The following is a 54,769-nucleotide window of genomic DNA, read 5'->3' on the forward strand; positions in this document are numbered from 1 at the left end:
CTTCGAGCAGCGCCTCGCTGTTGGCGAAGGACTCGTAGAAATAGCGTTCGGTCAGCCCTGCCGCCTCGCAGACCGACTTGACCGTGGAGTTCTGGTAGCCGCGCTCCCCATAGACCTGGATGGCGGCCGCAATCAGCTGGCAGCGGCGCTGCGTGCGGCGCTCGTCGGCTGCTGCACCGCGGTAGCGGCGGGCGGTGGAGGTTTCGGTGGGCTCGGTAGGCGCGGTCGTCATGGGGCCATTATGACATTCCCTATTGTCAGATTACATCTGACAACCTATGGTGTCAGAAGTGACTGCATCCGGGAAATCCGACATGACTGCTGCCGCACCTGAAGACACGTTGCTCGATGTGCTGATTGTGGGTGCCGGCCTGTCGGGTATCGGCGCCGCGCGGCAGTTGCAGCAGCGGTGCCCCGGCAAGCGCTTCGCCATCCTTGAGGCGCGCGACGCCATCGGCGGCACGTGGGACCTGTTCCGCTATCCGGGCATCCGGTCGGATTCGGATATGTACACGCTTGGCTACCGCTTCAAGCCATGGAAGGGCGCGAAAGCGATTGCTGACGGTCCGTCGATCCTGTCCTATATCCGCGAGACCGCCGACGAGGCGGGCATTACGCCGCGCATCCGCTTCGGATGCAAGGTGGTGAGCGCGGCGTGGAACAGCCACGATGCCTGCTGGACAGTTACGGCCGAACGCGTTGCCGATGGCAGCCGGCAGCAGTGGCGCGCACGGTTTCTGTATGTGTGCGCGGGCTACTACAGCTACGCTGCGGGCCACCGGCCGGCTTTCGCGGGCGAAGAAAGTTTTCGAGGACGCATCGTGCATCCGCAATTTTGGGATGCTTCGCTCGACTACGCCGCCAAGCGCGTGGTGGTGATCGGCAGTGGCGCCACGGCCGTCACGATGGTGCCTGCCATGGCTGGCACCGCTGCGCACGTGACTATGCTGCAGCGTTCGCCAAGCTACGTCGTCACGCGGCCCGGTGAGGACGCCATTGCCGCGAAGTTGCGCCGGCTGCTGCCGGAAGGCCTGGCCTATGCCGCTACGCGCTGGAAGAACGTGCTGCTCGGCATGTTCTTCTTCCAGCTTGCGCGCCGCCGGCCCGAGCGCGTCAGCGAGCGCATGGTCGGCATGGCCGCCGCGCAGCTCGGTCCTGACATCGATGTCGGCAGGCACTTCACGCCGCGCTACAAGCCGTGGGACCAGCGTGTATGCCTGGTGCCGGACGGCGACCTGTTCCGCGAGATTCGCGAAGGCCGCGCGTCGGTCGTGACCGACGCCATCGAACGCTTTACGGAAGACGGCATCCGGCTGGCGTCGGGCCAGACGCTGCCAGCCGATATCGTCGTGACGGCGACCGGGCTCAAGCTCAATATGCTCGGCGATATCGCCATCAGCGTGGATGGCCAGCCGCGCGTGCCGGCCGAGCAGATGGCCTACAAGGGCATGATGCTCAGCGACGTGCCGAACCTGGTGCTGGCCTTCGGCTACACCAACGCCTCGTGGACGCTGAAAGCGGATCTCACGGCCGAGTACGTTTGCCGGCTGCTGAGGTACATGGACCGCCGGGGCTATCGCGCTGCCGTGCCGCGGCGCGATGCCGCGGTCAAGCCCACGCCGTTCCTCGACTTCACGTCCGGCTATGTGCAGCGCGCCGCTAGCGTGTTGCCCCGTCAGGGCGACCGCAAGCCATGGCGGCTCTACCAGAACTACCTCATGGACATGCTCACCATCCGCCATGGCCGCATTGCCGATGGCGTGCTCCAGTTCGATGCCCCACATCCCGCGACGGCGCCGCGCGAAGTGCCGGTCAGCCTGTCAGGCGGCGAGGTACAACCATGACCTTCCTGTTCTATGCGGTGCTGGCCGTTGCGGCGCTCTTCGCCTGCCTGTTCCTTTACACCATGCGCGCGGTGCGGCGCGTCGAGGCGGCGCTGCCGCCCGACGGTCGCTTCGTCGACGTGCCCGGCGCGCGCCTGCATGTCGTCGAGCGCGGGCAGGGGCCTGCGCTGCTGCTCGTGCACGGACTGTCGGGCCAGCTCGGCAATTTCGGCTACGGCATGATCGAGCCGCTCGCGCGCGACTTTCGCGTCGTCGCGGTGGATCGGCCCGGCTCAGGCTATTCCGTCCGTACGCCCGGAGCGAGCGCAGACCTGGCGGCGCAGGCCGACGTGCTGGCGGCGCTGATCGACAAGCTTGGATTGGAGCGGCCGCTAGTTGTCGGCCATTCGCTGGGCGGGGCCATTGCGCTTGCGCTGGCGGCAGGCCATCCCGACCGGGTCGGCGGCCTTGCACTGGTGGCTCCGCTGACGCATCCGGCCGAGGAGATTCCGCCGGTGTTTCGGCCGCTGGCCATCCGGCAGCCCTGGCTGCGCCAGTTCGTGGGGTGGACGCTAGCGGTGCCGATGTCGGACCTGCGGCGCGACGAGGTCTTGGACATCGTCTTCGGCCCCGATCCCGTGCCTGCGGACTTCGCGCTACGCGGCGGTGGCATGCTGGCCTTGCGGCCCAGCCATTTCGTTGCGGCGTCGGAGGATCTGGTTGCCGGCGTGCCGAGCCTGCCGAGGCTGGTGGCGCGCTACGCAGAACTGCGCCTGCCTGTGAGCATCCTGTTCGGTCGCGAAGACCGGATTCTCGATCCCGCCGCCAATGGCGACGCCCTGGTGAACAAGATGCCCGGTGCCTCGCTGACGCTGGTGCCCGGCGGACATATGCTGCCGATCACCGCCGCCGCGACCTGCGTCGACTTCGTCCGCGAAGCCGCGGCACGGCTGCGCGAAGGGCAGCAGGTGGCGGCATGAGCCAAATGCCTCGCGCGCAGCGCCGGTATCCGGGTTCAGTGGTGGGCCATGCCGGGCTTGCAGTCCTGCACCCAGCCGGCGACACGGCTTGGGGTCATCGTCGGACGCCACTCGCCGGAGCTTCGGATCTCGACATCCGTTCCCTGCCGCGCCTGGCGCAGGCTCACGATGTAGAAATAGCCCGTGTCGGAACGCGTGGCGGAACCAATGCGCACATCGACCTTGCCCGGTTCCGGGTAGGCGAGGACATTGGCTTCTTCGCGCAGCCTGCTCTTGAGGCACAGTGTGAGGTCGCCGACGCTGGCGTCGGAGTGGATCTGCTTCGGTTCCTGGGCCTGGATGTACTCGACGTTGGCGCCGCTGGCGCAGGCGGCCAGCCAAGGCACCGCGACCGCCGCGAGCAGGAGGATGCGGGTTGCGGACATGCATGTTCCCTTTGTGGATGCGACGCTGCATGCTACCTGAGAATGTGTAGCACAGGTCCGTCCGAACTTCACGCCGCGCCGGCTGCCGCCGACCGGCCAAGCCTCTGACCCACTGCCGACAGGATGACGCCGATGGACGCCGCGATTGCTCCCAATCCTTACAAGCGTGACTACGCCACTGCCTTCAGCGCAATGCGCAAACTGCTGGCCGACGGGCACGACACCACGCAGGTGTTCCTGATCATGCGCGCGCTGAACGGGCCGTCGATGCCGAAGAACTTCGCGCGCCTGCTTGGCACGCCCGAAGGGCGAAGGTTGGTTTATCAGCGCACCGAACTGGCGGAGCGGCTCGCCGACCCGGCTTTCGTGGCGAGCTTCGCGCCGGGTACGGTGGGCGCCGCGTATCGCGATTTCCTGCACAAGACCGGCTATAGCGCGGACGGACTCGCGGATATCTCCAACCTTGGCCGCGAGCCGCTGGTCGAAGATGCCTACATGTGGTTCGGCCGGCGCACGCGCGATATCCACGACATCTGGCACGTGCTGACCGGCTACCGCGCGGACGAGAGCCTTGGCGAAGCCGCACTGGTCGCGTTCAGCTATGCGCAGACCGGCGGCCTGGGCTGGGCGTTCATCGCGGTAGCCGCATCGCTGAAGAGCCTGCGCCTGACGGGGAGCATTGCTTTTGCGCGCGCGGTGCTGGAAGGCTACCGCCTCGGCCGCCGCACGAAATGGCTGCTGGAGGAAGATTACGAACTGCTGCTGCATGAACCGCTCGACACGGCGCGTGCCCGCCTTGGCATTGGCGAGGCGCCGCGTTACATGGCGTGCAATCCGCTGCAGGACTGGCACGCCTGAGCGGTCGTCAGCTATGGCTGGCCGCGCCGCATGATCGCGGCCAGCGAATCGACCCGCGTCCTGTCCGCCGCCATGACGATGCCATCGGCGAAGACGGGCTGGGCCAGTCGCGTCAGCACATCACCCGGCGGCGCTTCGATAACCACGCGTGCACCCGTCGCGTACGCGAGCAGCATGGTCTCGTGCCAGCGCACCGGGACGGCCATGTTGAGGGCCAGGTCATCGGCGATCCGGCGTGGGTCGCGCAGTTCGCGCGCAAGGCTCGCGCTGAAGTAGCGCAGGCGCGGTGGCGACATGGCGATGTGTGCCATTTCCTTGCCCAATTCGGCGGCGGCGTCATCGAGCAGGGCGCAATGCGAAGGTACATGGATCGCGACACGCTTCGCCGCCTGTGCGCCCGACGCGATTGCCAACGCTGCCACCGCTTCCATCGCCGGGACGCTGCCAGCGATCACGATCTGCGCGGGCGCATTGAAGTTGGCGAGATAGACCGGCGTTTGCGGTGTGTGAATCTGCGCCACCAGCGGTTCCAGCCGCATGCGCTCCAGGCCGAGAATCGCCGTCATGCCGTAGCCGTTCGGATAGGCTTGCTCCATGAGTTCGCCACGCAGGCGGACGATGCGCAGTGCGTCGGAGAATGGCAGTACCTCTGCACTGACGGCCGCCGCATAGGCACCGATCGAAAGTCCGGCAACGGCGTCGGCATGGCCACCTTCTGCCGCCAGGCAGCGCGCCATGGCCACGCCGGCCGTCAGCAGGCAAAGCTGTACCCACACCGTCGATTGCAGGCGCGACGCGGTATCCATGTCGGCGGGCTGCGTTTGCAGCACGTCCGCAGCTTCCGCAAGCACCGCGGCGACGGCCCGATGATCGGGCAGGTCCGCGAGCATGCCGGCCCGCTGCGAGCCCTGGCCTGGAAAGGTCAGCAGCACGCTCATGTCACGGCCTGCCACGGATCGGCGCACATCCTCGGTCCGTGCGCAGTCTTCATCAGCACCTTGCCGCCGGTGCGCCGCCATTCGAGGAACGAGAAGCCGCCCTGTGGGGTATCGACCTGAATGTCGATTCGTGCGGGACCGGCATCCTGCAGCGACGACAGCAAATCCGCATCGGCTTGCGGCAGTGACTGCTCCGCGTAGACCAGCAGGTCGAGGTCGCTCTGCGCATGCAGCACATGGATGCCGCTCGCAAGCGTGAATCCTGCGCTGCCGCCCACGCCCCAGCGGATGTTGCGCGCGTCGAGCGCATCGGCGACCGCATCAAGCGTGCGGATGGCGGCAAGCGCGGCCAGCTCCGGACGTTGCCACGCGCGCGACGCGGCGATCTCTACTGGTGTCACCACGCGCGCCACGTCGGCGGGAGAGACCCACGCACCGAACCGTTCTTCACGCGATCTGCCGCGCAGACCGATTGCGATCGCGTCCTTGCGCCGCGCATCGCGCCGCACGACGACAGGCGTCGTGTCGAGCGCCGCAACCGAAACCCAGTCCGGCAGCGCCACGCCGCCCAGGGCGCGGCGCGCATCGGCCAGCCAGAGCAGGTCGTGCGGCGCCGGACGGGACATATTCACGCCTGCCATTGCCGCAGCAGGCAATCGCGCACCTGACGCGACGCCTCACGGTTCTCGCCGTTGCGCCGACCCGACAAGTCGGGCGCACCATCGCGGCGGATATCCGCCAGCGCGGCCAGGATCGTGTCGCGAGCCAGGTGGATATCCGTGGGTTCGGGGACATCGGCCGAGGCCACGTCGATCAGCCGCCACAGGATGCCGAGCGTCGCGAAATTACCGATGTCATACGCCATCGGCGGCACGGTGGCGGCCAGCGCCTCGAGGTCCTCGACGGTGCGCATGGTGATGCGCGCTGCGGCGTCCTTGCCCATCGCATGCACGAGCACGCCGCTGTCGCGCAGCGCGATGATGCGGTTGGCCTGGTAGCCGTGCGCGAGAAACGCGCCCGACATGGCCTTGCCGACGATCAGCGCCACGACCGGATGCCCGGCAAGACGCGCTTCGGCATACGCGGCAGCAGCGGCAGCGAGCGACTGGTGAATGCCCAGCGCTTCTTCGCGACGTCCATAAGCCTGGCTCGGCGTATCCACCACCGCGACGATGGCGCGTTTGACTGCGGCATCGCGATCGGCCTCGACCACTTCACGCACGGCCTGCGCGAGCGACCATCCTTCTATCAGTCCGACCTCGCCGTTGCGAGCGCGCGGAAAGCGGCTATCCGCATCGGGCACCACGGCAATCCAGCGGACCAGTGTGCCGGCCAACTCGCCGTCTGCGACGGTCACGGACTTTGGAAACCCTTCGCGGTATTGCGCCGTGGGCGCCAGTGCGCGCAGCCAGCGAGCGCCGCGGCTCATGTCCTTGTCTGTGGCGTTCATGCGTCAGTCTCCCGATGGAAGTGGCCAAACAGGCGCTGCACTTCGGCCGGTGTGGGCTGTGTGCCGGCATCGTAGTCCTGCAGCACGGACAGCACCTCGCGGTAGCGCTCGCTGCGATGCGTGGCCGACACCGGCACGCGCAGTTCGCTCGCGACCGCGTCGCGCAGCGCGACGCAGTCGTCGGCCACGTACACCTCAGCGAAGCCCGTGGCGGCACGCTGCGCGCCGCCGGTGAAGCTCCAGATAAACGGGCGGTCGCGCGAATCGTATTCCGCGATACCAGCCTCCTGTTCGATCACGGCGGGTCCGTTCAGGCCAAGCCGGCCTTCCTGCGTCATGACCAGCGACGTGCACAACCCGGCCGCGATCGACATGCCGCCAAAGCAACCGACCTGCCCCGCGATCACCCCGACTACCGGCTGGTAGCGCCGCAGGTCGACGATGGCAGCGTGAATATCGGCGATGGCCGCCAGGCCAAGGTTAGCTTCCTGCAGCCGCACCCCGCCGGTTTCGAGCAGCAGCACCGCGCGCGTCGGCACGCCGCGCCGGTTGTCGTCGGCGGCAAGCTCCAGCGCACCGGCGATCTTCGCGCCGCCGACTTCGCCAAGGCTGCCGCCCTGGAAGGCGCCTTCAATGGCGAGCACCACGACCGGCTGCCCGTCGATGCGCCCCTTCGCGACAATCACGCCGTCGTCACTCTGCGGCACGATGCCCTGGCGCGCGAGCCATGGGGACTGCAGGCCGTCGAACGGCCCCGCCAGTTCGCGGAACGTGCTGGTGTCCAGCAGCAAGCGGGCCCGTTCCCGCGCACCGAGTTCGATGAAGCTGTTGCGGGCGAGCAAGGATGCGGTATTCATGTGCGCTCCTGTTGTCCGTGTGCGTCGAGCGCCTCGAACGCTTCGGCCAGCCGCATGCCGACCACGCCCGGCGTAGCGCCGAAATCGTGGATGCGGATCTGCATGGCGGCACGCGTCTCTGCGGCGAAGACGCGCGACAGCTGCGCGTCCCAGACGCGGGCATAGCCATTGACGGAGGTCGTGACGTCCACCGTCGTTACGCCGCTGGTGCCGGGTTCGACCATCACTTCGAGATCCCCTGATCCCACCACACCGACCAGTACGCGCGTCGCGGCAGGCGCACCCGCCGGATATTCAAAACGCAGTTGTTCCATGGAAGTCTCCAAAATTTTTCCCGGTCGCGGATGCCTGAGACAGCCTGTCGAGGAAGATCGTCGAGGCCAGCAGGTCTGCGGCGCCGCCCGGCGATGCGCGCCGGGCCAGCATGCCGGCGTCGAACTCGCGCAGCGCGCGCCGGCCCGCAACGGTGCCTGTGCCGCCCGCCGCCAGCACCGCATGCGCGCCGGCCTGCATATAGGCAAGGCCGGCGCGGCCCGACCGGGCCAGCACGCAGGTGTCGTCAAGCGCGCTCATCAGTGCGAGCAGTGCATTGAGGCGCGCAACGCATTCGCTGTCGCCGCGCATGCGGCTGTGCTGCAGCACCGGCAACGCGCGCCGCATGACGTGTGGAAAGCCCGCGTGTGCCTGCGCGCGCGCGCCGCCTACGCCATAGGCCAGACAGGCCAGCTCGCCCTTGTTGCCGGTTACCGCGGGCCGGTGCCGATCGGTGAGCCGAGCGATGGCGCCCGCCGCGTGGCTGACCGCGTTTGCGGTGGCACGTTTCCCGGCCGCATCAAGCTGCGCTGCCGCGCCAACCAGCAGCCCGAGGCACCAGATCGCGCCGCGATGCGTATTGACGCCACCCGTCGCAGCGAACATCGCGGTTTCCGCCTCGCGGCCAAGCGCGCCAAGCCGCTCGCGCAGCACATAGCCGACGCGCGTTGCGCGCTGGCCCGCCACGGCCATCGCAGCGAACGACGGGCCCAGCGCATGCGCGGAACGCAGCATTAGCGACAGGGTCAGGTCGGCATGCGCGCCGCTGCCACGGCTGTCGACCAGGCCTGGCTTTGGCGACAAGCGCGCTTCGTCGATAATGGCGTCGACCGCGAGGCCGGCCAGCGCTTGGGCATTGGCCGACGGTGTGTCGTTCAACGGAGCCGTATCATCAGCCCAAATGATTCTTGCCGCTGCGGCGCCCATCACCAGCTCCGGAAGCGGGCCGGCGGTGCGTACAGCCCCCCGGACCACTCGACAAGATCCGCCATGCTCTTGGCCGCCAGCAGGCTGCGCGTAGCCTGGCTGCGCTGCACGCCAAGGTCTTCGGGCAGCGCGATCAGGCCGTCGCTGCGCATGCGGCGCGTCTGTGCCGGGTCGTGCTTCAGGCCGATCGGCGTCACGCCGGCCACTGCGGCAATCATCCTGCGCCGCTCTTCGAGCGATTGCGCCTTGTACAGGTAGGCAATGCCTTCCTCGGTCAGCACGTGCGTGACGTCGTCGCCGTAGATCATGACCGGCGCGAGCGGCATGCCGCTTTCGCGTGCGACGTCCACGGCATCCATCGATTCGACGAAGGTGGGCTTGCCGCCGGCCTGGAAGGTTTCGACCATCTGCACGACGAGCTTGCGGCCGCGCGCGAGCGGGTCATCGGTTTCGATCAGGTCCAGCCATGCCGGCGTGGGATGTCGGCGGCCGCCGGGGTTGTGGCCCATATTCGGTGCACCGCCGAAGCCTGACAGCCGGCCGCGCGTGACCGTGGACGAATGCCCGTCGCCGTCGATCTGCAGTGTCGAGCCGATGAACAGGTCCACCGCATATTGCCCGGCAAGCTGGCAGAACGCGCGGTTCGAACGCATCGAGCCATCCGCGCCCGTGAAGAAGATGTCGGGGCGGGCGGCGACGTACGGCTCCATGCCCAGTTCGCTGCCGAAGCTGTGCACGCTTTCGACCCAGCCGGTTTCAATGGCCGGGATCAGCGTCGGATGCGGGTTCAGGGTCCAGTACTTGCAGATCTTGCCCTTCAGGCCCAGCGACTCGGCATAGGTCGGCAGGATCAGTTCGATCGCCGCCGTGTTGAAGCCGATGCCGTGGTTCAGCGACTGCACCTGGTGGCGTTCGTAGATGCCGCGGATCGCCATCATTGCCATCAGCACGTGCACGGGCTTGATCAGGCGCGGGTCCCGCGTGAACAGTGGCTCGCAGAAGAACGGCTGGTCGGCCTGCACCACGTAGTCGACCCACGAACCCGGCACATCGACGCGCGGCAGGTCGGCCGGGTCGTCGACAATCTCGTTGACCTGCGCGATCACGAGGCCGTCGCGGAACGCCGCGGCTTCCACGAGGGCGGGCGTGTCTTCGGTGCTCGGGCCGGTGTACAGGTTGCCGTCGCGGTCGGCCTTGTAGCCGGCAATCAGCACGACATTGGGCACCAGATCGACGTACAGCCGCGCGTACAGCTCGATGTAGGTGTGGATCGCGCCGACTTCGAGCAGGCCGTCTTCGAGGAACTGCGAGATCCGGATGCTCTGCGCTCCTGCGTAGGAGAAGTCGAGCTTGCGGGCGATGCCGCGCTCGAACAGGTCCAGGTGCTCGACCCGGCTGACGCTTGGGATGATCATGTGCAGTCCGTTCACGCGCTCCGGGCTGACCTGCGCGAGAGAGCGGGACAGGAAATCGGCCTGCTTCTGGTTATTGCCTTCGACCACCACGCGGTCGCCCGGGAGCAGCACGGCCTCCAGGAAGGGCACGATATCGCCGGTCGGTATGCGCTTGCCCTGCGCGATGGCGGCGCCCTGCTGCTTGCGCCGCGCCTTGGCTTCTCTGCGGGTGTTCCACTGACGCCCCGGGGTGGTGCTGGTCATCGTGTCTCCGGCTATGGTCTGTCTGATGGCCTTCACCATAAACAGCGGGAGAGCACGGAACAATCACACGGTCGGCAGGATCGTTACGCTTGGCGAAAGCGAGGCTTACTTTTCGGCTTGCCGCATCGCCATGCGGCACACGGCCGCCAGCGCAAGCAGGTTGGGATCGCGTTCGCGCCGGCGCAGGAAGCTCAGGCCAATGGTCTGCCGGATATTGTCGTAGTCGGACGTAAGCGGCACGAATGCCACATTGCGCGAATGCACGGCCTTCACGCGGCCCGGCAGCAGTGTGTAGCCGACGCCGCCGCCGACAAGGTTCATCAGCGAGAAGATGTCGCCGACCTTCATGACCAGGTTCGGCTGGAAATCCGCAATCTTGAACGCCTCCGCGAAGCCGCGGGAGGTGGCGAATCCCTCGCTCAGCGACACGAACGGCTCGTCCTGGCAGGCGCGCAGGTCGACGGCCGGCATCGCCGCGTAGGGCGAGTCGGCCGGCGCGGCGAAGAATATCTCGTCCTCGAACAGCGGGATCGATTCAATCTCGGGGTCCGGCTCGGGCGTCGCCATCAGCGTGGCGTCGATCGAGCCCTGCTTGAGCATCTGCAGCAAGTCCGCGTTCGAGCCCAGCACCAGTTCCGTCTGCAGGTCCGGGCGCCTCGCCTTCAGGCCGATCACGATCTGCGGCACGGTGTGCGCCGTCAGCGAATACAGCGAGCCGATCTTGAGATGGTCCGCCAGGTAACCGGCGGCCTCGCGCGTGGCGCGGATGCCGTCGGCCATGGCCTTGAGCACCTCGCGCGCCGCGTCAGCCAGCACATGGGCCGCGTCGGTCGGGATCAGGTTGCGGCCTTCATGCCGGAACAGCGCGCAGCTCGTGCCCTCTTCGAGCGAGTGCAACGCGCGGTGCACGCTGACCGTACTGGTGTCCAGGATCTCGGCGGCCTTGGCCAGGTTGCCGGATTCCATGAACGCCAGCAGTGCTTCGAGCTTGCGGAAGGTGATCTCTTCGCCGATGCGGATTCTCATTGGGGGCAATGGTGGAAACGAGGGCCCCCTATCTTAGCCGCGCGGCGGTCACAGCACGACAAAGACAAACCAGAGCACCACCGGGGCAATGAGGGAGATAGACCATGAGCTTGCGGAAGAACGCCTGCCGGTCCACGCCGAATCGGGGACTGTCACGGAGAGCCGGGCGCCGTGGGATCGTACGCCCGGCCGGGCAGGTCAGGCGACGCTGCCGTCCGTGTAGACATCGACCATGCGCGACGGCTCGCCCGACACGCCGCAGCGGTCCATGCCGGCCAGTGAGCCCTCGCTGTACACGTCAAAACCGCGCGACGGCTCGCTGGACACACCACGGCGGTCCATGCCGGACAGTTTGCGTGTGTCCTCGATGTCACGCGTGGCGGGGGCGACATCGCGCGCGCCATCTGTGTACGGGTCATAGCGGCCCACGCGGGCGCCGTTGCCGTAGACGTCGCGTGCGTCGGTGCGGAAATTGTAGCCATACTTGTCGCCGGGAAACGGACTGTCGCGCGGGTCGGTGGCATGGGCAGCGCCGGCAACGAACGCGGCGGCAAAAACGGCAGAAGCGAGGATCGTAGAGGCGAGTTTGCGGGTCATGTCGTAACTCCTTGTATGGAAAGGGAAGAGGGCAGAACGTGACGGGCGTTCTCTCCCTTTTACGCACGCCGCATGCCAGTGGATGTGGTGGGAAAAATGTGGCTGGGTTGGCGCTAAAACGCGGGGAAAGTGACGTCGCTGCACCTGCAATGGTGGGTATGGGCCAACACGTGGTCTCGGCGCTACCGCGACGATCCAACACTCCGGACGGTGACCTTGCGCGCAGTAGGTAGGACGCGGCGGAGCACGCGCATGGGTCAAAGTCAACCGCGGGCGCCGATTCGCGTGTGTCCGGAAACCCCGCTTTGTGGAATCGAACTCGTGCTATCCCTGGCCGCCGATCTTCACTAGTCTCGTTCTTTCCGAGACATGGAGCCGACCTGTGCCGGCCCTTCGTCAGCCCGACCCCCACGTTAGGCGCGGGGGATCAACCCCAAGGAGATGAGCATGCCCGAAGTCAATCTTCAACCCATGTATGCAGCACAGGCGGCAGCCATGGATATCGTGTTTGGCATGACGACCAAGACCCTGGATGCTTATCAGCGGCTCACCGAGCTGAGCATGCAGACCATGAAGGCGACGCTTGCCGACAACCAGGAAACCGTGCGGCAGGCGTTTGCGGCAAAGAGCCCGCAAGAGTTCTTCGCGCTGCAGGTAACGGCGGTAGAGCCAGCGGCCGAAAAGGCACGGGCATTCTTCCAGCAGGTGCAGGAAATCGCCGCGACCACACGCGAGGAATTCCAGAAGGTTGCGGCCGCTCAGTACGAAACCAACAAGCAGACCGTCCAGCAAATATTTGAAAAGCTCGCCCAGAACGTGCCGGCGGGATCCGAAGGGGCGTTCAGTGCCTGGCAGGCTGCGATGACGTCCGGTGCGTCGTTGTGCGAATCGATGCAGCAGTCGACGAAGCAAGCGATCGAGTTGGCGGAGACCCAGGTGGCCAATGCGGCCGCGGCGGCGGCTGCGGGGCATAAGGGTGGGGGGCAATCTGCGGGGAGGGTGGTGGTGGCCAAGAGGTGAATGGAATCTGCATGACGCAATGCCGTTCAGTTAAGGCCCTAAGACGTGCCTGTCATTCCCGCGCAGGCGGGAATCCAGCGTCTTTCACGTCCCCTTCGGGAATAAAGTCACTGGGTCCCCGCCTGCGCGGGAACGACAGTGGCTAACCGAAAGGCATTAGCCTGGATGAGGCGGCGTTTGTCGTTCTTGGCATGCGCCGCAGAGTTTGCTGGGAGGGACTTAGCGCTCGTGGCAGGCGCCGCTGTTTCGCCAGCGCCAGGACCAAAAAAAGCCCACTCATACGAGCGGGCAACCATCGGGAATCGACGCTCGGCGGCCAGACGCCGGGCACATCTGAAGCATATGTCGGAAAAACATCCCCACACCTGTCCGGAACGGTGCCGTTCCGGACATAAAGAACCCGCTGACGATTCCCCTTTGTTTTCATAGCATCCAGTCAACAGCTGAAAAATCCGCGTGCCGCCATGACTCCAGGAAGATTCCGTGAGCTTGTCATTTTGGACCGCTACATGAGTGAACTTAAGGCCGAAATCAATCTGCAGCAGCAGCGCGCTGCGCGGCTGACCGATGCTGCCGAATCGCTGAAGGTTGCCGAGACGGTGGCAAGCCTGGAGCGCGCGTTGGCGGCACTTGAGGTTCGCCTGAATTCGACGCGGCTGAGTAAGGCATCGTAGGGAGCACCGTGCACCACCTGACCATGTGGTCCACGATGCCGCGGCGTGGCGCTACGGACGCGCTGGACGCGGCGCGACGGAATTTCCGCGACGAATTGCTGCTTTACCAGACTATCGCCATAGGCCGATAACGGGGCGCGGAGAGTCGACATGAGTTCGTTGGAGCTATGGTGCATTGCGCTCGCCGCAACGGGCCTCCTGCTGCTGGCGCGCGTTTATGCCATTTACCGGATACGGGCCACATTCATGGCCGACCCCCGCCTGCGTGAAGTCTTGTACGGCCGCTTGCCCGGCTACGACGAAATGGCCTTCGCGCCGTGGCACTGGACGCGGTGGACCATCGGCGCATGGCGCTCCTTTGCGCTGAACTCAGGCGTGGCGGAAAAAACTCAGGTCTGAGCGCACTGTCCTGCGCCATGCCGGCTCAGGCCCGGTTCTCGCGTGCGGAAGCCACCTTGTCCGAAGTGCCCGGCTCTGCCATGCCGCGGTGCTGTTCCGCCAGAAAATCCGCTGGCGTCACCAGTGCGATCGCTGCGCGCAGCTTGTTCTGCCAGCCGGTGATGACTTCGCCCTTGCAAAACGGCCGACAACGCGATGGCACGGACAATGCTCCGAAATGGTCAGCTTATGAAACCGGTAGCGGACAGGCGCGCAGCCACCTGCTGACATATGCGACATATGGACAGTTCCTGCCGTGCCAGACAGACCGGAGCCGGTTTCGCCTCGAGGAGTGAATCATGGCGGACGGTGTCGTAAAGGTAATCCCGGTAAGAGGCATGCTGTGGGCAGTGGCCATGACGGCCAATGGCAAGACGACGAAGAGCGAAACCTTCGCATGCCGCAGCGCCGCGATCGCAGCTGGGGTCAAGCTTGCGCTGCAAAACGAGTCCGTATTGCTGATCCAGGGCCTCGGCGACGAATGCGCCGGGAACGAAACCCTCCAGTAGTCCACGCCTTCCTGCCTGCATCCGGACGATCGCCGCGTCACGGCGGCATCCGGCACCGAAGCTTGCCTTTCTCCTCGGCGCTAGCGCATTGCCTGCCCACTGAAGACTGACCTGGACAAGTCGAAGGCGGCGACGGCATGATGCCGCGCGGTTTCCGCGGGTCGTCTGACAACGGAAACCGCGCGGCAGTGCGGGGTGTATGCGACCTACTTGGTCTTCGCGGCCAGGTTGCGCGCCATGTCCAGGTGGTGTTCCAGCGTTGGCAGCGTTTTCGACGCGAACGATTTGACGTCGGTGTCGCTCGCGGTCTGCGAGGCGCCACGGAACAGGTCGACGGCCTGCATATGCGCCTGCACGCCCACCGTGTCGGCGTAGCGGCGGTCGAACGCGGCACCGCTGAGCCCCTTGAGCGCTTCAAGCGTGGCGCGGTCCGAGGCGTCCGGTGCGCTCGGCAATGTCACGTTCTTGCGGCTGGCAAGCTGCTTGAGCTCATTGGCCGCGGCTTCGTGGTCTTTCACCATCTGCGCGGCAAAATCCTTCACGGCGCTGTCACTGGCCTTCTGCTGGGCCAGCTTGCTGGCCTCGATTTCCATGGTGCCGGCCTGCGCGGCCTTCTTCATGAAATCGGTATCGGAAGCAGAGGGGGCGGCATAGGCGGCAGGCACGAGCACAGAGGCCAGGGCGATGGCGATCAGGTGTTTGGGAAAGCGGGTAAGGGTCACGGGGAGTCTCCTGTTGTGGCCGCGGGCGGGATGCGAAGCCTGTGCAAGCTTCGTGCCGCGCACCGTGGCGCACCGTATGGCGCCCAGGCTCCCGTACGCCGGGTGGTCCGGTGATGTACATCTTGCAAGCGTCATCACCAGGAATGCACGCCCGGGCAGCCGTCGGTGGAACGGCTGCCCGGTTCGGATGCCAGGTCCTCAGAGAACCGGCGAAGAGCCTACCCAGTACGGCTCGCGTTCATAGTATCGGTGCACGTCGGTGCCCCATTGCGCGTCTGCCATGCTTGGCCAGCTGTCCTTGTTGAACCCCGGCGAATTCTTGATGCGGTCGGCGGTCAGGCCAATGCGGAAACACTTCGCGTCGGTGTCCATCACCAGTGCGCTCCACGGAATCGCGTGCAGCGTATCGCCCATGCCGAGGAAGCCGCCGGTGGTGAGCACCGCGTAGGCCACGCGGCCGCGCGGGACGTCGATCATGATCTCCTTGATTTCGCCGACGTGCTGGTCGTCGGAGGAGTAGACCTTGGTGTCATCAAGGCTCGACGCCGCCATGACTTCCGGGCCCGGGCCTTCGCCGACGCCGCCGCCCACGATGGCAGCGCCTTGATTCGAGTTGAGGTTGCGATCCATTTGCAGTCTCCGATCGGTTGCGGGTCCCCTCGTGGAGCAACCCGCATGCCCGGTCGCCGCGTGTCGCGGGGGAACGCAGCGACGCGGCATGCGCGGGCGCCGCCCTGCGCAACGTGCGGAAGAAACTACAACTGTCGGTAATGAGGTTGCAGACGCCACAAATGTTGCAGAGGTCGCGTCGTCACAGGCCGAACGGATAGGTATCTGGCATGTCGCCGGCCGAGGCCGTCTGCGGCGGCGCACCGAGCGGATGCACCGCGGTGGTCGTGTCCAGCCAGAGCCATCCGACGAACTGGCGCGGCAGCACGGCGTGCATGTAGTGGCTCTGCAGTTCGGTTTCGGGCTGGTAGATCACGCCGATGAAGCGTTCACGCAGCGGTTGCAGCAGGGCCTCGCGCAGGGTGGCGCCGGTGCCCGCGACGCCGTCGCGCAGGTCAACGAACGCGCGCGGCAGTCCTGCCGCGTGGGCCATATGCTCATAACTGTCGGTGCGGGCCGGCAAGACTTGCTTGACCTGCATTGGGCCGTCCCAGCGCGATGCGGCGGCCACCGTGCCCGTATAGGTATCGAGGCCGATCAGCGCGGCGCGGTTGCCCATGGCCTCGCGGCACAGCTGACCGAGGTTGAGCTGGTTGTGCTCGGCGCCCATGACCGTTGCCGACGCATCGCCGATATGGGAGTTGTGCGCCCACACCACGGCCCGGCACTTCGGCCCCCACGCCTCCAGCAGGCGTGCCGTAGTGGTCGATGGCGGCGGCGTCGGGCCAGTCCGCCTCGACCGCGACCACGGTGAAGCCATGCTCGGCAATGAGTCGCTGCGTCAGCCTTGCCCGCGCCCGGTAGAACTCGGCCGTCCCGTGCGATGCTTCGCCGAGCACCACCACGCTGGCGTTGGCATAGCGGTCAACTGGCGCCGGGCGGCACCCTGATCGCCCCGGTCGGCACGCGTGCGCGCCAGGAACTCGTGCGCATCACGCGCGACGCGCACGGGCAGATCTCGCGCGAGGAACTTGGGGCCGTTGCGTTCGATAGCGCCGGAAGGGGGTCGGGAGTCCATACTAATCCTTGCGCGGAGGCGTTCTGGCCGATGAAGCGCCTGCCGTTGCTGCGGCAATAGGTCGAAAACGGCAGCGGACGCTGTTCGAGGCGCTAGAGTGCACGACAGATTCCATGTGTGCCACGCAAGATTCGTGACAACACCGGCGCTGCCGGCAACTGCAGGCAGGGAATATCAAGTGATGACATACCGGTATGCCCGTACCGCCGCATTCCATTGTCCTGGCAAGGAGGTTGCGTAGTAACATCTTTGTCTTACTCTGATCTTCAGAATGCAAGCACCACGATGGCTCCATCCCGAGTGAAATCGCTCCCTAGTCAACTCACTTTTCCCGTCGTCGGCATTGGTGCGTCCGCCGGTGGGATTGAAGCGCTCAAGACGTTTTTCGAGACGTTGCCGGGGCGTACCGGCGCCGCCTATGTGATCGTCGTGCATCTCGCGCCCGATCATGCCAGCCACCTGGCGGAAGTGCTCAGCGCGGTTACCTCCATGCCGGTGACGCAGGTGACCGAAGTCACCACCATCGAGGCGAACCATGTCTACGTGATTGCGCCGTCCATGACGCTGTCGATGGTGGACAGCTGCCTCAGGGTCGAACCCGAAGCCGGGCGCGATACGCACCGCGCGGCTATCGACCTGTTCTTCCGGTCGCTGGCCGAGGCGCACCGCGAACGCGCGGCCGCCATTGTGCTGTCCGGGGCGGGCGCGGACGGTTCGGTCGGCATTACGCGCGTGAAGGAGCTGGGCGGCATCGTGCTTGCCCAGCAGCCGGAAGAGGCCGCGTTTTCGAGCATGCCGCGCGCGGCGGTCAGTACCGGCCAGGTCGACATCGTCCTGCCGGTGCCCGAGATGCCGCAGAAGCTGATGGAGCTGTGGTCGAACGCGAACCGCATCCACCTGCCGTCGGACGACGAAGCGGCCGGCAGCCTGGCGGGTACGGCCGATACCGAGCACATCCTGCGCGAGATCATGGTGATCCTGCGCACACGTACCTCGCATGACTTCCGCCAGTACAAGCGCGCGACGGTCCTGCGCCGCATCGAACGGCGCATGCAGGTGAACGGACTCAGCGAGCTGTCCGAGTACCGTGATTTCCTGCATGGGCACCCCGAGGAAACGCCGCTGCTGCTGCAGGACATGCTGATCAGCGTGACCAACTTCTTCCGCGACCGCGAGGCATTCGACGCGCTGCGCAATGAAGTGCTCCCGCAGATCATCGAAAACCGGCGTACGGAAGGCGACCCCATCCGCGTCTGGAGCGCGGGCTGCGCGACCGGTGAAGAGGCGTACTCCATCGCCATGTTGCTGCAGGAGGCCACCGGTAACACGGCGGAAGCCGTGCAATATCAGGTGTTCGCGACGGATATCGACGAGCGCGCGATTGCCCACGCACGCGCAGGGCTGTATCCCGAGTCGATCCTCGCCGACGTCGACGCCGGGCGCGTGCGCCAGTTCATGACGCGCGACGCCGGCCACTACCGCGTCAAGAAGGAACTTCGCGAACACGTCCTGTTCGCGTTGCACAACGTGCTGCGCGACCCGCCGTTCTCGCGGCTCGACATGGTGTGCTGCCGCAACCTGCCGATCTACCTCGACCGCGAGGCGCAGCTCGACGTGCTGCGCACCTTCCATTTCGCATTGCGTCCGGGCGGCATCCTGTTTCTGGGCGGCTCGGAGGCCGCGGACAGCGTCGGCAACCTGTTCAGCGTGGTCGACAAGAAGGCCCGCATCTACCGGGCCAACGTTGCGGTACGCGTGGAAGCGCCCACGCCCCATGCGCCAACCGCCATTGCATCCAGCCTGCCGATGACAATCACGCCGCAACTGGGCCGCCGCAAGTTCTCGTTTGGCGACCTGCACCAGCGCGTGATCGAACAGCATGCGCCGCCCAGCGTGCTGGTCAGCCGCGATTCCGATATCGTCCATCTGTCGGACCGTGCCGGGCGCTTCCTGCAATATGTGGGCGGCGAGCCGTCGCATAACATCATCGCGACGGTGCGTCCCGAACTGCGCCTGGAGTTGCGCACGGCAATATTCCAGGCGCTGCAGACCAACCACAGCGTGGAGGCGCGCCGCGTCCAGCTTGAGCGCGACGGCCGGCGTTTCTTCGTGAACATGATTGCGCGGCCCGTCCATGACGTGGAGGCCAATGCGGACTTTGTGCTGATCCTGTTCGACGAGGTCGAGGACAGCATGGCGGAGGCCGATGCGGCTGCCGTGAGACCCCAGCGCGACCCGATGGTCAGCCAGCTCGAAGGCGAGCTGCAGCGTACCAAGGAGCAGCTGCAGGCCACCATTGAGCAGTCGGAGACGTCGACGGAAGAGCTCAAGGCTTCGAACGAGGAGTTGCAGGCCATCAACGAGGAACTGCGCTCGGCCACGGAAGAGCTGGAAACCAGCAAGGAAGAGCTGCAATCGATCAACGAAGAACTCACGACGGTCAATGCGGAGCTCAAGTCGAAGGTCGAAGAGACCGGCAAGATCAACGACGACCTGCAGAACCTGATCACGGCGAACGACATCGGTACGATCTTTGTCGACCGCAATATTCGCATCAAGCGCTATACGCCGAGGGCTACGGACGTGTTCAGCATCATCCCGTCGGATATCGGCCGCTCGCTGCTCGACATCACGCATCGGCTGGAATACGACAAGCTGTCGGACGACGCCGCCGAGGCGTTCGATTCGCTGCGGCTGATCGAGCGCGAAGTACGCAGCAGCGATGGCCGCTGGTACCTGGCCCGGTTGCTGCCGTACCGGACCACTGAAGACCGCATCGATGGCGCCGTGCTGTCGTTCATCGATATCACGTCGCGGCGCGCCGCGGAGGAACGGCTGCGCGACGGCGAGCTGCGCATGCGCATCGTGGCCGAAAGCACGCGCGACTACGCCATCATCACGTTTGACGACGACGGCGGCGTGACGAGCTGGAACGTCGGTGCACACCGGATATTCGGTTATGACGAGTCCGAAATGCTTGGCAGGACGGCCGACGTCCTGTTCACGCCCGAGGACCGCGAACAACGCGTACCGGCGGAGGAAATGGCACAGGCGCGCAAGTACGGGCGCGTCGAGGAAGACCGCTGGCACCTGCGCAAGGACGGCACCCGCTTCCGTTCGAGTGGCGTGCTATCGCGGCTGGATACCGCCGGCATCAGCGGTTACGCGAAGATCGCGCGCGACCTTGACGAAGTGCTGCCGCAAGGCGCGCCGCGCAACGACCCGACCTGGCGGCAGGACGACGATCACATGCGGCGCGACGAGTTCCTGGCGGTGGTGTCGCACGAACTCAAGCATCCGCTGAACCTGATCAGCGCGAGCAGCGAGCTGATCGCGCGCTCGGCCGAGGCGCGGCGCAATCCGGTCATTGCGCGGGCGACCGCGACGATCCGGCGTACCGTGCAGAACCAGGCTCAGATTATCGACGACCTGCTCGACATGTCGCGCATGCGTACCGGCAAACTGTCGCTCACGCGGGACCCGATCGACTGGCGCGAAGTCGTCCAGCGCGTGTGCGACGCCGTGAAGGAAGATGCGGCGAGCAAGAATCTGACGCTGCATTGCAATCTGTCCGGGACACCGGTCTGGATCAACGCCGATGTCACCCGCATCGAGCAGGTGGTCTGGAACCTGATCAGCAATGCGCTGAAGTTCACGCGCGAGGGCGACGAGATCCGCGTCACGCTCGAGAACGAGGGCGATCGTGCCAGGCTGGTGGTCAAGGACAGCGGCCATGGCATCGACGCGCAGGTGCTGCCCCATATCTTCGACATGTTCCGCCAGGGCGCCAATGCGCGCGGGCGGCAGAGCGGCCTGGGAATCGGCCTGTCGCTGGTCAAGGAGATCGTGACGCTGCATGGCGGCACGGTTTCCGCGAGTTCCCCGGGACTCGGCCATGGCGCGACCTTCACTGTCGAGTTGCCGTCGGGCTCCGACTCGCGCATTGATGACACCGAGCCGCCGGTGACGCCGTCACTGCTGCGCGGCTTGCGCGTCATGCTCGTGGACGACGATGCGCCGACGGTCGAGACGTTCCGGATGCTGCTCGAATCCGAAGGCGCTGCGGTGCAGGTCGCCACGGATGCCGAGGTGGCGCTCGCGGAGATGGCGGCGAGCCCGCCGGACCTGTTGCTGTCCGACCTCGGCATGCCGGGCATGGACGGCTTCGAGTTGCTGCGCGCCGCACGCAAGCTGCCAGGCCTGGAAGGGTTGAGGGCGGTGGCCCTCAGTGGCTACGGGCAGCAGCGCGACATCGACGCGGCCCAGGAGGCGGGATTCGACGCGCACGTGTCCAAGCCCATCGTGCTGGACACGCTGCTTACGACGCTGATGCAGCTTCGCAAGGACTGACACTGTCGAGCGCCAGGCCCTGGTCCTTGTCTGGGCCAGGCGCCTGGCGCCTGGCGCCGGACGGTGTCGTTGCCTTGTTGTCGTGTCACTCTCACACACCGTTGCCGCAATTACCGGCTGCGCGATCGCACTCGCGACGCCGCGGCGACCTGCTGGCGCAAGCGGTTGCGCTGCTTGCGCAGCGACGCCACGGTGTGGCACAGAGTGTGCAACAGCATCTCAGTGAACTCGGTGGGCAGGCCGTCGGCGCGGAGTTGGCGCGCGAACCGGATCTGGCGGCGCAGGTTGCTGCGGACCTCCCAGATATGCCGTTCGATGTCGAGCAATTGCCGGCTTGCGCAGTCGGCAGCCGCGGAATTGCGCGGCCGGGCTTTGCGCAACAGCACCGTGGCATCTCCGTCGGCGGAAGACGTCGCCTCGGCAGGCTCCTCGGGGTTCTCGGGCTCGGTTGGCTCCGCGGGCACCGAGTCGGTATGCATGTCGATCCAGCTTTTCGCCCACGCAAGCCCCTGGGCTTGCGCGCGTTCGCGGGTCCGGTAGAACCCCAGTGCGCCCGACTCGACCAGCACGGCGCCGGCACGTACCACGCAACCGGTCGCCTGCCAGGTGTCGTCGGACAGCAATGTGGCGAAACCTTCGACGGTATGGTCGTAGTATTGTTGGGTCGTCATCGGCACTTTATCCTGTCTCCGGTGGAGGCCGCGCCGCATGCGTGTGTGCAACCGGCCGTAGTATTTATTTTCCATGTCTTCAGGGAGATGGTAAGAAAGGTTGCCTGTCGCTGATATGTCAACGCGCTGTCGAGAATGTAGTTATTTCGGACAACTATGGTGCCGTGCCGCCGGCCTGCGGCGAGGAGATGGAATGCCGACTACGTATCTTTATACGAATCAGGCAGGGAGCCTCAGCGAATTCGAGCAGGAATGCATGGCGCTGGATGCCGCCGGGTATGTCATCAACATCGGCAATGCCTGGTGGGAGCGCTCATCGGTGATGGGGCCGGCGATGCAGCGGCCCGCTTTCCAGCAAATGTCGCGGCGGCTTCGCGCGGGCGACACTATCGTTACCGCCACGCTGGCGAGCCTGGGCTGCAACCTGCGCGATGTCATCGCCACGCTGCAGCGTTGCCGGTCGCTGGGGGTGCGGGTGCATTGCGCGGAAGTTGGCGATGAGAACCTGGCCGCGGCGAGTTCGGTGACCATGCGGACCTTGTATGCCGTCGACAATCTCGAGCGGCAAGGTCGCAGTGCCCGCATGAAGCAGAGCGCGCAAGAGGCCGTCGGCCGCGGTGCCCGGCTCGGCCGCAAGCCTTTGCTCGAACCCGACATGCACGAGGAAATCCGCGCGGCGATCCGTGTCGGAACATCGATCAGCGAGCTTGCGCGCACGCTGCGCGTGTCGCGCCAGACGATCATGCGGATCCGTGATGGTTGCCCGGAACGCACCGAAGGGTTTTGAAATCCACGCACATACCGGTGCAATTTCTTTCGTCATGACGGCGCGCTGCGCTGGCGAGGACGGGCTGCATCGCCGCGCCGATGCCCATGCCGGCATGGGCTTTGCGTTCCGTCGTCCATGTACCCGGCCTGACGCGGGCAGCATTCCGCAAGGGCAGAATCCATGGAGGCAATCATGTCGGAACGCGATAAAGGCAAAGACGAGTCTGCTCGCAACAGGCCCAGCCCGATTGCGCTGCAAAAGGCTTTGAAGGGCGTCGACTACCCTGCCACGCGCGGCGCGCTGGTGTCGGCCGCGCGCGAAAGCGGCGCGGATGACGAGATCGTAGATGCGCTGGAGGCCATTCCCGAGAAGCGTTATGAAGACCCGGCGCAGGTGTCGGAGGCCGTGGCCCATCGCTGCGAATGAGGTTGCGCGCGCCCGTTCCAACCACAGAGCAAGGAGCCACTATGCGTTATGCCGGAATCGCGGCGATCGCCGCCATGGCGTTGTGCTGCGGCACAGGCGCCCTCGCGCAGGGAGCGGGAAACCGCGCCGACTATGGTTCTAAGGACAGCAGGATCATCGGTCCCATGGCGCCGGGCAGCGCGCCCGAGGCAACGCGCAAGGGTGCGGATAATCCCGGCGGGCTCGGCAAGGGGCTGAACGACACGCCGCAGGAGCCTGCGACCGGCGCAGGCCTGCCTGGCAAGCCGCATGGGCGGCCAGCGTCCGAATCCGCGGGCAAGGCGCCGTCAACGGGGTTGCACGGCAGTCCGCGCAAAGGCACCGGCGGGGCCAAAATCAACCAGGTCAGTCCGCCCGACGAGAAGGCGCGGTAGCGATCGGGGGTAGCGAGCCGAACGCATCGGACGCACCAATGAAAAAAGGCTTGCCGAAGCAAGCCTTTTTCAAACTTCCAAATCTTGGTGCCCAGGAGAGGACTCGAACCTCCACAGTGTTGCCACCGCTAGGACCTGAACCTAGTGCGTCTACCAATTCCGCCACCTGGGCAAGTGAGCTGCGCATTGTATCAAAGGATCTGGAAAATGCAAGCGGAGCCTCGCATTTATCGATCGTGGCGCTAGGGTTGCCCCTGCAGCAGGTACTCCTGAAGCTGCGAAAGCTCCGTGGCGATCCCGCCTGGAAAGCCCTGGCGCCCGCCGCGCTTGTCGATCAGCAGGTCTTCCAGATAGGCGCGGATCGCAGTGGGATGCGGCCACAACGCAGCGAGCTGGTTGCCGATGCGCGGATAGCGCCGACACAGTTCCATGGGCCGGGCTTCAGGCGGCAGCGACATGAGCCAGCGCATCGCCGTGATGTTCAGCGCCAGCGAGTCGGGCGGTACGGGCCGCCGCAACGTGGGCCAGTCCGGTTCGACCTGCGTGGGCGGCGCGCCGTCTAGGATTTGTTTCGCTTCCTCGACGGAAACAAATTCGAATGATATGGGTTCCATGCCGGTCGGAAATACGGTGCGGGGCAAAAGCAGGCGAAAGCCCGCGTCATACAGTTACGGCCTTTCCGGCAATTTCTTGATGCCGCACGTTCCGCGGCAACTTGTAGCGACTCTCGGCAACTCCATACTCTCTGCCCAATCGCGTCGTCGCAATATTCGGGTTTGTGCCAGCTAGCCCCGGCGAGGACGTTGGAGTCTACTGGAACCGCGCACAAGACGTGGCTGGATGAAAGATCGGGCTGCAGTGCAGGCCCATCGCAATCCGGTCGGACTTAGATCCCTACGGAGACTACACCATGGTGACCAAGCAGGAAGACGCCTTCATTGTGAAGAACCTCATCGCGCTGGCAGCAGTGGAAACGATCGGCGCAGCGATTGCGCTGGGCCTGGTCTTCAACGTTATTACCTGAGTCTCCTGCCGGCCCGCGCCACCTGACGCGGGCCACATCCATTGTCAATCAGAAGATTGACAAATCGCCCCGGGTCCGACAAGCTTTCGTCCATGGACCGCCGTCACAACGACATCGCGCTGATTATTATCACCATTCCTGGAATGGTGGGTTAGCGCGCGTCCTCAGATCAGTTACCGCAAAACCCGCCCTGAGGCGGGTTTTTTGTTTCCGTCTCCTGGGCACACATTCAGCACAGGAGCCCCGCCATGCCGGCACAAGCCGCAGATCTTGCCACCGAATATCGCGATGTCCATGCGCCGGACGTTGCCGACCAGAACAGTTACCTCAGGCGCATCCTGAATGCGCGCGTCTACGACGTCGCGCGCGAGACCGAGCTCGAGCTGGCGCGCAACCTGTCCGCGCGCACCGGCAACGCAATCTGGCTCAAGCGCGAGGACAACCAGCCGGTGTTCTCGTTCAAGATCCGCGGCGCCTACAACAAGATGGCCAATCTGGATGCGCAGGCACTGCAGCGCGGCGTGATCACTGCATCGGCGGGAAACCACGCGCAGGGCGTGGCGCTGTCGGCCCGGCACCTTGGCGTGCGCGCGGTGATCGTGGTGCCGACGACGGCGCCGCAGGTCAAGGTCGATGCCGTGCGTGCGCATGGCGGCCCCACGGTCGAAGTGGTCCAGGCCGGTGCGTCCTATACCGATGCCTGGCGCCACGCAATGCATCTGCAGCAGCAGCTTGGCCTGACCTTCATCCCGGCCTTCGACGATCCCGACGTGATCGCGGGCCAGGGCACCGTGGGCGCGGAGATCCTGGCGCGCCATCGCGGGCCGCTCGACGCCATTTTCGTGCCTGTCGGGGGCGGCAGCCTTGCTGCGGGCATCGCCACGTACGTGAAGGCAGTGCGCCCCGAAATCCGCGTGATCGGCGTGCAGACGCAGGACTCATGCGCGATGGCGCAGTCGCTGCGCGCGGGACGGCGCGTGGAACTCGGCGATGTGGGCCTGTTCTCGGATGGCACCGCGGTGAAGCTGGTCGGCGAGGAAACCTTCCGTCTATGCCGGGCGTATCTCGATGATGTCATGACGGTCAGCACGGATGCCGTGTGCGCCGCCATCAAGGATGTGTTCGAGGACACACGCAGCGTGCTCGAACCCGCCGGTGCGCTGGCCGTTGCCGCCGCCAAGCAATACGCGCAACAGCATGGCCTGCAGGGCCGGACGCTGGTGGCGGTGACGTCGGGCGCCAACGTCAACTTCGAGCGCATGCGCTTCGTCGCCGAGCGCGCGGAAATTGGCGATGCGCGCGAAGCCGTGTTCGCGGTGACGATGCCCGAGGCGCGCGGCACTTTCCTGCGCTTCTGCGATCTCGCCGGCAGCCGCAGCATCACAGAGTTCAGCTACCGCATTGCCGATGCGCAAACCGCGCACGTGTTTGTCGGCATGCGCGTGCGGGATCGTACCGAGGCTGCGCAGATTGCCGGCACCTTCAGCGCGCAAGGCTTTGCCACGGTCAACCTGACCGGCGACGAACTGGCCAAGCAGCACCTGCGGCATATGGTGGGCGGCCGCTCCGTACTCGCTGGCGGCGAGAGACTGTTCCGCTTTGCATTCCCCGAGCGGCCCGGCGCGTTGATGACCTTTCTGCGCGCGCTGCCGGCCGACTGGAACATCAGCCTCTTCCATTACCGCAATGATGGCGGTGACGCTGCGTCTGTGCTTGTCGGCATCCAGATGCCCGAGGCGGCTGCACAGCGCAGCGACGCGGTGCTGGCCGCGCTCGGCTACCCGTACTGGGAGGAAAGCGCCAATCCGGCCTATCGCCTGTTCCTGGCATAGGCCGGCAGCGCACGGATTCGCCGTCGAACTTTCTCAGTGCCTGACCGCGCCCCGGCCGCAGTCGTCGGCGCGATGCATCAGGCGGCGCAGGCTCGGGTTCATCGGCTTCAGCGCCGCGCGCTCGGCGCACAGGGCCTGGGCGAGATTCGCGCGCCCGCCACGCAGCGCGGCTTCGATGAGCGTCAGGTTGATGACGTCGCGCTGCGCATGGCTGCCGCCAAAGCGGTTCGCGATCAGGCGCGCCGGCATCAGCAGGTCGATGGCCGTGGCGTAGTCACCGTCCTCGAAGGCGATCAAGGCATCGGCTACCGGCACGCCGACCTCGCGCGACATCATGGCGTTCGTTCCCGTACGGGCTGCGGCGCCGGACAGGGCTGCGCGCAGTTCCGCCGCCGCGTCGGGCTGGCCGGCGCCCAGGCTGGCCATGATCGCGTGGACATCGTTGAAGGCGTAGTAGCCGGCAGCGCCACGCCCCTGCCAGTCGCTGGCAAGCGGCTGCCAGCGCGCACCCGCATCCACGCCGCGCAGGTGCAGGCGCCACAGCAGCGCCGAGGCGTCGACGAGGTCCAGTGCAACCGCCGGGGCGGGGCGGCACATGTTTTCGTCATAGAGCGCGAGCACCGCATCGGTATCGCCTTGTTCCAGTTCGAACAGCGCCAGATGCCACCAGTTGTGCACGGCCAGCATGTTGTCGTCGGCCCAGTCCTCGCGGCGACTGCCGAGCCAGCCGATGCCTTCGTCGAGCCGGCCCTGCATTTCCATGACATGCGCCACGGCGTGGATGGCCCACGGATCGCGCGGGTTCAGGTCCAGCGCACTGCGGCCGCGGTCTTCGGCACGTTCGTAGAACTGGGTTTCCTCGAGGCCGAACGCATGCATGCCGAGCAGGAAGCTGAACCCCGGCATCTCCGCATCCCAGTGCGGCAGCACGCGGGCAATGCGGTCGCGCAGCATGCTGGACTGCCCCAGCAGGAAGTCGCCAATATGCGCGACTTGCACGGCAAGCAGATCGCGCGGGTAATCGATGGCGATGTCGCCGTAGAGCGCAATGGCGCGCGTGAATGAACGGTCCAGCCACGCGCGGGCCGCAGCGATATGGCGGCGCTCGCGGTCATTGGCGCCGGCGTGCAGCGCCTCGCCGGCCTCGACGCTTTCGCGCAGCATCGGCTCTGCCGTGCCGTCGCCTGACGTCACCATCAGTCCCGCACGCAGCGCGTGGCCCATGGCGAAGTCGGGTGCTTCGGCCAGCGCTTCATCGATGGCGGCAAGCGGGTCGCCGTAGTAGCCGTTGAGCAGGTGCAGCGCCGCGTCGAACTGTTCCAGCGAGCGGGCGTTGCCGGTCGACACTTCCAGGCCGCGGGAATCGACTGTTGCCATGGCTTCCTCCGTGCATGTGGAACCAATCGTAGGCCGGCATTCGCAGGATGCAACGTACCGCGCCGGGAATGCCGCGCCGACGCCGCATGCGCGCGCAGCCGGTGCACCATGCGCCGCTGGAGCATGCGTCGGAGGGTCGGAGCGTCGGTTACACTGCCCGCTCTTTCCACTACGCCGTTGCAATCGGATTTCCCATGAAACGCATCGCCCTGCTTTTCAGCGCCATGACCTTCGCCTGCGCCGCCATGGCGGCCGCTCCGGGTGCCTCGGCACCGGCCGCATCGGCCCCTGCGGCCGCCGCGCAGACGCTGCCTTCCGGCATGACGATCCAGCATCTGGTCAAGGGCACCGGGCCGTCGCCGAAGGCAACCGATACGGTCCAGGTCCACTACCGCGGCACGCTGGCCGACGGTACCGAATTCGACAGCTCGTACAAGCGTGGCCAGCCGATCTCGTTCCCGCTGAACCGCGTGATTCCGTGCTGGACCGAAGGCGTGCAGACCATGCAGGTGGGCGGCAAGGCCAGGCTGACCTGCCCGGCGGCTACCGCCTACGGTGCGCGCGGTGTGCCGGGCACCATCCCGCCGAACGCCACGCTGACGTTCGAGGTGGTGCTGCTCGGCATCGGCGGCTGAGTGTTTGGCCGCCGAGTCCTATTGCTGCGGTGTCCCGGAGGCGGGCGCCGCAGGCAGCGCAGGCTCCGCGGCCGGTCCGGATGCCGGTGCCGGCGCTGACGATGGCATGGCGGCACCTTCCGTTTCCTCGTCGTCGCCGTAGTCCGGCAGCTTGCTGCTGCCGCCATCCAGCAGGTAGCGTCGCCGCTGCACGTAGGCGTCACGCACGAACGCATACTTGTCCAGCGCCGCCAGCGAGAGCAGGTCGGTTGCGCCGAGCAGGTTGGTGCGCACGTCCACCACGTTCATGGCAAACAGCGAATTGCGCCAGGCCGGATCCATATAGGTGGTCGGGTCGAGCTGGAAATTCACGTACAAGCCCACGCCATCCCGGAACGAGCTCGGGCCGAAGAAAGGCAGCACCAGATAGGGCCCGGACGGCACGCCCCACGTACCCAGCGTCAGCCCGAAGTCCTGTGAATGCTTCTGCAGGCCGGCTGGCGTGGCAATGTCGATCAGCCCGCCGATCCCGAGCACCGAATTGATCGCCACGCGCATCAGGCTTTCGGCCGCATCCACGCCCTTGCCTTGCAGCAGGTTGTTGGCGAAGTTGCCTACGTCCGCAATGTTCGAATAGAAATTGGTCACCGCGGTGCGCACGGGCTGCGGCGTGACTGCCTTGTAGCCCTTGGCGACGGGCGTGGCTACGTACTGGTCCAGTTTGTCGTTGACCTTGAAGACCACGCGGTTCATCGGTTCGAGCGGGTCGTCGGGATTGGCCTGCGGGCCCGTGGCGCAGCCGGCCGCGAGCAGCGGAACGAACGCCAGGAAAGCCAGCCGTGCGGGCTGGCGCGCAATTCGGGGGAGCAACATGATGCAGCGGTCGATTCGAGGTTGTTATCGCTATTCGGGGAGGGCGTGACGGCGATTGGGCGACTACTCCGTAGCGCTCCCCGGATGCCGGTGCGCGCTTTGGCGCGGCCGGCCCATCAGGATAGGCTGGAAGAACACGGCGCCCACCAGCGTGCACACCAGCGCCAGCGCCAGCAGCTTGCCCATGCTCGCGGTGCCGGGATGCTGCGACAGCCACAGGCTGCCGAATGCCGTGGCGGTGGTGGCGGCGCTGTAGAGCACCGCATGCGTGAGGCTCGACTGCAGCAGCTTGGTCTTGCCCTGGCGCCACGCGATCACGTAGTAGATCTTGAACGCCACGCCGATGCCCAGCAGCAGCGGCAGCGCGATCACGTTGGCGAAGTTCAGCGCAATGCCAAACGCCGCGCACAGCTCCAGCGTGACGATGGCTGACACCAGCAACGGCACCAGCGTGCGCAGCACGTCGCCAAAGCGGCGCAGCGCAATCCACAGCAGGATGGTGATGGATAGCACGGCCCAGGCACCGGCTTGCGCGAAGGCGCCCATGATCGTGTCGGCCGAGCCGCGGATCGCAATCGGGCCACCCGTTGCATTGGGCTCCACGCGCAGTACGGCGTCCATGAACAGATTGAGCGCGGCTTCTCGTTCGATGCCCTCGTGCTGCGGCAGCCGGGGCGTGATGCTGACGAGCGCGCGGCCGTCGGGGGTGAGCCAGTCGCGCACGATCGCGGGCGGCAGCGTTTGCTGCGTGACGGGCCGCGGCTCCAGCATCAGGCGCAGGCGGCCCAGCGCCAGGCGCAGCGGCAGGGCGATGGCCAGTTCGGCGCGGTCGCGCGTGGCGGCATCCGCGTCGGCGAGCCGTTTCAGCACCTTGGCCAGCCGCGCTGCCTGGGCCGCGCCGGTTTCGGGATGTTCGTCGGCCGCGATGGCGAGCTGGCGCGAGGCATTGCGCAGCGCATTGACGCGCGCCATGTCGGTGGCGGGAGAGGCAGTCTGCTGCGTGAGCACGGGCATCAGCGCCGTGCGGGCGGTTTCGATGGCTGCGAGCTTGGCGGGCTGGTCCTCGGGGATGAATGTCTGCAACGTGACGACGCGCGCCACTTCGGGGAGCGGCGAGACGCGCGCAGCAATATCCTTGGCAGCTGCCAGCGACGGTGCCAGCACGGTGACATCGTCGGTGCCTGCCTCGGGCGCATCCTTGAGCGCGAGCAGCGTAGCCATCGATTCCGAATGCGGATCCTTGAGATGCAGCGGATCGAAGTCGAAGCGCAGGCGCAGCAGCACCGGTGATCCGAGCAGGATCGCCGCGCAGGTGAGCAGCAGCACCGGCCTGCGGTTGCGCTCGAAGAACGCATCGGCGGGCGCCAGCCAGGCAAAGCCGGGTGCCTCGGCTTCGCCGCGCGGCTGCATGACCTGGATCAGCGCGGGCAGCATCGTGAAGGTCGTGAGGAACGCCACCATCATGCCGACACCGGCAATCTGCCCAAGCTCTGCCACGCCGCGGAAATCGGTGGGCAGGAAACAAAAGAATGCGGCGGCAGTTGCCGCGGCCGCCAGCGTCAATGGCATCGCGGTGCCCTGCGCGGCATGTTCCAGCGCTTCGGCGATATGGCCACGGTCATGGCGCTCGGCGCGATAGCGCACCCCGAACTGGATGCCGAAGTCGACGCCTAGTCCGACGAACAGCACCGCGAAGGCCACGGAGATCATATTGAGCGCACCGACCATGGCGAGGCCCAGTGCCGCCGTGATCAGCAAGCCCGTGAGCAGGCTGGCCAGCACGGCCAGAATCAGCCGCTTCGAACGCAAGGCCATCCACAGGATCAGCACGACGACCAGCACCGTGAGCAGGCCATTGAGTGCGGCGCCTTCGCTGACGGAGGCGAACTCGTCGTCGGCCAGCGGCTGCGGCCCGGTCAGGCGCACGCTGGCCTGGTATCGCTGCGACAGTTTCAGGTCCGCGGCCGTGGCGCGGATGGCGTCGGCCGCGGCGGCGCCTGCCTGCAGGTCGCTGTAGTCGAGCACGGGGCTGACCGCGATGAAGCTGAAGACGCGGCCTTCCTTGTCGGGCTTCTGGCTGTCGTCGAGCAGGGCCGCCCATGACATGGCGGCCGGCTTGCCGGCCAGCACCTGTTCGAGCGCGCCGGCGCTGGCGCCGAGCAAGGCGTCCATATCGGCCAGCTTGACCTGGCCCATCGTCAGCGGCAGGCCCAGCATGCTCGATAGCGTGTCGGAGAGCCCGCGCAGGGTAGGGTCGTGCGCAAGCTGGTTGAGCAGCGGGCGCGCTTGGACGAGCTGTTGGGTAACCTGACCGACTTCCTCGGTGCGCGCGAACAGCAAGCCGTTGCGGGAGAAGAAATCGCCTGCGCCGGGCTGGCTGACCGAGCGGAAATGCTCGGGGTGCTTGCGCAGCGCGTCGGCCAGTTCATTGGCGGCGGCATCGGCCAGTTCCGACGCCGGCGCCTGCACCACGGCCAGGATCATCTGCCCGCGTTGCGGAAAGGCCTCGCCGATGGCCGCATCGCGCCTGGCCCACGGCGCATCGGATTCGAGCAGCCGGTTGATGTCCGTAGTGATGGCGAAGTGTCGTGCCACATAGACGCCGCTGGCAGCGGTGAGCAGCAGGGCCGCCACGATCACCAGCCAGGCGCGGGTCGTGGCGAGCCTGACGAGGCGGGTCAGCAGCGAAGTCAGCATGGAGTGCTCGGGACAGGGCTCGAGCCGCGAGTATACCGGCTGGCGCCCGATTGCCGCGCTGGCGTGGCGCATGCGACGCAGCCGGCTGGCCAACCCCGTTCCGCTATACTGGCCCGGCATCCCGGGCGCCCGGCGAGACGGGGCCCCTGGTCTCTTTCAAACGCTTCTTGCAGCACACATCGGCATGAACAGATTCGGTTTGATTTCCCTTGCGCCGGTCGCGGCGGTGGCCATGGTTGCCACGGTGCAGGCGCAGACGGCGCAGCCCACCGATCTCAAGGCCGCGCCGGAGCGCCTGGTGCAGGCGGCCGTGGAAGGCGTGATCACGACCATCCAGTCCAATCCCGAAACCCGCGGCGGCGACATGGCGAAGATCACTGCGGTGGTCCAGAAGCAATTTCTGCCCTACACGGATTTCGGGCGCACCACGCGGCTCGCGGTCGGCAGCGCCTGGCGCACGGCCACGCCGGAGCAGCAGAAGCAACTCAGCGAACAATTCACGCAACTGCTCGTGCGCAGCTATGCGGTGTCGCTGGCGCAACTGCGCGAGCAGAACGTCAAGTTCCGCTTCAAGCCGGCGCAGGCTGCGGGTGGCTCCGGTGATGTGGTGGTGGAGTCGCGCGTGCTCAACAACGGCGACGAGATGCAGATCGACTATCGGCTGCAGCGGACGCCCAATGGCTGGAGGATCTACGACATCAACATGATGGGCGCTTGGCTGATCGAGGTGTACCGCAAGCAGTTCGCCGATATCGTCGCGCGCGGCGGCGTCGACGGGCTGGTGCAGTACCTGGTCAACCACAACGCGCGGCAGGTGGGAGCCAGCTGACCCGCCGGTACTTCACCGGGCGGCGCTTTCCGCCACCCCGCGCCGCCAGCGGCGCAACTCCACCCACTGCCACGACAGCAGCGCGGGCACGCCAAACAGGATTTCCCGCGCGCGCTTGACCAGTGCCAGCGCCAGCGACACATGCGCGTCCATGCCCAGCGCCTGGCCCAGCAGCAGCACCACGGCCTCCTGCACGCCGAGCCCCGCGGGCACGAAGAAGGCCACGTGGCGCACGGCCTGGGTCAGGGCCTCGATCGCCATGGCCTGCCAGAATGGCACCGGGTGCCCCAGCAGCATCAGCGCAAACCAGATTTCGAGCGTGCCACTGACAAGGCCCACGAACTGCCAGCCCAGCGCAGCCAGCAGTTCGCGCCGGCGCCGGTTCAGCGCGCGAATCTGCGCATCGAGCCGTGCGCCATCGATCATGGCGACGATGCGGTGATCCTCGCCGAACAGCTTGCGCGCCGCGCCTTCGAGCTTTTCGAACAGTCCCGTGTGGCGCAGCGACAGTGCGAAGGCTACCGGCACCGGCAGCGACAGCGCCAGCCCGGCCAGGATGATCCAGGCCTGGCCGCTGTCCTGCAGCGCGGCGATCAGCATCAGCACGCCGAGCGCCGAGAACAGGTACTGCGCGAACAGCGTGATCATGACTTCGACCACGATGGACGCCGTGACCGCGGTCGTGTCGTGGATGCGCAGCCGGCTCAGCCGCACGCCGACCAGTTCGCCGCCGATGCTCATGGTGGGCAGCAGGCGGTTCACCGCTTCGCGCACGGTGGCGACCCACCACAGGAAGCCCAGGCCCGCTTTCTCGTCAGGATCGGCCGATGTCAGCAGCACGCGCCAGCCCTGCGCGTCCAGCAGCAGGGGCAGCGCGTGCAGCGGCACCAGCAACAGCAGGAGCCAGCCGCCCTGTGCCATCACGGTGGCGATATCACTGATGCCCTCATGCACGACAAGCGCCGTGAGCGCGAGCAGGCCCAGCAGGCCGGTCAGGTAAGCAATGCGTTTCATGTAAGAGGGGTCAGGCCGGCGCGAGCACGTCGGCAAAGCCGCCGCGCCGCACACCGGCCGCATCGAGGGCCGCGCGCACGCGTGGCGACAGCAGCGCGGCCAGTTCATCGGCGTGGCGGTAGCCGGCCATGGTCGGCGCGATGGCCGCGCCCGATGTGACGGCCGGATGCAGATAGATTTCGCCGATGCCTTCCGGCAGCTTTGAGAGCGCGGCGAGCAGCACCGCTTCATCCATGGCGCCGCTGCGTGCGATGCCGACCACGTAGTCATTGTGCGCGATGCCGGCACGCTGCAATCGTCCGCGCAGCAGCGCGAGCCACGGGCGCAGCAGTAACGGCGCATCGGATTCCAGCGGCAGGCGCATGGCACGCAGGCCGAACTCGCGGCCGATCGACAGGATCAGCGACAGCACAGTCGGATGCAAATGGAAATGCTTGTGCGTGTTGACGTGATCAAGCGGCAGGCCGGTGGCCGCGAATGCCTCGAACTGAGCGCGGATTTCGGCGGCCAGTTGCCGGCGTACATGCGGCAGGAAAAAGAAGCGGCATCCATCACGCGCCATCGCCGAACCAAAGCGACCCTGCGCATCGACGAGGTCGGGAATGGCCGCGCGTGGCAGCATGGCCGGGCCATCGGCGAGCACGACATGCAGGCCCACGCGCAGCGACGGCAAGCGTCGTGCGCGCGCCACCGCATCGGCGGCTTCCGGCGCGGACACCATCAGGCTGGCGGCGTTCAGCACGCCGTCGCGATGCGCGAGTTCCACCGCTTCATTGACGGCGGTGTGCAGCCCAAAGTCGTCGGCGGTGATGATCAGGCCGCGCGCGGGGCGCGCGGCGGTGGCGGGGCTAAGAGACTGCAGAATCAGGCCTCGTGGGATCGCAGGAAACGGAAGAACTCCACGCCTTCGCGCAGGCGCCGCTTCATCATGTCCCAGCTGCCGAGCATCTCGCGCACGATTTCCCAGATCTTGCCGGGGCGGAAATAGAACTGCTTATAGAAGCGCTCCACGCCGTGGTAGATCTCTTCCTTCGACAGGTGCGGGTAGCTGATCGCCGCGAGCTGCACGCCCTTGTCGTTGACGAGGTTGATGACCTTGTTCTCTTCAAGCCAGCCGTTGTCGACCGCCTGCTGGTACAGCGTCGTGCCGGGGTAGGGCGCCGCCAGGGACACCTGAATGGTGTGCGGGTTGATTTCCTTGGCGTAGGCGATGGTCTTCTCGATCGTCTGCTGCGTTTCGCCGGGCAGGCCCAGGATGAAGGTGCCGTGGATCTGGATGCCGAGCTTGCGGCAATCCTCGGTGAAGCGCCGCGCGATATCGGTGCGCAGGCCCTTCTTGATGTTCAGCAGGATCTGGTCGTCGCCCGACTCATAGCCGACCAGCAGCAGGCGCAGGCCGTTCTCCTTCATGATCTTGAGCGTGCTGTATGGCACGTTGGCCTTCGCGTTGCACGACCACGTGACGCCGAGCTTGCCGAGCCCGCGCGCGATTTCCTCCACGCGCGGCTTGAAGTCGGTGAAGGTGTCATCGTCGAACATGATCTCCTTGACCTCGGGCATGTTCTCCTTGATCCATTTCACTTCGGCAATCACGCTCTCGGCCGAGCGCGTGCGGTAGCGGTGCCCGCCGACCGTCTGCGGCCACAGGCAGAACGTGCAGCGCGAGCGGCAGCCGCGCCCCGTGTAGATCGACACATATGGGTGCTTCAGGTAGCCGATGAAGTAGTTCTCGATCTTCAGGTCGCGCTTGTACACGGGCGCCACGAACGGCAGCTCGTCCATGTTCTCGATCATCGGCCGCTGGCCGTTGTGTTCGAGCGAGCCATCGGGCAGGCGATACGACAGGCCGAGGATGTCCTTGAGCGGCTTGCCTGCGGCGACGTCCTGGCACGTGTAGTCGAATTCCTCGCGGCAGACGAAGTCGATTGCGCCGCTGGCGCCGAGCGTGCCGCCCGGGTCGACCGCCGGCTTGGCGCCGACCATGCCGATCATCACGCCGGGTTTGCGCTTCTTCAGTTCCTCGGCGAACTTGGCGTCGGTCGGGAACGACGGCGTGCTGGTGTGGATGATGACGAGGTCGTAGTCGACGGCGATATCCAGCGTCTGCTGCGGCGTCAGTTCGTCGGCGGGTGCGTCCAGCACGCGGCTGCCCGGCACCAGCGCTGCCGGCTGGGCCAGCCAGGTCGGATACCAGAACGACTTGATCTCGCGCTTGGCCTGGTAGCGCGAGCCGGCGCCGCCGTCAAAGCCGTCGAAGGAAGGGGCCTGGAGGAACAGGGTTTTTTTCATAGCGGCTTCGATGTTGTCAGGTTCAGGTCAGCTGGGGTGTATGTAGCTTTTTCGACTACGGTCGTAGTCAAAAAAGCTACATACGGAAGAGAGCCGCGGCGCTGTCTTGTGTTGGTCACGATGTGTCTCTGGGTCATGCCGGGTCCTGCACGGAGAGAACTTGTTGCCGCCACCGGACCCGCTGGCCGCCCAAGGCTGCGGCCCAGCCGATAAGTAGAAGTGTGTCCCGCAATGGTGCCCGCAACGCTGTGGTCGGAGTGCCTGCCATCGCACTGCGCGCAAGGGCGCCTGCTACGGCAATGGCTGTCGTCCATTCTGCCGGCGACAACACCACCCCCACCACCAGCATCGGCCACGTAAAAGTAATGAACGTGAACGCAAATCCCGCCGGATTCAGCGACCGGATGGTGCGCAGCCATCGCAATTCATGCGTCCACAGTTCGGGCAGCCGCGTCTCGGTCACGTCAGTGGTGACGACCATATCGGACAGTACGGTCCGCAGCCCCGCCTGCCGGGTCAGCTCGCCAAGCCAGAAGTCGTCGGCGAGCCGGTCGGACAGCGACGCGAAGCCGCCGATTTGCGTCAACGTGTCACGCCGCAATGCAATGGTCGCCCCGAAGGCAAATCGGCGCGAACCACCCGCATGGGCAATGCGTACCGACGGCGCGAACCAGTCGTCGATGAACTGCGCGCCGAGCTTCGCCCAGAAAGCGTCGACCGGGCGGCCGCGATACAGGCAGGTGACGATGCCGACGCCAGGGTCGGCCAGCGGCGCGGCGACGCGTGCCAGATAGTCCGGCGGTACGGCGATATCGCTGTCGGCCACAACCAGCAAGTCATGCCGCGCATGGGCGGCCAGGTTGATCAGGTTGCTGACCTTGAGATTGCTGCCGTGCACGCGCGGGTCGATGACCAGCGTGATGTCGATATCCGGAAAATCCTGCTGCAGGCGTCGCACCACAGCAATGGCGGGGTCGTCCGGGTCGCGCACACCGCACACGACCTGGTAGCCCGTGACGGACTGACGGCACAGCGTGGCCAGGTTGTCGTACAGGCGTGGTTCGGCCCCGCACAGTGGCTTGAGCACGCTGGCGCGGACTTCGCCGGCCGCTGCGGCAGCCGGCGCACGTGCGCCGGCGCGCCGCGTCAGCACGGCGGCAGCCACGGCATAGCCCGCCGACACGCAGGTCAGCGCACTGCCAAGCAGGGTCGCGGCCATGGCCGCTGCTTCCGCGGGCATGAAGATTTAGTGGGCTTCGGAGGTCTCTGCCCGGGCCGGCCGTTCCTTGCGCGGCTGGGCCCGGCCGATCTCGGCCAGCTTGATCTCGACGTGGCGCGAGAATACGTAATCGGCGGGGCGCTGGTTGTCGAGCGGGATGTCCGGAGCCATTGCGCCGTCGGTCTTCACGCCGCGCAGGCTCACGCCGAGCGCCTTGAGCGGATGTGCGAACGTATCGGCGACCGCGGTGGCCTCGTAGCCGCTGTGGACCATGCAATCGGCGCACTTCTCGTAGTTGCCGGTGCCGTAGGCGTCCCAGTCGGTCTCGTCCATCAGCTCCTTGAAGGTCTGCACATAGCCTTCGCCGACCAGATAGCAAGGCCGCTGCCAGCCGAACACCGTGCGCGCCGGGTTGCCCCACGGCGTGCAGTGGTAGGTCTGGTTGCCGGCCAGGAAGTCCAGGAACATGGTCGACTGGCTGAACGACCACTTCTTGCCGCGGCCGCGGCTCAGGATGTCGCGGAACAGCTGCTTGGTCTTGCCGCGGTTCAGGAAGTGCTGCTGGTCCGGCGCGCGCTCGTACGCGTAGCCGGGCGAGACGGTGATGCCGTCGACGCCCATTTCCTTGACTGTGTCGAAGAAGCTTGCCACGCGGTCGGGCTTCGCATCGTTGAACAGCGTGCAATTGATATTGACGCGGAAGCCGCGCGCCTTGGCGGCACGGATGGCTTCGACTGCGCGGTCATAGACGCCTTCCTGGCTGACCGAGTGGTCATGCATTTCGCGGTCGCCGTCCAGGTGCACGGACCAGACGAAGTAGGGGCTGGGCTCGTACTGGTCCAGCTTCTTCTCCATCAGCAGCGCGTTGGTGCACAGGTAGACGAACTTGCGCCGCGCGATGATGCCGCGCACGATTTCGGGCATGTCCTTGTGCAGCAGCGGCTCGCCGCCGGCGATCGACACCACGGGCGCGCCGCATTCATCGACGGCGCCCAGGCATTCCTCGACCGACAGGCGCTGGTTCAGGATCGGATCCGGGTAGTCGATCTTGCCGCAGCCATTGCAGGCAAGGTTGCAGCGAAACAACGGCTCCAGCATGAGCGCAAGCGGATAGCGCTTCTGGCGCGCCAGATGCTTGCCGACAATGTAGGCGCCCACGCGGGCGACCTGCAGGAACGGGATAGGCAAGGGGACTTCCTTTTATTCTGGTTCAGCCGGGGACTTTCTCGACTGGCTCGGTCGCGGCTGCGGCAGGCCGGACATCGGCCAGTTCGGCGGGCAGGCGGAATTCGGCATGCTCCTCGCGGCCTTCCATGGTGGACACATCCACCGGGCCCAGGTGGCGCAGCGCGTTGATCACGTCTTCGACCATTTCCTCGGGCGCCGAGGCGCCGGCGGTAATGCCGACGATATTGGCCCCCGTCACCCACGCCGGATCGAGTTCGCTGCCGTCGGCGATCAGGTAGCTGGGCACGCCGCTTTCAGTGCCGATCTCGCGCAGCCGGTTGGAATTGGAACTGTTGGTGGCGCCGATCACCAGGATCACGTCGGCCACCTTGCACAGGTCGCGCACCGCGCTTTGCCGGTTCTGCGTGGCATAGCAGATGTCGCGCGTGTCGGGGCCGACCATGTTGCTGAAACGGCGGGCCAGCGCGGCGATGATATTGCGGGTGTCGTCGACGCTGAGCGTGGTCTGGGTGACGTAGGCGACCGGGGTGTCCGCAGGCAGGTCGAGCCGTTCGACCTCGGCCTCGTTCTGGACCAGGATCACCTTGCCGGGAATCTGGCCCATGGTGCCTTCGACCTCGGGATGGCCGGCATGGCCGATCAGGATCACGGTCCGGCCGCTGGCCGCGTACTGGCGGCCCTGGTTATGCACCTTGATCACCAGCGGGCAGGTGGCGTCGATGGCGTGCAGCTGCCGCTGGCCGGCGTCGGCCACCACGGCGCGCGATACGCCGTGCGCGCTGAAGATGGTGACGGCGCCCGCAGGGACCTCGTCGAGTTCTTCAACAAAGCGCGCGCCCTTGTTCTTCAACCCCTCCACGACATGCTTGTTATGCACGATCTCGTGCCGCACGAACACCGGAGCTCCATGCTTGACGAGTGCGCGGTCGACAATTTCGATCGCGCGCACGACGCCGGCACAGAAACCTCGGGGTTGAGCAAGAATCACCTGCATACGGTAGGCCCCCCGACCCGTCAATGGGTTTCAGTGAATGGGATGGTGTACAGAAATCACATTTCCGACACATGGTGGTTACTATATACCCGCCGCGCCGGAAATGTCTGGGAGCCCTCTCAGTCGGGCGGCATTCCCATCTCACGATGAAACGGGGTTATGACCGTAAACGATTACGCGCTGGTGACAGGTGCATCGGGTTTTCTCGGATCCGCGGTAGTGCGGCAGGCACTGGCGCGCGGCTGGCGCGTGCGCGCGCTGGTGCGGGCGACGAGCCCGCGCGCCAATCTGGATGGTCTGCCCGTCGAGGTGATCGAGGGAGATATGCGCGACCCCTCCGCGCTGACGTCCGCCATGCGCGGGGTGCGCTACCTGTTCCATGTGGCGGCCGATTATCGGCTATGGGCCCCTGATCCCGAGGAAATCGTCCGCACCAATGTCGACGGGACCATGGCGGTCATGGAAGCCGCGCAGGAGGCGGGGGTAGAGCGCGTTGTCTATACCAGCAGCGTGGCGACGTTGCGGGTGGCGGGTGCCTCGGCGCCGGTCGACGAGACGGCCGCCATGACACCGCACGAGGCCATCGGCGCGTACAAGCGCAGCAAGGTGCTGGCCGAGCGTGTGGTCGAGCGCATGGTCGCCGAGCGCGGGTTGCCGGCCGTGATCGTCAATCCGTCCACGCCGATCGGGCCGCGGGACGTCCGGCCTACGCCGACCGGACGCATCATCGTCGAGGCCGCGACCGGCAAGATTCCGGCCTTTGTCGAGACCGGGCTCAACCTTGTCCATGTCGATGACGTCGCCGCCGGGCATTTCCAGGCGCTGGAGCGAGGCCGCATCGGCGAACGCTACATCCTGGGCGGTGACGACGTGATGCTGCAGCAGATGCTGCGCGATATCGCGGATTTGTGCGGACGCCGTCCGCCAACCGTGCAACTGCCGCGCTGGCCGCTGTATCCGCTGGCGCATGCCGCGGAGGCGGTGGCGCGCATCACGCGCAAAGAGCCCTTTGTCACCGTGGATGGGCTCCATATGTCGAAGTACCGGATGTTTTTCCGCTCGGACAAGGCCCGGCAGGAGCTTGGCTATCAGCCGCGTCCTTATATTGATGGCCTGCGCGACGCGCTGGACTGGTTCCGCGAGGCCGGTTACCTGCGCTGAGGGCTCAGGACCGTGCGGGCGCCTGGCTGCGTCCTTTCCACTGGCCGCCGCGGCGCAGCCAGTAGCGGCGTGCGGAATCCAGCGTGGCGCCAAGATAGAACAGGGCCGTCAGCGGCAACAGCGGCGCCAGCCAGCACGGCTGGCGGTACTCGCGCAGCATCGGCATATAGGCCAGTGCCACGGCCGCCCACGCGAGCCATGCCGGCCACAGCCGCGCACCGCCGGCCAACGCCAGCACTGGGGGCGCCAGATACGTCAACGTCATGGCCACGACGGTGCCGGCCAGCAGGACCGGCGAATAGCGGAGTTGCGTGTAGGCGCTGCGCGCGATCATATCCCACAGGCTGCGCCAGTCGTCATAGGGCCGCAGTGACACGCTGTCGTCTGCGAGGTCGAGCGAGATTGCGCCGCCCGGCTTGATTCTTGCCGCGAGACTGCAATCGTCGATCAACTCGCCGCGAATAGCGGCGAACCCGCCAATGCGCGTCAGTGCCGCGCGGCTGGCCAGCATGCAGCCGCCCGCAGCGGCGGATACAGCGCTGCGTGGATTGCGCACGCGTTCGAACGGATAGAGTTTGGCGAAGAAGAAGACGAAAGCCGGCACGATCAGCCGTTCCCACGCGGAAGCACAGCGCAACCGCACCATCAGCGACACCAGGTCGCGGCGTTCATGCACGGCGCGCGCTACCAGCTCCCCGAGTACCTCGGGGCCATGCCAGATGTCTGCATCGGTCAGCCATACGTAGGCAGCGCCCGGTGCGATGCGATCGGCGGCGGCGAGCCCCTCGGACTGCGCCCATACTTTGCCGCTCCAGCCAGAAGGCAGATCTCGGGCCGAAACTACCGATAGCGCATCGCGCCGGGGCGTGGCAGTCGCAGCGGTGGCCGCGATTTCGGAGGTGCAGTCATGGCTGTGGTCGTCCACCACCACCAATGACAGCTTTCCGGGGTATTTCTGGCCGAGCACGCCAGCCACACATCGCCCGATGACTTCCGCCTCATTGCGCGCCGGAACGATGGCTACCACTTCGGGCCATGCCGGAGGGGCGGGTACCGGCGCGGGCTTGCGAATGCGCCAGAAGCCCGCACGGCCGAACAGCAGGACACACCAGATGGCCAGCGATGCCAGGGACAGTGCGAACGCGGCTGTCATGATCACTTTACGAAGCGGCGCGCGAGCCGGGCGAGACGCGGCACCGTCTCGGGCCGCAACAACCGTTCGTCGTAGCCGGCCATGCGCCTGTCGTTCTCGGCCACGCAGAGGTCGATCATCGCGCCCGGCGACAGCGAATCGCCCAGCGCTTCGGAGCCGTTCATCGTGAAATTGGCATCCTGCGCGACGCCATCTGCATCGATCCCGCGCGCAATGCCGATGCGCTCCCAGATCAGGAACGCCCACACGCGCGCCACCTTGAGCGCAAACAGCGGCCGGCGCCACCAGGGCAGGTTGCGCCGATACCACGCGGCCCAGTTGACGAAGAAGAGGATGTGCCGGCCTTCCTCCTGGATCACCGGCTCGAACGTCTCGACCAGCTCGGCCGGGAAATAGCCCGAGCGTTTAGCCATGGCGAACAGGCCAAACGCGAAGAAGCTGTCGATGCATTCGCTGTAGCCGGTCACGAGCCAGCCCCATTCCGGATCGTCCGGCGGCGGGTAGTCGGGTTCCGGCGCAAGCGGAATGCCATAGGCCTCGACTAGCTTCGACAGCACAACCTTGTGGCGCGCCTCCTCGCCGCCGTCCATGTCCAGCGCGCTGCGCAGCAGGGGGTCGGCGACGGTTTCGGCAAAGGTCTTCACGCGGATCGAGGCGCGGCCCTCGGTCTGCACGGCAATGTCCCAGATCGGCAGCGAGGTCACGCGCGCGAGTGCGTCGGGCGACAGCGTCGGCCATTCGATCACGGCCGGTTTATAGGGATTGTGGGTCTGCAGCAGCATGTTGCTGAACATGCGCAGATGCTGCGCGGAGCCGATCCGTACCGGACCCGGCGTGGGGTCGGTCCAGTGGCGCATGGCGAGGTCCGCCTGCTCGACCGCGGTGCGCGCGACCGTATCGGCCACGGCGGCGGCGCGTGCGACGGCATCTTCCGCCGAGTTGGCTCTTGCGGCAGTGACGCCGCCACGGCGTGCGTCTGGGTCGGCCGCCCCGTCATGGTGGAGTGGCGCGGCGTAGAGTTCGGACATCTGGCCCCCTGGCGATGGATTGCCCGGGGGCCATTGTAGCGGCGGGCGTCCGCTGGCGCACCCGCCGGGAATGCCGGTCAGCCCTGGTAAGTAACCGGGCCGCGAGCCTGCATGCCAAGGCGGTAGTACAGCACCGTCAGCAGGACCAGCCAGGCGGGGCCGACATACAGAGCGATGCGCGTGTCTGGGAAATAAGCCATCAGCGCAATGACCAGCGCCAGGAAGGCCAGCGCGATCCACGAGCCATATGGCCAGAACGGCATGCGGAACGCCAGCTTGTCGCGCTGGGCCGCCGACAGGTTCTTGCGGAACTGCATCTGCGTGACGAGGATGATGGCCCAGGTCCAGATCGCGCCGAAGGTCGAGATCGACGTCACCCAGACGAACACCTTCTCTGGCACCAGGTAGTTCAGCAGCACGCCGCACAGCAGAGCGCCGATCGAGACCAGCAGCGCGCGGCGCGGCACGCCATTGCGGTCGACCTGGGCGAATGCCGCCGGCGCCTGCCCCTGCTGGGCCAGGTTGTAGAGCATGCGGCCCGTGCTGAAGATGCCGCCGTTGCATGACGACAGCGCGGCGGTCAGCACGACGAAGTTGATGATGCCGGCCGCGGTCTTGATGCCAAGGCGCTCGAACGTCATCACGAACGGACTGCCCTGCGCGCCGATCTCGTTCCACGGATAGAGCGACAGGATGATGAACAGCGCGCCGACGTAGAAGATCAGGATGCGCCAGAACACCGAGTTGATCGCGTCCGGGATCGACTTGCGCGGGTTCTTCGCCTCGCCGGCGGTCAGGCCGATCATCTCGACCCCGAGGTACGCGAACATCACCATCTGCAGCGACATCAGCACGCCGCTGGCGCCGTTCGGCATGAAGCCGCCGTGCGCCCACAGGTTGCTGATGCCGGTCGCAATGCCGCCGTTGCCGAGCCCGAACACGATCATCGCGCCGCCGCCGAACAGCATCAGCACGATGGTCACGATCTTGATCATGGCGAACCAGAACTCGAACTCGCCGTAGGCCTTGACCGTCAGCAGGTTAACCGAGCCCATCGTGGTCAGTGCGGCGAGCGCCCAGATCCAGCGCGGCACGTCGGGGAACCAGACGCCCATGTAGATGGCCACGGCCGTGATCTCGGCCACACAGGTCACGAGCCACAGGAACCAGTAGTTCCAGCCGGTCAGGTAGCCGGCGAGCGGGCCCATATGATCCTGCGCGTAGCGGCAGAACGAACCCGCCACCGGGTTGTGCACGGCCATTTCGCCGAGCGCGCGCATGATCAGGAAGATCATCGCGCCGCCGATCAGGTAGGCCAGCATGATAGCCGGCCCGGCCATCTTGATGGCATTGGCCGAGCCCAGGAACAGCCCTACGCCGATGGCCGATCCCAATGCCATCAGGCGGATGTGGCGTTCGCCGAGCCCCCGCTGCAAATGCTCTGTATTTGCACTCATGTGTCGTTGTCTCCGTTCATCAGAAGGCCGCGCCGCCCTTGTGGGGCGATGCGGCGCAGTGAGCTTTGCTGTTCCGGCCAAAACGCGTGCGCGGTCAGGTCATGGCCGGAACGCGAAATGTCATCTCGTGGAGGTTGACGCGGGCAGGGGCGGGAAGGGCCAGGCAATGGCCGCCCGCTTAACAGCAAGGAGCGGGCAGATTAATGACAATGCCTTGGCATTTGTTGCTGAAATCGCTGATGATTTCAGGAAACATTGCGTTATGTGATGAAAAAGGCGCCTTGCGGGGGGCGCCTTTGGGGTACCTTGACGTCTGTCGCCGGTGCCGTCAGCGCTCCATCCCCGGCATCATGTTCGAGTTCAGGTGGAACATGACCCACAGCGTGCCGCTCAGCGTAATCACCACGAGCACCAGCGTGAACATCAGCGCCAGCATGTTCCAGCCGCCCTCGGACTTGGCGTTCATGTGCAGGAAATAGATCATGTGCACGACGATCTGCACGGCGCCGAGCGCCAGCAGGAGGATCGCGGTGGTGCTCGACTTCTCGAACACCTTGCCCATGACGAGCCAAAACGGAATCGTGGTCAGGATCACCGACAGCACGAAGCCCGTCACATAGCCGCTCATCGAGATGTGGATGTGGCTGTCGTCATGGCCATGCCCATCGTGCCCCTCGTGGCCGTCATGGCCGTGGGCGAGCGTGTTGTCCTGGGCATTCATGGCAGCACTCCCATCAGGTAGACAAACGTGAACACGCCGATCCATACCACGTCCAGGAAGTGCCAGAACATCGATAGGCACATCAGGCGGCGGCGGTTCTCGGGGATCAGCCCGTGCAGGCGCACCTGCACCATCAGCGTGATGAGCCAGATGATGCCGAAGGTCACGTGCAGCCCGTGCGTGCTGACCAGCGAGAAGAACGAGGTCAGGAAGCCGCTGCGCCACGGCCCGGCGCCTTCGCCGACCAGGTGGACGAATTCGTAGATTTCCACGCCAAGGAAGCAGGCGCCGAGCACGCCGGTGATCGCCAGCCAGCCCTGCGTGCCGCCGACGCGGCCCTGCTGCATCTGCAGCATCGCGAAGCCGTATGTGATCGACGACAGCAGCAGGAACGACGTGTTCAGCGCCACGAGCGGCAGGTCGAACAACTCGGCGCCGGTCGGGCCGCCCGCGTAACTGCGCCCGAGCACGCCGTAGGCGGCGAACAGGCACGCGAAGATGAGGCAGTCGCTCATCAGGTAGATCCAGAACCCGAGCAACGTGCCGTTGGGCACGTGGTACTCGCTGGTCATGTAGAAGCGCAGTTCGCCCTCGTCGATGCCATGGCCGGATGGCACGGCGTGGGGCGGGGCGGGCGGTGCGGCCTGCGCGCGGCCAGCGGGGAACGGGGCAGTCGTATCAGGCATGGCGGGTCAGCAGCGCCGAGCGCGCCGCCTCCGTGTTGCCGACCGTATCGGCCGGGATGTAGTAGTCGCGCTTGTAGTTGAAGGTGTGCACGAGCGCCGAGACAATCGTGGCGCCGAACGCCAGCACCACCAGCCACCAGATGTGCCAGATCAGCGCGAACCCGCAGACCGTGGCAAGCCCCGCCAGGATGATGCCGGCGCCCGTATTCTTGGGCATGTGGATCGGTATGAAGCCCTGCGCCGGACGCTCGTAGCCATGCGCCTTCATCTGCCACCATGCGTCGGTGTCATGGACGATCGGCGTGAAGGCGAAGTTGTAGGCAGGCGGTGGCGATGACGTGGACCATTCCAGCGTGCGGCCATCCCACGGATCGCCGGTGACGTCGCGCAGCGCTTCGCGGTTGATGAAGCTGACCACCAGCTGGATCAGGAAGCAGCCGATACCGAGCGCGATCAGGAACGCGCCGAACGCCGCGAGCAGGAACCAGACCTGCAGCGACGGGTCTTCGAAATGGCTCATGCGGCGGGTCACGCCCTTCATGCCAAGCACGTACAGCGGCATGAACGCGAAGTAGAAGCCCACCAGCCAGAGCCAGAACGAGCACTTGCCCCAGAACGGCTCGAGCTTGTAGCCGAAGGCCTTCGGGAACCAGTACGTGATGCCGGCCATCAGCCCGAACAGCACGCCGCCGATGATCACGTTGTGGAAATGGGCAATCAGGAACAGGCTGTTGTGCAGCGAGAAGTCGGCGGGCGGGACGGCCAGCAGCACGCCGGTCATGCCGCCAATCACGAAGGTGACCATGAAGCCGACGGTCCACAGCATCGGCACCTCGAAGCGGATGCGGCCGTGGTACATCGTGAACAGCCAGTTAAACAGCTTCGCCCCGGTCGGGATCGAGATGATCATCGTCGTGATGCCGAAGAACGAGTTGACGCTCGCCCCCGACCCCATCGTGAAGAAGTGGTGCAGCCAGACCAGGTAGGACAGCACGGTAATCACGACCGTGGCATAGACCATCGACGCGTAGCCGAACAGCCGCTTCTGGCAGAACGTGGAAACCACCTCGGAAAACACGCCGAATACTGGCAGGACCAGGATGTACACTTCCGGGTGCCCCCAGATCCAGATCAGGTTCACGTACATCATGGCGCTGCCACCAAGATCGGCCGTGAAGAAATTCATGCCGAGGTAGCGGTCGAGCGCCAGCATGGCCAGTGCCGCGGTCAGCACGGGGAACGCGGCCACGATCAGCACGTTGGCGCACAGTGCGGTCCACGTGAAGATCGGCATGCGCATCAGCGTCATGCCGGGCGCGCGCATCTTGACGATGGTGACCATCAGGTTGATGCCGGACAGCACGGTCCCGACCCCCGCCACCTGCAATGACCAGAGGTAATAGTCGACGCCAACATCCGGGCTATGGACGATGCCCGACAGCGGCGGATATGCGAGCCACCCGGTGCGCGCGAACTCGCCGACGAACAGCGACATCATCACCAGCACGGCGCCGCCGGTGGTCATCCAGAAGCTGAAGTTATTGAGGAAGGGGAAGGCCACGTCGCGCGCGCCAATCTGCAGCGGCACCACGAAGTTCATCAGCCCCGTCACCAGCGGCATGGCCACGAAGAAGATCATGATCACGCCGTGCGCGGTGAAGATCTGGTCGTAGTGGTGGGGCGGCAGGAAGCCGAGGTTATCGCCAAAGGCCACCGACTGCTGCATGCGCATCATGACGGCGTCGGCAAAACCCCGCAGCAGCATGATGATCCCCAGGATCACGTACATGATGCCGATCTTCTTGTGGTCGATGCTGGTGAACCACTCGCGCCACAGATAGCCCCACAGGCGGAAGTAGGTCACCGCGCCCAGCAACGCGAGTCCGCCGATGACCACGACGATGAAGGTGCCCAGCAGGATCGGCTCGTGCAGCGGTATGGCCTCCCAGCTCAGGCGGCCGAAGATAAGCGTGGCGAGTTCGGATCGCTCCTGCATGTTGTCCTCCAGGGCCAGGTGTAGGTCTCTCGGGGCGGTTGCAACCCGGTTCTGCTATGTGCTACTGCAGCGCCACCGCGCTGCGTTCACTGTACGGAGCGGCCGGATCGAACGGCGCTTTCGGCGTATTGCTTGCGGTGCAGACGGCGCCGAGCGCGCCGCCCGCCTGGCGGCGTGCGTCCATGGCCATCATGTCCTTGGTGCAGATCTGCCCGGCGCGCACGCAACGGTTCAGGATGGCATCGAAGAGGTCGGGCGCGACGCTGGCGTAGTGGCGCACGGGGTCGCGCTCGCTGGGCTGTTCGAGCTGCACGTAGCCATCGCGCGACAGCGGGGCGCCGCTGCTTTTCACGCGCTGAACCCAGCGGTCGAAGTCGTCATGGCTCATGCCGTGGAAGCGGAAGCGCATGTGCGAGAAGCCCGCGCCGCTGTAGTTGGCGGAGAAGCCTTCGTACTCGCCGGGGCGGTTCATCACCGCATGCAGCTTGGTCTCCATGCCTGGCATGGCATATACCTGGCCCGCCAGCGAGGGGATGAAGAAGGAATTCATCACGGTCGAAGACGTGATGCGGAAGCGGATAGGGCGGTCGACCGGCGCCGCGACTTCGTTGACGGTGGCAATGCCCTGTTCCGGGTACAGAAAGAGCCACTTCCAGTCGAGTGCAACCACCTCGACCGTCAGCGGTTGTGCGTCGGCGGGCACGGCTCGCTGCGGATCGAGCCGCTCGATCGGGCGGTACGGGTCGAGTTTATGGGTACTGACCCAGGTAACGGCGCCCAGCGCGATGATGATCAGCAGCGGCGCCGACCAGATCAGCAGTTCCAGCACCGTGGAGTGGTCCCAGTCGGGGTTGTACGGGGCGCCGGGGTTCGAGGCGCGGTAGCGCCACGCGAACAGCAGGGTCAGCACGATTACCGGCACGATGATCAGCAGCATCAATCCTGTCGAGATCAGGATCAGGTTGCGCTGCTGGACGGCCAGGTCGCCGCCCGGCGACATCAGCACGGCACTGCATCCACAAAGGGCCGCCACTGCCGGAGCCAGGATGGTCCAGCGCAGCGCGCGCATGACTGCCATCGTCGAACGGTCGGATCGCATAGGCTTGGGTCCTTTGTTGCCATCCTGTACGCTTAAGCGTACGTGACTTAGACTGTTCCGAGCAACTATGGCAGTTTAGGCGCTCAGGGGCAACCGACGGGAAGCAAATTCCAAATTCCTGGCCTGCCCCGATTCTCCATTGGAGGTATACGGATGGCCAGCATGACCCACCAGCATCGTGCGTCTCCTTCTGCACCTCCGGCGCCCGGGGCCACGCATATCGCGCCGGCGGAAATCGCGACTGGCGTCGTGATCGGCCGCGCCTCCGAGTACTTCGATTTCTTTGTCTACGGCATTGCGTCGGTGCTGGTTTTCCCGACGGTGTACTTTCCGTATGTCGACCGGCTCGACGGCCTGCTCTACTCGTTCTCGATCTTCGCGCTGGCCTTTGTGGCGCGGCCGTTTGGCACGGCGCTGTTCATGCGTATCCAGCGGCGCTGGGGGCGCGGCATCAAGCTGACGGCGGCACTGTTCCTGCTCGGTACGGCCACGGTCGGCATTGCCTTCCTGCCAGGCTACGCCACGCTTGGCCACACGGCCGTCGTGCTGCTGGCCGTGTTTCGCTCGTTGCAAGGGATCGCGTTCGGCGGTTCGTGGGACGGGCTGCCGTCGCTGCTGGCGCTGAACGCGCCGCCCGAGCGGCGCGGCTGGTACGCGATGATGGGGCAGCTCGGCGCGCCCACGGGCTTTATCGTCGCCGGGTCGCTGTTCCTGTTCCTGAACCTGAGCCTGGACACCGGCGAGTTCCTTGAGTGGGGCTGGCGCTACCCGTTCTACGTGGCCTTCGCGATCAACGTGGTGGCGCTGTTCGCGCGGCTGCGGCTGGTGGTGACGCATGAGTACACCCAACTGCTGGACGAGGACGAGCTGGAGCCGATCAGCACCCTGGAGCTCATCAGCAAGCAGGACTACAACATCTTCCTCGGCGCCTTCGCCGCGCTGGCCAGCTTTGCGCTGTTTCACCTGGTCACGGTGTTTCCGCTGTCCTGGGTGGAGCTGCATCAGACTCAGCCGATCACCGACGTCCTGAGCGTGCAGGTGGCCGGCGCGTTCATCGGCATCCTCGGCACCATTGCGTCGGGCCGCATCGCCGACAAGATCGGGCGACGCACCACGCTCGGGACCATGGCGGTGCTGATCGGCGTGTTCGCGCTGTTCGCGCCGCTGCTGATGGGCGGTGGGCCGCTGGCGCAGGACCTGTTCATCCTGATCGGCTTTGGCCTGCTTGGCCTGTCCTACGGGCAGGCGGCCGGCGCGGTCACGTCCAATTTCGAACGCCGTTACCGCTACACCGGCGCCGCGCTGACCACGGATTTCGCGTGGCTGTTCGGCGCAGCCTTCGCGCCGCTGGTGGCGCTGGGGTTGTCCGCCAAGTTCGGGCTGATTGCGGTCAGTGCCTACTTGCTGTCGGGCGCCTTCTGCACGCTGCTGGCATTGCGGATCAACCGGGCCCTGGCTTCCGAAGACTAAGACGTTCCAGGGCGCGGGCGCATGCCCGAATACTGTGCGCGGCGGGGTCCACTGCACCGCCGCGCAGCGTCTGCGTGCCCATTTCCATGCACTGCATGCACGCCGGCGGTGCGACGGCCGGGCCTGATCGCTGGCACACCCCTTGCTGAATGGTGACCAGGGAAGCGATGCATCATCGCTCACCGAAGGGTCGCTAGGGTTCCGGTCGCGCTGCGCGCGATGTCTGGTCCAAGAGCAACCGGCCTCAGGCGCGCTCGACCGCGTCCAGGCTCCACGGCGGGACAAAAGCCCGGGAGGTTCACTTCGTTGCGAGGTGTCTTCCCTGCCTTTTGTCACCGATCGAATGGAGCCGCCCCATGTCCCGCCCGTTGTCCGCGCTTTCCGCGTTGTCCGCATTCCCCCTTGCCAGACGCCTGCATGCCGCGCTGATCGGCCTGGCGCTGAGCCTTTCCCTTGTCGCGAGCGGCCCCGCGCGCGCTGAAATCCGTGTGGGCGTTTCCGACTGGCCCGGCTGGGTCGCCTGGTACGTCGCGCAGCAGAAAGGCTTCTTCAGCAAGCACGGCGCGGACGTCAAGCTGGTCTGGTTCGCGAACTACAGCGATTCCATTGCCGCGCTGTCGTCGGGCCAGCTCGACGCCAATTCGCAGAGCTGGTCCGACACGCTTGGCCCGCTCGCCAAGGGCGTGCCCGTCAAGGCCGTGCTCGTCAACGACAACTCGGCCGGCAATGACGCGCTGGTCGCGAGCGCGAAGATCCGCGCCGTCGCCGATCTCAAGGGCAAGACCGTCGCGCTGGAGCAGTACAGCATCTCGCATTTCGTGCTCGTGACGGCGCTGGCCAAGGCCGGGCTCAAGCCCGCCGACGTGAAAATCGTCAACCTGTCCGCCGGCGATGCCGCTGCCGCCTTCATGATGGGCCGCGTCGATGCCGCCGTGGTGTGGAACCCGTGGATCGACCGCATCGTGAAGAGCGGCAAGGGCCGCGCGTTGTTCACCTCGGCCGATATGCCGGGTCTGGTGCCCGACCTGCTGGTCGCGCAGCAGAAGGCCATCGCCAGCCACCGCAAGGAGCTGGTAGGCATGATCCGCGCATGGTTCGACGCTGAACGCTTCATCCGCGAACAACCTGCCGCGGCGGCCGCGATCATGGCCAAGGTGGTCGGCATGAAGGCGGACGACTACAAGGTCTTCCTGCCCGGCACGCGCTTCTTCGATGCCAGCGCCAACCGCGCCGCGTTTGACGCCGCGCAGCCCGCTTCGCTGCAGGCCGTGGCGCCCACCATTGCCGCGTTCCTGCACGACAACAAGCTGCTCGACGGCAAGCCGGACGCGACGCGCGGTGTCGATGCCACGCTGCTGGCCGAGGCACTGAAATGAGCGCCGCCATGCAAGACGACAATGCGCTCGCTGCGCCGTTGCCCATGACGTCAGCCGCTCCGACCAATCCGCGCGAGCCGCAGTGGATCGACGTGCCGAAGCCCTGGTGGCAATTGCGCACTGCGCTGCCCGCGCGGCGCGTGGCACTGCTCGTCGGTGCCGGCCTGATTCTGCCGTTGCTAGGCTGGGCATTGCTGGCCGCGAGCGGATGGGTGGATCCCGTCTTCATGCCAGGGCCGGCCGCCATCGTGGCGCGCCTGCGCGAATGGGCCTTCGATGACGACCTGGCTGGCGATATCGCCATCAGCACGGCGCGCGTGCTCGCGGGCTGGGCACTGTCGGCGTTACTCGCACTGCCGCTCGGGCTGCTGATCGGCAGCTTCCGCACGGTGCAGGCGCTGCTGGAGCCGCTGACCGATTTCATCCGCTACATGCCTGCGGTCGCGTTTATCCCGCTGGTCATGGTGTGGGTCGGCATCGATGAAGGCGCCAAGGTTGCGATCATCTTCATTGGCACGTTCTTCCAGATGGTGCTGATGGTGGCCGAGGACGTGCGCCGGGTGCCGATGGCGCAGGTCGAAGCCGCGCAGACGATGGGCGCCACGCGCGGCGAGATCATCCAGCACGTGATCGTGCCGTCGGCCAAGCCGGCGCTGCTCGACACGCTGCGCGTCACCATGGGTTGGGCCTGGACCTACCTCGTCGTGGCGGAACTGGTCGCTGCCGGTTCCGGGCTGGGCTTTGCCATCCTCAAGGCGCAGCGCTTCCTGCAGACCGACAAGATCTTCGCGGGCATCCTCCTGATCGGCGTGATCGGGCTGGCGATCGATCAGTTCATGCGCCGGCTACACCGGCTCGCCTTTCCCTATCTCTACGCGGGACGCTGAACATGAACGCAATATCCCAACCCAAGCTCAGCGCGCGCGGCGTGTGGAAGTTCTATGGTCCGCGCAGCGGTCAGCCTGCCCTGCAGGACGTGAGCCTCGACGTGCCCGAAAACGGCTTCGTTACGCTCGTGGGCGCGTCGGGCTGCGGCAAGTCGACGCTGCTGCGCACGCTGGCCGGACTGGAGACGCACGACGCCGGCACGCTGCAGTGCGATAGCCACGCCATCGCCGGCCCGGCACCCGAGCGCGCCATGGTGTTCCAGCACTACAGCCTCTATCCGTGGCTCACCGTCGCCGAGAACATCCGCTTCTGCCGCCGCCTGAGCCTGTTTGCGCGCAACCGCACCAGCGCCGATGTGGAGGCGGCTTCCGGGCGCGCCGACGCACTGCTGCAACTGATGGGTCTCGCGCACGTGGCCAGCCACTACCCGGGCCAGCTTTCCGGCGGCATGCAGCAGCGCGTGGCGATTGCGCGCGCACTGATGAGCCGTCCGCGCGTGCTGCTGATGGACGAGCCGTTCGGCGCGCTAGACGCGCAGACGCGCGAGGTCATGCACGACCTGATCCTGCATGTGCACCGGCTCGAGCGGACCACGATCGTGTTCGTGACCCACGATGTCGAGGAAGCCATCTACCTCGGCCAGCGCGTGGTGCTGATGGCGCCGCGCCCCGGCCGCATCGACACCGTCTACGACGTGCCGCTGCCCGCGCAGCGTTCGCAGGACATGAAGCACTCGCCCGAGTTCCTGCAGCTCAAGCGCGACATCCTCGCCCGCATCCGCGCGACGTCCGGCATGCAGACCGATCTCGATCTGCTCGAACAACTGTCGCGCGAGGCGCGTGCGGCCTGACATCCGGACCGATCCGCAACGCATCCCAAGGAGACCATCGATGTCCCATTCCGACCATATCCTCGACAACCCGCCGTCACACGCGCCTGTCGACGCCGCCGCCCACTGGCAGCGCTTCGCGCCCGATCTGCCCGCCATGCGCGTGCTGTGGAGCGAGATCGTGCCCGGCGGCGGCCACTGGAGCTGGCGCGTGACGCGAGGCACGTCGCTGCGCTTCGCGGCGCTCGGCGAGCGCGCCAACTGCTCGGTGGTGCTTTACGCCGCCCATGACAAGCTGGAACGCTACAGCATGCCAGACACCTGCAAGGCGCTGCACACGGCCCACTTCACGCGCGGCCATGTGCTGATGAGCGATATGGGCCGCGCCATGGTGTCCGTGACGCACGACACGCTCGGCTGGCACGACCCGTTCGGTGCGGTGCTGGACACCGCGCGCATGCGCGACAAATATGGCGAATGCCGTTTCGAGGCGCACCGCAATGCCATGCATCGCTCGGGCAAGGACGGCCTGCTGATCGAAGCCGGCAAGTACGGACTGACCGCGCGCGACCTGATTGCGCCGGTCAACCTGTTCAGCAAGGTGGCGGTCGACGAACAAGGGCGCTTTGCGTTCGATGCCGCGCGCACTGTGCGCGGCAGCAGCGTGGAGCTGCGCTGCGAGATGGACCTGGTGATCGCCATCTCCACCGCGCCGCATCCGCTTGATCTGCGCGATGGCTATCAGCCCGGCGCCATCGGCGTTGCCGCATGGCGCTCCGGCCCTGCGCCGGCCGACGACTTCTGCCGCGGCTTCCGTCCGGAATGTGCGCGGGCTCTGCATAACGCCGACGTGTTTGCCCTTTCCTGAACCATGACCGCATCCATGACCATGCCCGCCGAGGCAAGCGCCTTCGTGCCACACACCAGCCTGCTCGATCCGGCTGCCGCCGCATTGCGCCATCGCCAGCCCGCCGGTGAGCCATGGCTGGCCGAGATCCGTGCCGGCCAGACCGTGCGCATCGTCGACCTGCTCGGCAACCAGGCGGCCGACGTGCTGTTCTACAACCGCCATGACGTGGCCGAGCACTACAGCGCTGCCGACACGCTGCTGCGGCAGGGAGGCATCTACCTGACCACGGGATCGATGCTGGTGTCGAACCTAGGCAACCCGATGCTGACCATCGTCGCCGATACCTGTGGCCGGCACGACACGCTCGGCGGCGCGTGCGCGGCCGAAAGCAACACCGTACGCTACGCGCTGCAGAAGAAGTTCATGCACTCGTGCCGGGACAACTACCTGCTGGCCATGGCGCAGGCCGACGTGGGGCTGGGCAAGCGCGATCTCGTGCCTAACGTCAACTTCTTCATGAACGTGCCGGTCACGGCCGATGGCTCGCTGCACTTTGCCGATGGCGTGTCCGGACC

General features: G+C 66.1%; 55 protein-coding genes, 1 tRNA gene, 1 pseudogene and 1 riboswitch (2 of these 58 running past the window's edge). Of the genes and pseudogenes, 22 read left to right on the top strand and 35 right to left on the bottom strand.

The window, feature by feature from the left end:
- On the bottom strand, window positions 1-232 hold the beginning of the coding sequence (locus K2O51_RS09035) for a TetR/AcrR family transcriptional regulator (RefSeq protein ID WP_011301050.1). Its footprint begins 404 nt before the window's first position; the window shows 232 of its 636 coding nt (coding positions 1-232); it begins with the start codon at window positions 230-232; its stop codon lies beyond the left edge, outside the window.
- 82 nt (window positions 233-314) lie between these two features.
- Here K2O51_RS09035 and K2O51_RS09040 point away from each other — a divergent pair, with 82 nt between their 5' ends.
- Together K2O51_RS09040 and K2O51_RS09045 are read left to right on the top strand one after the other, a co-directional pair.
- The gene (locus K2O51_RS09040) at window positions 315-1,844 is read left to right on the top strand and encodes a flavin-containing monooxygenase (protein WP_220630096.1); all 1,530 of its coding nucleotides are present in this window, start codon (window positions 315-317) and stop codon (window positions 1,842-1,844) included.
- Window positions 1,841-2,803, top strand: a complete 963-nt coding sequence (locus K2O51_RS09045; protein ID WP_220630097.1) for an alpha/beta fold hydrolase — start codon at window positions 1,841-1,843, stop codon at window positions 2,801-2,803. Before K2O51_RS09040 ends, K2O51_RS09045 begins: the two co-directional genes overlap by 4 nt.
- A 35-nt stretch (window positions 2,804-2,838) precedes the next feature.
- On the opposite strand, the gene K2O51_RS09050 is transcribed toward K2O51_RS09045, so the two are convergent.
- A complete protein-coding gene (locus K2O51_RS09050) occupies window positions 2,839-3,228 on the bottom strand; it encodes a hypothetical protein (protein WP_011301047.1) in 390 nt (129 codons plus the stop codon).
- Window positions 3,229-3,360: 132 nt separating this feature from the next.
- On the opposite strand from K2O51_RS09050, the gene K2O51_RS09055 reads away from it, so the two are divergent.
- Complete coding sequence (locus tag K2O51_RS09055; protein ID WP_220630098.1) at window positions 3,361-4,086, top strand: ubiquinone biosynthesis protein COQ4; 726 nt, start codon at window positions 3,361-3,363, stop codon at window positions 4,084-4,086.
- Between the two features lie 11 nt (window positions 4,087-4,097).
- Here K2O51_RS09055 and mdcH read toward each other — a convergent pair whose 3' ends face one another.
- The 9 genes from mdcH to K2O51_RS09100 form a co-directional block, all read right to left on the bottom strand.
- Window positions 4,098-5,024, bottom strand: coding sequence for a malonate decarboxylase subunit epsilon (mdcH, locus tag K2O51_RS09060; RefSeq protein WP_140953059.1), 927 nt, complete (start codon window positions 5,022-5,024; stop codon window positions 4,098-4,100).
- Window positions 5,021-5,650 (bottom strand): malonate decarboxylase holo-ACP synthase, encoded by a 630-nt coding sequence (locus tag K2O51_RS09065; RefSeq protein WP_245001799.1) that lies wholly within the window; start codon window positions 5,648-5,650, stop codon window positions 5,021-5,023. Before K2O51_RS09065 ends, mdcH begins: the two co-directional genes overlap by 4 nt.
- Before the next feature lie 2 nt (window positions 5,651-5,652).
- Window positions 5,653-6,474 (bottom strand): biotin-independent malonate decarboxylase subunit gamma, encoded by an 822-nt coding sequence (mdcE, locus tag K2O51_RS09070; RefSeq protein ID WP_220630100.1) that lies wholly within the window; start codon window positions 6,472-6,474, stop codon window positions 5,653-5,655.
- Window positions 6,471-7,331, bottom strand: a complete 861-nt coding sequence (locus K2O51_RS09075; protein WP_011301042.1) for a biotin-independent malonate decarboxylase subunit beta — start codon at window positions 7,329-7,331, stop codon at window positions 6,471-6,473. Before K2O51_RS09075 ends, mdcE begins: the two co-directional genes overlap by 4 nt.
- On the bottom strand, window positions 7,328-7,645 hold the full coding sequence (locus tag K2O51_RS09080) for a malonate decarboxylase subunit delta (protein WP_140953053.1): 318 nt from the start codon (window positions 7,643-7,645) through the stop codon (window positions 7,328-7,330). The genes K2O51_RS09075 and K2O51_RS09080 overlap by 4 nt, the downstream gene beginning before the upstream one ends.
- Window positions 7,626-8,570, bottom strand: coding sequence for a triphosphoribosyl-dephospho-CoA synthase (locus K2O51_RS09085; protein ID WP_220630101.1), 945 nt, complete (start codon window positions 8,568-8,570; stop codon window positions 7,626-7,628). The genes K2O51_RS09080 and K2O51_RS09085 overlap by 20 nt, the downstream gene beginning before the upstream one ends.
- A complete protein-coding gene (gene mdcA, locus K2O51_RS09090; RefSeq protein ID WP_211956420.1) occupies window positions 8,570-10,228 on the bottom strand; it encodes a malonate decarboxylase subunit alpha in 1,659 nt (552 codons plus the stop codon). The genes K2O51_RS09085 and mdcA overlap by 1 nt, the downstream gene beginning before the upstream one ends.
- 105 nt (window positions 10,229-10,333) lie before the next feature.
- Window positions 10,334-11,254, bottom strand: coding sequence for a LysR family transcriptional regulator (locus K2O51_RS09095; RefSeq protein ID WP_011301038.1), 921 nt, complete (start codon window positions 11,252-11,254; stop codon window positions 10,334-10,336).
- Window positions 11,255-11,452: 198 nt separating this feature from the next.
- Window positions 11,453-11,851 (bottom strand): hypothetical protein, encoded by a 399-nt coding sequence (locus tag K2O51_RS09100; protein WP_220630102.1) that lies wholly within the window; start codon window positions 11,849-11,851, stop codon window positions 11,453-11,455.
- A gap of 447 nt (window positions 11,852-12,298) precedes the next feature.
- On the opposite strand from K2O51_RS09100, the gene K2O51_RS09105 reads away from it, so the two are divergent.
- The 3 genes from K2O51_RS09105 to K2O51_RS09115 all read left to right on the top strand — a co-directional run bounded on the left by K2O51_RS09105 (window position 12,299) and on the right by K2O51_RS09115 (window position 13,944).
- Window positions 12,299-12,871, top strand: coding sequence for a phasin family protein (locus tag K2O51_RS09105; protein WP_220630103.1), 573 nt, complete (start codon window positions 12,299-12,301; stop codon window positions 12,869-12,871).
- A 509-nt stretch (window positions 12,872-13,380) separates the two neighbouring features.
- The gene (locus tag K2O51_RS09110; protein WP_166487096.1) at window positions 13,381-13,545 is read left to right on the top strand and encodes a hypothetical protein; all 165 of its coding nucleotides are present in this window, start codon (window positions 13,381-13,383) and stop codon (window positions 13,543-13,545) included.
- 150 nt (window positions 13,546-13,695) lie between these two features.
- Window positions 13,696-13,944: a hypothetical protein gene (locus K2O51_RS09115; RefSeq protein WP_011301035.1), complete on the top strand. Its 249-nt coding sequence runs from the start codon at window positions 13,696-13,698 to the stop codon at window positions 13,942-13,944.
- A gap of 25 nt (window positions 13,945-13,969) precedes the next feature.
- Here the strand turns inward: K2O51_RS09115 and K2O51_RS09120 are convergent, their stop codons facing one another.
- Window positions 13,970-14,146 (bottom strand): hypothetical protein, encoded by a 177-nt coding sequence (locus K2O51_RS09120; RefSeq protein ID WP_166487061.1) that lies wholly within the window; start codon window positions 14,144-14,146, stop codon window positions 13,970-13,972.
- 136 nt (window positions 14,147-14,282) lie between these two features.
- On the opposite strand from K2O51_RS09120, the gene K2O51_RS09125 reads away from it, so the two are divergent.
- On the top strand, window positions 14,283-14,492 hold the full coding sequence (locus K2O51_RS09125) for a DUF2188 domain-containing protein (protein WP_140953305.1): 210 nt from the start codon (window positions 14,283-14,285) through the stop codon (window positions 14,490-14,492).
- 206 nt (window positions 14,493-14,698) lie between these two features.
- Here K2O51_RS09125 and K2O51_RS09130 read toward each other — a convergent pair whose 3' ends face one another.
- From K2O51_RS09130 to K2O51_RS35750, 4 genes and pseudogenes are all read right to left on the bottom strand, one after another.
- Window positions 14,699-15,214, bottom strand: a complete 516-nt coding sequence (locus tag K2O51_RS09130) for a DUF4142 domain-containing protein (protein ID WP_041680274.1) — start codon at window positions 15,212-15,214, stop codon at window positions 14,699-14,701.
- A gap of 198 nt (window positions 15,215-15,412) precedes the next feature.
- Entirely contained in the window at window positions 15,413-15,844 is a 432-nt protein-coding gene (locus tag K2O51_RS09135; RefSeq protein ID WP_041680273.1) for a PRC-barrel domain-containing protein, read from the bottom strand.
- A gap of 181 nt (window positions 15,845-16,025) precedes the next feature.
- Window positions 16,026-16,643: an erythromycin esterase family protein gene (locus tag K2O51_RS09140; protein WP_425332965.1), complete on the bottom strand. Its 618-nt coding sequence runs from the start codon at window positions 16,641-16,643 to the stop codon at window positions 16,026-16,028.
- A pseudogene (locus K2O51_RS35750) lies at window positions 16,612-16,728 on the bottom strand (hypothetical protein); the annotation flags it as partial. The pseudogene K2O51_RS35750 and the gene K2O51_RS09140, both read right to left, overlap by 32 nt.
- Here K2O51_RS35750 and K2O51_RS35755 point away from each other — a divergent pair.
- Both K2O51_RS35755 and K2O51_RS09150 read left to right on the top strand, forming a co-directional pair.
- Window positions 16,707-16,961 (top strand): hypothetical protein, encoded by a 255-nt coding sequence (locus K2O51_RS35755; RefSeq protein ID WP_166487095.1) that lies wholly within the window; start codon window positions 16,707-16,709, stop codon window positions 16,959-16,961. The pseudogene K2O51_RS35750 and the gene K2O51_RS35755 sit on opposite strands and share 22 nt — an antisense overlap.
- A gap of 225 nt (window positions 16,962-17,186) precedes the next feature.
- The gene (locus tag K2O51_RS09150) at window positions 17,187-21,251 is read left to right on the top strand and encodes a CheR family methyltransferase (protein ID WP_220630104.1); all 4,065 of its coding nucleotides are present in this window, start codon (window positions 17,187-17,189) and stop codon (window positions 21,249-21,251) included.
- A 110-nt stretch (window positions 21,252-21,361) separates the two neighbouring features.
- Here K2O51_RS09150 and K2O51_RS09155 read toward each other — a convergent pair whose 3' ends face one another.
- Window positions 21,362-21,922 (bottom strand): hypothetical protein, encoded by a 561-nt coding sequence (locus tag K2O51_RS09155; protein ID WP_220630105.1) that lies wholly within the window; start codon window positions 21,920-21,922, stop codon window positions 21,362-21,364.
- Window positions 21,923-22,115: 193 nt separating this feature from the next.
- Here K2O51_RS09155 and K2O51_RS09160 point away from each other — a divergent pair, with 193 nt between their 5' ends.
- The 3 genes from K2O51_RS09160 (at window position 22,116) to K2O51_RS09170 (ending at window position 23,530) form a co-directional block, all read left to right on the top strand.
- Complete coding sequence (locus tag K2O51_RS09160) at window positions 22,116-22,709, top strand: recombinase family protein (protein ID WP_011301027.1); 594 nt, start codon at window positions 22,116-22,118, stop codon at window positions 22,707-22,709.
- Between the two features lie 162 nt (window positions 22,710-22,871).
- Complete coding sequence (locus tag K2O51_RS09165) at window positions 22,872-23,117, top strand: DUF2795 domain-containing protein (RefSeq protein WP_245001801.1); 246 nt, start codon at window positions 22,872-22,874, stop codon at window positions 23,115-23,117.
- A 41-nt stretch (window positions 23,118-23,158) separates the two neighbouring features.
- Window positions 23,159-23,530, top strand: coding sequence for a hypothetical protein (locus tag K2O51_RS09170; RefSeq protein ID WP_011301025.1), 372 nt, complete (start codon window positions 23,159-23,161; stop codon window positions 23,528-23,530).
- Between the two features lie 85 nt (window positions 23,531-23,615).
- Here K2O51_RS09170 and K2O51_RS09175 read toward each other — a convergent pair.
- Window positions 23,616-23,702, bottom strand: a tRNA-Leu gene (locus K2O51_RS09175).
- Between the two features lie 70 nt (window positions 23,703-23,772).
- Complete coding sequence (locus K2O51_RS09180; RefSeq protein ID WP_011301024.1) at window positions 23,773-24,144, bottom strand: hypothetical protein; 372 nt, start codon at window positions 24,142-24,144, stop codon at window positions 23,773-23,775.
- A 658-nt stretch (window positions 24,145-24,802) separates the two neighbouring features.
- Here K2O51_RS09180 and ilvA point away from each other — a divergent pair.
- Window positions 24,803-26,386, top strand: coding sequence for a threonine ammonia-lyase, biosynthetic (ilvA, locus tag K2O51_RS09185; RefSeq protein ID WP_011301023.1), 1,584 nt, complete (start codon window positions 24,803-24,805; stop codon window positions 26,384-26,386).
- A gap of 33 nt (window positions 26,387-26,419) precedes the next feature.
- Here ilvA and K2O51_RS09190 read toward each other — a convergent pair whose 3' ends face one another.
- On the bottom strand, window positions 26,420-27,763 hold the full coding sequence (locus tag K2O51_RS09190; RefSeq protein WP_220630106.1) for a tetratricopeptide repeat protein: 1,344 nt from the start codon (window positions 27,761-27,763) through the stop codon (window positions 26,420-26,422).
- A gap of 194 nt (window positions 27,764-27,957) precedes the next feature.
- Here K2O51_RS09190 and K2O51_RS09195 point away from each other — a divergent pair, with 194 nt between their 5' ends.
- On the top strand, window positions 27,958-28,398 hold the full coding sequence (locus K2O51_RS09195) for an FKBP-type peptidyl-prolyl cis-trans isomerase (protein WP_011301021.1): 441 nt from the start codon (window positions 27,958-27,960) through the stop codon (window positions 28,396-28,398).
- Between the two features lie 18 nt (window positions 28,399-28,416).
- Here K2O51_RS09195 and K2O51_RS09200 read toward each other — a convergent pair whose 3' ends face one another.
- Both K2O51_RS09200 and hpnN read right to left on the bottom strand, forming a co-directional pair.
- Window positions 28,417-29,250 (bottom strand): MlaA family lipoprotein, encoded by an 834-nt coding sequence (locus K2O51_RS09200; RefSeq protein ID WP_245001802.1) that lies wholly within the window; start codon window positions 29,248-29,250, stop codon window positions 28,417-28,419.
- Window positions 29,251-29,313: 63 nt separating this feature from the next.
- Window positions 29,314-31,947, bottom strand: a complete 2,634-nt coding sequence (hpnN, locus tag K2O51_RS09205) for a hopanoid transporter HpnN (RefSeq protein ID WP_220630107.1) — start codon at window positions 31,945-31,947, stop codon at window positions 29,314-29,316.
- A 184-nt stretch (window positions 31,948-32,131) separates the two neighbouring features.
- On the opposite strand from hpnN, the gene K2O51_RS09210 reads away from it, so the two are divergent.
- Window positions 32,132-32,776, top strand: a complete 645-nt coding sequence (locus K2O51_RS09210) for an MlaC/ttg2D family ABC transporter substrate-binding protein (RefSeq protein WP_220630108.1) — start codon at window positions 32,132-32,134, stop codon at window positions 32,774-32,776.
- Between the two features lie 12 nt (window positions 32,777-32,788).
- Here the strand turns inward: K2O51_RS09210 and K2O51_RS09215 are convergent, their stop codons facing one another.
- From K2O51_RS09215 to ispH, 6 genes are all read right to left on the bottom strand, one after another.
- On the bottom strand, window positions 32,789-33,790 hold the full coding sequence (locus K2O51_RS09215) for an HpnL family protein (RefSeq protein WP_011301017.1): 1,002 nt from the start codon (window positions 33,788-33,790) through the stop codon (window positions 32,789-32,791).
- 10 nt (window positions 33,791-33,800) lie between these two features.
- A complete protein-coding gene (hpnK, locus tag K2O51_RS09220) occupies window positions 33,801-34,607 on the bottom strand; it encodes a hopanoid biosynthesis-associated protein HpnK (RefSeq protein WP_220630682.1) in 807 nt (268 codons plus the stop codon).
- A gap of 47 nt (window positions 34,608-34,654) precedes the next feature.
- Entirely contained in the window at window positions 34,655-36,079 is a 1,425-nt protein-coding gene (hpnJ, locus tag K2O51_RS09225) for a hopanoid biosynthesis associated radical SAM protein HpnJ (protein WP_220630109.1), read from the bottom strand.
- Between the two features lie 133 nt (window positions 36,080-36,212).
- Window positions 36,213-37,298, bottom strand: coding sequence for a bacteriohopanetetrol glucosamine biosynthesis glycosyltransferase HpnI (gene hpnI / locus K2O51_RS09230; protein ID WP_245001803.1), 1,086 nt, complete (start codon window positions 37,296-37,298; stop codon window positions 36,213-36,215).
- A gap of 27 nt (window positions 37,299-37,325) precedes the next feature.
- Window positions 37,326-38,486 carry an adenosyl-hopene transferase HpnH gene (hpnH, locus tag K2O51_RS09235; RefSeq protein WP_011301013.1) on the bottom strand — a complete coding sequence of 387 codons (1,161 nt, stop codon included), beginning with the start codon at window positions 38,484-38,486 and terminating at the stop codon, window positions 37,326-37,328.
- A 22-nt stretch (window positions 38,487-38,508) separates the two neighbouring features.
- Complete coding sequence (gene ispH, locus K2O51_RS09240) at window positions 38,509-39,480, bottom strand: 4-hydroxy-3-methylbut-2-enyl diphosphate reductase (protein WP_011301012.1); 972 nt, start codon at window positions 39,478-39,480, stop codon at window positions 38,509-38,511.
- 159 nt (window positions 39,481-39,639) lie between these two features.
- Here ispH and hpnA point away from each other — a divergent pair, with 159 nt between their 5' ends.
- Entirely contained in the window at window positions 39,640-40,641 is a 1,002-nt protein-coding gene (hpnA, locus tag K2O51_RS09245; protein WP_140953298.1) for a hopanoid-associated sugar epimerase, read from the top strand.
- Window positions 40,642-40,645: 4 nt separating this feature from the next.
- Here the strand turns inward: hpnA and K2O51_RS09250 are convergent, their stop codons facing one another.
- From K2O51_RS09250 to cyoA, 7 genes are all read right to left on the bottom strand, one after another.
- Window positions 40,646-41,794, bottom strand: a complete 1,149-nt coding sequence (locus K2O51_RS09250; protein WP_220630111.1) for a glycosyltransferase — start codon at window positions 41,792-41,794, stop codon at window positions 40,646-40,648.
- 2 nt (window positions 41,795-41,796) lie between these two features.
- Window positions 41,797-42,651, bottom strand: a complete 855-nt coding sequence (locus tag K2O51_RS09255) for a ferritin-like domain-containing protein (protein ID WP_220630683.1) — start codon at window positions 42,649-42,651, stop codon at window positions 41,797-41,799.
- 248 nt (window positions 42,652-42,899) lie between these two features.
- Entirely contained in the window at window positions 42,900-44,279 is a 1,380-nt protein-coding gene (locus tag K2O51_RS09260) for an amino acid permease (RefSeq protein ID WP_220630112.1), read from the bottom strand.
- 328 nt (window positions 44,280-44,607) lie between these two features.
- A complete protein-coding gene (gene cyoD / locus K2O51_RS09265) occupies window positions 44,608-45,000 on the bottom strand; it encodes a cytochrome o ubiquinol oxidase subunit IV (protein ID WP_011301007.1) in 393 nt (130 codons plus the stop codon).
- Window positions 44,997-45,686 (bottom strand): cytochrome o ubiquinol oxidase subunit III, encoded by a 690-nt coding sequence (gene cyoC / locus K2O51_RS09270; RefSeq protein WP_011301006.1) that lies wholly within the window; start codon window positions 45,684-45,686, stop codon window positions 44,997-44,999. The genes cyoD and cyoC overlap by 4 nt, the downstream gene beginning before the upstream one ends.
- Complete coding sequence (cyoB, locus tag K2O51_RS09275) at window positions 45,679-47,682, bottom strand: cytochrome o ubiquinol oxidase subunit I (protein ID WP_140953016.1); 2,004 nt, start codon at window positions 47,680-47,682, stop codon at window positions 45,679-45,681. The genes cyoC and cyoB overlap by 8 nt, the downstream gene beginning before the upstream one ends.
- A gap of 61 nt (window positions 47,683-47,743) precedes the next feature.
- The gene (cyoA, locus tag K2O51_RS09280; RefSeq protein ID WP_011301004.1) at window positions 47,744-48,781 is read right to left on the bottom strand and encodes a ubiquinol oxidase subunit II; all 1,038 of its coding nucleotides are present in this window, start codon (window positions 48,779-48,781) and stop codon (window positions 47,744-47,746) included.
- A 153-nt stretch (window positions 48,782-48,934) separates the two neighbouring features.
- Here cyoA and K2O51_RS09285 point away from each other — a divergent pair, with 153 nt between their 5' ends.
- The 6 genes from K2O51_RS09285 to K2O51_RS09310 form a co-directional block, all read left to right on the top strand.
- Window positions 48,935-50,251 (top strand): MFS transporter, encoded by a 1,317-nt coding sequence (locus tag K2O51_RS09285; protein WP_011301003.1) that lies wholly within the window; start codon window positions 48,935-48,937, stop codon window positions 50,249-50,251.
- Between the two features lie 182 nt (window positions 50,252-50,433).
- Window positions 50,434-50,549: riboswitch (guanidine-I (ykkC/yxkD leader) on the top strand.
- 58 nt (window positions 50,550-50,607) lie between these two features.
- Window positions 50,608-51,627, top strand: coding sequence for an ABC transporter substrate-binding protein (locus K2O51_RS09290; RefSeq protein ID WP_220630113.1), 1,020 nt, complete (start codon window positions 50,608-50,610; stop codon window positions 51,625-51,627).
- A gap of 8 nt (window positions 51,628-51,635) precedes the next feature.
- Window positions 51,636-52,514, top strand: coding sequence for an ABC transporter permease (locus K2O51_RS09295; protein WP_140953022.1), 879 nt, complete (start codon window positions 51,636-51,638; stop codon window positions 52,512-52,514).
- A 2-nt stretch (window positions 52,515-52,516) separates the two neighbouring features.
- Window positions 52,517-53,365, top strand: coding sequence for an ABC transporter ATP-binding protein (locus K2O51_RS09300; protein ID WP_011301000.1), 849 nt, complete (start codon window positions 52,517-52,519; stop codon window positions 53,363-53,365).
- 40 nt (window positions 53,366-53,405) lie between these two features.
- Window positions 53,406-54,212 (top strand): urea amidolyase associated protein UAAP1, encoded by an 807-nt coding sequence (locus K2O51_RS09305; RefSeq protein ID WP_245001804.1) that lies wholly within the window; start codon window positions 53,406-53,408, stop codon window positions 54,210-54,212.
- 15 nt (window positions 54,213-54,227) lie between these two features.
- Window positions 54,228-54,769, top strand: partial view of an urea amidolyase associated protein UAAP2 gene (locus tag K2O51_RS09310; protein WP_166487094.1) — the 5' portion only. It continues 136 nt past the right edge of the window; 542 of the gene's 678 nt are visible here — the first part of the coding sequence; its start codon is at window positions 54,228-54,230; its stop codon lies beyond the right edge, outside the window.

The organism is Cupriavidus pinatubonensis, from assembly GCF_019602855.1.
Taxonomy (GTDB): Bacteria; Pseudomonadota; Gammaproteobacteria; order Burkholderiales; family Burkholderiaceae; genus Cupriavidus; species Cupriavidus pinatubonensis.

What these genes read in the sequence shown, in the direction of transcription:
- K2O51_RS09040 (WP_220630096.1), top strand. Translation starts at nt 315, where the DNA reads ATGACTGCTGCCGCACCTGAAGACACGTTGCTCGATGTGCTGATTGTG.
- K2O51_RS09045 (WP_220630097.1), top strand. Translation starts at nt 1,841, where the DNA reads ATGACCTTCCTGTTCTATGCGGTGCTGGCCGTTGCGGCGCTCTTCGCC.
- K2O51_RS09050 (WP_011301047.1), bottom strand. Translation starts at nt 3,228, where the DNA reads ATGTCCGCAACCCGCATCCTCCTGCTCGCGGCGGTCGCGGTGCCTTGG.
- K2O51_RS09055 (WP_220630098.1), top strand. Translation starts at nt 3,361, where the DNA reads ATGGACGCCGCGATTGCTCCCAATCCTTACAAGCGTGACTACGCCACT.
- mdcH (WP_140953059.1), bottom strand. Translation starts at nt 5,024, where the DNA reads ATGAGCGTGCTGCTGACCTTTCCAGGCCAGGGCTCGCAGCGGGCCGGC.
- K2O51_RS09065 (WP_245001799.1), bottom strand. Translation starts at nt 5,650, where the DNA reads ATGTCCCGTCCGGCGCCGCACGACCTGCTCTGGCTGGCCGATGCGCGC.
- mdcE (WP_220630100.1), bottom strand. Translation starts at nt 6,474, where the DNA reads ATGAACGCCACAGACAAGGACATGAGCCGCGGCGCTCGCTGGCTGCGC.
- K2O51_RS09075 (WP_011301042.1), bottom strand. Translation starts at nt 7,331, where the DNA reads ATGAATACCGCATCCTTGCTCGCCCGCAACAGCTTCATCGAACTCGGT.
- K2O51_RS09080 (WP_140953053.1), bottom strand. Translation starts at nt 7,645, where the DNA reads ATGGAACAACTGCGTTTTGAATATCCGGCGGGTGCGCCTGCCGCGACG.
- K2O51_RS09085 (WP_220630101.1), bottom strand. Translation starts at nt 8,570, where the DNA reads ATGGGCGCCGCAGCGGCAAGAATCATTTGGGCTGATGATACGGCTCCG.
- mdcA (WP_211956420.1), bottom strand. Translation starts at nt 10,228, where the DNA reads ATGACCAGCACCACCCCGGGGCGTCAGTGGAACACCCGCAGAGAAGCC.
- K2O51_RS09095 (WP_011301038.1), bottom strand. Translation starts at nt 11,254, where the DNA reads ATGAGAATCCGCATCGGCGAAGAGATCACCTTCCGCAAGCTCGAAGCA.
- K2O51_RS09100 (WP_220630102.1), bottom strand. Translation starts at nt 11,851, where the DNA reads ATGACCCGCAAACTCGCCTCTACGATCCTCGCTTCTGCCGTTTTTGCC.
- K2O51_RS09105 (WP_220630103.1), top strand. Translation starts at nt 12,299, where the DNA reads ATGCCCGAAGTCAATCTTCAACCCATGTATGCAGCACAGGCGGCAGCC.
- K2O51_RS09110 (WP_166487096.1), top strand. Translation starts at nt 13,381, where the DNA reads ATGAGTGAACTTAAGGCCGAAATCAATCTGCAGCAGCAGCGCGCTGCG.
- K2O51_RS09115 (WP_011301035.1), top strand. Translation starts at nt 13,696, where the DNA reads ATGAGTTCGTTGGAGCTATGGTGCATTGCGCTCGCCGCAACGGGCCTC.
- K2O51_RS09125 (WP_140953305.1), top strand. Translation starts at nt 14,283, where the DNA reads ATGGCGGACGGTGTCGTAAAGGTAATCCCGGTAAGAGGCATGCTGTGG.
- K2O51_RS09135 (WP_041680273.1), bottom strand. Translation starts at nt 15,844, where the DNA reads ATGGATCGCAACCTCAACTCGAATCAAGGCGCTGCCATCGTGGGCGGC.
- K2O51_RS09140 (WP_425332965.1), bottom strand. Translation starts at nt 16,643, where the DNA reads ATGGCTTCACCGTGGTCGCGGTCGAGGCGGACTGGCCCGACGCCGCCG.
- K2O51_RS35755 (WP_166487095.1), top strand. Translation starts at nt 16,707, where the DNA reads ATGCTTCGCCGAGCACCACCACGCTGGCGTTGGCATAGCGGTCAACTG.
- K2O51_RS09150 (WP_220630104.1), top strand. Translation starts at nt 17,187, where the DNA reads ATGGCTCCATCCCGAGTGAAATCGCTCCCTAGTCAACTCACTTTTCCC.
- K2O51_RS09155 (WP_220630105.1), bottom strand. Translation starts at nt 21,922, where the DNA reads ATGACGACCCAACAATACTACGACCATACCGTCGAAGGTTTCGCCACA.
- K2O51_RS09160 (WP_011301027.1), top strand. Translation starts at nt 22,116, where the DNA reads ATGCCGACTACGTATCTTTATACGAATCAGGCAGGGAGCCTCAGCGAA.
- K2O51_RS09165 (WP_245001801.1), top strand. Translation starts at nt 22,872, where the DNA reads ATGGAGGCAATCATGTCGGAACGCGATAAAGGCAAAGACGAGTCTGCT.
- K2O51_RS09170 (WP_011301025.1), top strand. Translation starts at nt 23,159, where the DNA reads ATGCGTTATGCCGGAATCGCGGCGATCGCCGCCATGGCGTTGTGCTGC.
- K2O51_RS09180 (WP_011301024.1), bottom strand. Translation starts at nt 24,144, where the DNA reads ATGGAACCCATATCATTCGAATTTGTTTCCGTCGAGGAAGCGAAACAA.
- ilvA (WP_011301023.1), top strand. Translation starts at nt 24,803, where the DNA reads ATGCCGGCACAAGCCGCAGATCTTGCCACCGAATATCGCGATGTCCAT.
- K2O51_RS09190 (WP_220630106.1), bottom strand. Translation starts at nt 27,763, where the DNA reads ATGGCAACAGTCGATTCCCGCGGCCTGGAAGTGTCGACCGGCAACGCC.
- K2O51_RS09195 (WP_011301021.1), top strand. Translation starts at nt 27,958, where the DNA reads ATGAAACGCATCGCCCTGCTTTTCAGCGCCATGACCTTCGCCTGCGCC.
- K2O51_RS09200 (WP_245001802.1), bottom strand. Translation starts at nt 29,250, where the DNA reads ATGTTGCTCCCCCGAATTGCGCGCCAGCCCGCACGGCTGGCTTTCCTG.
- hpnN (WP_220630107.1), bottom strand. Translation starts at nt 31,947, where the DNA reads ATGCTGACTTCGCTGCTGACCCGCCTCGTCAGGCTCGCCACGACCCGC.
- K2O51_RS09210 (WP_220630108.1), top strand. Translation starts at nt 32,132, where the DNA reads ATGAACAGATTCGGTTTGATTTCCCTTGCGCCGGTCGCGGCGGTGGCC.
- K2O51_RS09215 (WP_011301017.1), bottom strand. Translation starts at nt 33,790, where the DNA reads ATGAAACGCATTGCTTACCTGACCGGCCTGCTGGGCCTGCTCGCGCTC.
- hpnJ (WP_220630109.1), bottom strand. Translation starts at nt 36,079, where the DNA reads ATGAAAAAAACCCTGTTCCTCCAGGCCCCTTCCTTCGACGGCTTTGAC.
- hpnI (WP_245001803.1), bottom strand. Translation starts at nt 37,298, where the DNA reads ATGGCCGCGACCCTGCTTGGCAGTGCGCTGACCTGCGTGTCGGCGGGC.
- ispH (WP_011301012.1), bottom strand. Translation starts at nt 39,480, where the DNA reads ATGCAGGTGATTCTTGCTCAACCCCGAGGTTTCTGTGCCGGCGTCGTG.
- hpnA (WP_140953298.1), top strand. Translation starts at nt 39,640, where the DNA reads ATGACCGTAAACGATTACGCGCTGGTGACAGGTGCATCGGGTTTTCTC.
- K2O51_RS09250 (WP_220630111.1), bottom strand. Translation starts at nt 41,794, where the DNA reads ATGACAGCCGCGTTCGCACTGTCCCTGGCATCGCTGGCCATCTGGTGT.
- K2O51_RS09255 (WP_220630683.1), bottom strand. Translation starts at nt 42,651, where the DNA reads ATGCGCCACTGGACCGACCCCACGCCGGGTCCGGTACGGATCGGCTCC.
- K2O51_RS09260 (WP_220630112.1), bottom strand. Translation starts at nt 44,279, where the DNA reads ATGAGTGCAAATACAGAGCATTTGCAGCGGGGGCTCGGCGAACGCCAC.
- cyoD (WP_011301007.1), bottom strand. Translation starts at nt 45,000, where the DNA reads ATGAATGCCCAGGACAACACGCTCGCCCACGGCCATGACGGCCACGAG.
- cyoC (WP_011301006.1), bottom strand. Translation starts at nt 45,686, where the DNA reads ATGCCTGATACGACTGCCCCGTTCCCCGCTGGCCGCGCGCAGGCCGCA.
- cyoB (WP_140953016.1), bottom strand. Translation starts at nt 47,682, where the DNA reads ATGCAGGAGCGATCCGAACTCGCCACGCTTATCTTCGGCCGCCTGAGC.
- cyoA (WP_011301004.1), bottom strand. Translation starts at nt 48,781, where the DNA reads ATGCGATCCGACCGTTCGACGATGGCAGTCATGCGCGCGCTGCGCTGG.
- K2O51_RS09285 (WP_011301003.1), top strand. Translation starts at nt 48,935, where the DNA reads ATGGCCAGCATGACCCACCAGCATCGTGCGTCTCCTTCTGCACCTCCG.
- K2O51_RS09290 (WP_220630113.1), top strand. Translation starts at nt 50,608, where the DNA reads ATGTCCCGCCCGTTGTCCGCGCTTTCCGCGTTGTCCGCATTCCCCCTT.
- K2O51_RS09295 (WP_140953022.1), top strand. Translation starts at nt 51,636, where the DNA reads ATGCAAGACGACAATGCGCTCGCTGCGCCGTTGCCCATGACGTCAGCC.
- K2O51_RS09300 (WP_011301000.1), top strand. Translation starts at nt 52,517, where the DNA reads ATGAACGCAATATCCCAACCCAAGCTCAGCGCGCGCGGCGTGTGGAAG.
- K2O51_RS09305 (WP_245001804.1), top strand. Translation starts at nt 53,406, where the DNA reads ATGTCCCATTCCGACCATATCCTCGACAACCCGCCGTCACACGCGCCT.